The following is a 57,671-nucleotide window of genomic DNA, read 5'->3' as shown; positions in this document are numbered from 1 at the left end:
GCGACGTCGGCCACGAACAGCACGTCGCGGTGGACGGCGTCCTCCAGGGTCGGGGAGAACGCGTACAGCAGGCCCGTCAGGGCCGCGAGCAGCAGGAACGGCCCCACGAGGATGCCCGCGTAGAAGTGCAGGCGCAGCAGGACCGGGCGCAGGTAGTGCCAGAGGCCGCCGCGGCCGGGCGGCCCGGTAGGGCCGGGACCGTCCGGCAGTGCGTCCGGCGCCGCGCCGGGCGGCGGACTGGTCGTTTCCAGGGTCGACGAAGACATGTGTCACCAGGGCTTTCTGGGCAGCGCGAGGGTACGCGCGGTCGCCCGTGGGCTCACGGGCGGAACGCGCACGTCACGCACGGAAGGGGGAAGATGCCGTCAGGCCGTGGATCGGGGTCACGACGACGCGGGGTCGACACAACGCAGGGTCGACACAACGCAGGGATCACGACGCCGCCGGGTCACGACGACGCAGGATCAGGCGCCGAGACCATCCGGTGACGCCCCTGCCGGGACCACCGGGACGCGCCCGGCCCGCTCCGCGCGCGACCGCTCAGGCCACGGCCGGGACCGGCGGCGGCCCCCGCCGGGGATCGGCCGTCACGCGGGCGAGCGACGATGGCGTCACGTCGGGCCGCACGACGACGCCCCGGACCCGGAGCCTGGTCGCCACGAGCGGCCGGAACCGGCCCGCGAGCGCCGGGAGGATCGCGGCGCAGAGGCGGAGCGCCATCATCCCGGCGTGCTCGGCGAGCACGATGACCGCCGACGTCGCGACGGCGGCCAGGCCGTGGCCGGCGAGCAGCTGCGGCGACTCCCCGGTCAGGTGATGCCCGGGATCGCCGAGCATGGCCAGGACCGCCGGGATCGACGGCGGCATCCCGTGGGTCAGATCGGCGGAGGGCCCGTGTCCCAGCTGCTCGCATGCGGCGAGCAGCGCGAATCCGTGGTGCAGGAAGACCTGGACGGCCCCGAAGAAGAGCATCACGAGCCAGAGTCGTGCCCGGACCAGGCCGCAGATCCCCGCGAGGACCAGGGTCGGCGCCGCGCACAGCACGAGGCCCGGCACGCCGGGCAGCGTGCCCCCGCCGAGCAGGTGCGCGCCGGCGGCGAGCGCGAACGACACGGACGCGAGCAGGGCGGTGCGCGTCAGGTGCGCCGCCTGCAGCAGGTCCGTGGCCATGGAGGGCAATCTAGACCTCGCCACCGACATGGCACGGCAGGGTGTGTGATCCCGAAGCGATTAACGGCGGGCCCGGGGCTGGAGCCGGGCCCGGTCCGCCCGGGGTGCGGCGGACGGCGGCCGCTCAGAATCACCCCGACTTTCCTGGCGTCCGGCCGCGCCACGTGCTGCGATGAACTCCTGTCGATCGCACCACCCTGACCTGCGGCCCGGCCGTGCCGCGAACGCTCCGGACATCTGCTTGGCAGGCCAGGCGGAGCTACCCCAGCGTTTAACACCGACGATACATAAACGGCATGTAGTGGTATTTGTTGTCTGCAAGTCTCTAGGCGCACCCCCCACTAGATCTACGCGAGGAACGGGACTCCCGGCTCCTCCCGCCGCGCGCCGGTGTGCCGCGGCGACGTTCCGTCATGCACGTCCCGGCAACCACGCCGGATCTGCCTCATCCCCCAGACCGCACCATTCCGCGTTCAAGGAGTGTGCACCATGACTCACGGAACCACGACAGCCCCCCTCGCCCACGACGAGCTCGACCTCCGCCACGCCGATCCCGAGCGCTCGGTCCTCGCGGCGGCCCTGCGGCACGACTGGGTGCCGGCATCCCCCATGTCGATCACCGAGTACCTCGCGCAGGGCCGCCAGGCGCGCCTCGTCGGGGTGTTCCCCGGCCTGGGCAGCCGCGCCGCGTACCGCGACCTCGGCCGCTTCCTCCTCGACACCGGGATCGACGAGGTCACGAGCGTGTACCGGCAGGCCGCGCATGCCCTGAGCCCCGGCAAGCCGCCCGAGAGCGTCCTCGAGATGCCGGCGGGCTCCGGGCGCCTGGAACGGCAGGCACGGATCGGCGCGCAGGTCCTGACACACAGCCTGGCCTTCGAGGCGCACCTGCGGGCGACCGCCGAGCGCAGCGGAACGGCGCTGACGTTCCGGGCGTACACCGGCGAGAGCTTCGGGATCCTTGCCTCGGCGGTCGCGAGCGGCAGCATCTCGGTCGCCGCCGGGGTCCGGATCGCTCGCGCCTTCACGCCCCTGTCGCTGGTCGCGGCCGAAGGCCTGCGCGACGGCGAGCCGATCGCCCGCGAGCTGTCCGCCTACCTGCCCCGCCGGGCCGCCGGCAGGCCGCTGGTCCCCGAGCCCTTCCACGTGATCGGCGTCAGCGGGACGCCCGAGTCGCTCGCCGGGGCGCTGGAGGAGATCGGCCGCCACTTCGCCGTCGACGACGTCGAGATCCACAAGCGCTACTCCGCGACCCGCACGAACGTCTACGTGCGCGGCGCCGTCATGCCGGCGTTCGGCCGGCTGGCCGCCCGTCTGGACGGCATCCAGGTCGCCGAGCTCAAGGAGCCGACGACGTTCCTCGCCCACTCCCGGCGCCTGCGGGCGGTCCGTACCGGGCTGGAGCAGTTCATGGACCGCCAGGGCATCGAGGTGGGGGTTCCCCGCGTCCCGCTGATCGCGAACCACCGGCCCGCGGTGCTCACCACCGCGGCGGAGGTGCGCGAGGCCATCCTCGCCATGACCGACCAGGTCATGGACTCCCGGGCGACGTCGGAGATCCTGGACACCCTGCACGCCGACCTGGCCGTCGAGCTCGGCCCGGGCGGCCGGTCCGTCGAGCTGCTCCAGGACAACAACCTGCAGACCCCGGTGACCGCCTACACGGGCGCCGGTGCCGAGACGGCCCGGATCTTCCGGACGATCAACGGCGTCAGCGGACTCCGGCGCGAGCTCGAGCGGACCCGGCCCGCGGGAGAACATCTCGAACCGCGCCACCACGACATGCTGCGGGCGATCTTCCGTTCCTGCGCGGAGAGCTCCTTCACCGAGGACTACACCGTCCGCGCCCTGGGCAGGATCATCGTCCGCGAGATGCTCCGGCCGGAGCAGGACGGATCCCCCGCCTACTACCGCCTGCTGGAGGCCTTCCAGCACACCTGGGCGTACCGGAACCGCGTCGACGTCGGATCCGGCGAGCTCGTCCTGCGCGCCCGGCTGAGGAAACGACGCCCCGGCGAGCCCGGCGGGCCGAAGGGGACCTACGCCGAGCTCCGCACGCTCGACGCGCGGGGCGTACCGTCGAGCCGCCACGTCGAGGGCGTGCTGAGCGCCGAGACGACGGTGATCCGGTTCGACGGCCTGTCGCACGTCGACGACGGCACGATGCAGCGGCAGCTGGGTCACATGGTCGCCCGGCAGCCCCTGGCGCGCATGGTCCACGACCAGCTGGCGGAGCTGATCGCCGCGACGCCGTCCGGTCCCGGGGCGTCGCGGACGGGTTCGGCCGACAGGATCGCCTACCAGTACACGCTGTACCACCTGCTGCGCCTGCGCCGCCCGTCCGTCGTGGCGCAGCGCGACCGCTACCTGCGGGGCGACGACGCGCTCGGCTGGCTCACGGCGCTCGCGGTGTCGGGCGCCGCCGGGCCGGCCGACGTCGTCGTCGTCCACGATCTGGTGCTGCGCGGCAGCACCGACCGCGCGGCGCTCCGCGCCGCCGTCGACCGGCTCACCGCCACGATGCGCGATGCGGTGACCCCGGTGATCTCGCCCGACGGCGTACCGCTGTACTCGCGGCGGGACCTCGGTTTCGCGGTGCGGGCGATCGTGCTCGGCGGAGCCTTCGAGGGGCACCGGGACCGGTCGCATCTCGCGGGCGACACCTGGACCGTCCGGTTCGATCCCGCCGCCACCGGCCTCGGACGCGTCCCGCGCGACGGCGAGGGCGGGTTCTCCGTCACCCTGCGGTCCGATCTCGACGTGTCGGCCCGCGGCGTGAACCCCGCGCTCGACCACCTCGACGACCTCTCCGCCCTCGGCCTGACCACCGAGAAGAAGATGATCCTGCGGCACGCCCAGGGCCGGCGGATCCTGAGCACCACGATCAGCGGCTACATCAAGGCGGACGAGCGGGTCGTGGGTTTCGGGGCGGGTGGAAGCGAGTCCATGACGATGTTCCTGGTGCGGGACGGCAGCACGCGCGTCGTCGTGCGCAAGATCCTGAGCGAGGCCCTCGTCACCGCGGCCTGGCGCCCCGACGGCACCGGCGTCATGCTGCCGCCCTTCGCCAAGGCCCGGCAGCAGGCCGAGTACCTGCGGCACCTGCCGGAACCGGTGAAACCGTACTTCCCCGAGGTCTTCGACGTGCTCGAACACGAGCTGCCCGCGCCGCCCGGCGACGAGACCGGCCGGCCCCGTCAGGAGGTCATCTACGAGATGAGCTTCGTCGAGGGCGCCGAGGTCAGCCGGTACGTGGAGCGGTGGTCGCCGCCGCCGGCCGTCGTCGCGCGGATCTACGGGGCGATCTACGACGTGCTCGACCACCACGTCCACACCGTCAACCGCGTCCCGGTGCCGGCCGGGACGCTCGAGGAGTCCTACTTCCGCAAGATCGAGGACCGCCTGGAACTGTGCCGGCGCACGGCCCCGCACACGTTCGGGCCCGCGCTGCTCGACCCGGAGACGATCACGATCAACGGCAACACCTTCCGCAACGCCCTGGCCCTCGTGCGGTGGTTCCGCGACCACCCCGCGCATCACCAGGTGCTCGAACCCCGGTTCCACTCCCTGGTCATGGGCGACACCAACACCGAGAACGTCAAGATCAGCCGCACGCGGCCGCTCGTGGTGGCCCAGAAGCTGATCGAGCAGGGCGCCCCGCGCCGGGAGATCGACGCGGCCCTCGCCGCGATCACCGCCCGGACCCTCGGGATCAAGTTCCTGGACCCGCGGGCCATCGGCTTCCGGAGCACCGGGCGGGACACCGTGGACGACCCGATGTACGACAACAAGCCCTGGCACAACTCGATCGGCCATTACGACGAGATCCATTTCGAGCACTTCCAGCTCGACGTCCGGACCGGCGCGGGCCGCGCGCCGGAGGTCCGGATCGCGTTCGACGAGGGAAACCCGTTCCAGCGCGCCTACCGGGTGCGCGACGTCGTCGAGCACGGCGAGGAGGTGGATCCCGAGCACCCCCGCGGTATGGAGGACCACTTCGCCCGGGTCATGCGAGGCGCGGCCGGAACGCCGGACGGGACGTCCCCGGTGCCCGCCGAGGATCCCTACTGGCTGGTGCGGTTCGTCTTCATGATGGGCACGCACTTCACCGCCATGCCGCCCTTCCACTTCCAGGCGGAGCTCGACGGCACGATGGTCGACACGTACGACGTGCAGCGCCGGCCGGTCGCGATCTACTGCGAGGGCGTCAAGTGGCTGAACTGGGCCGCCGACCTCCTCGAAGGCCGGCGCACCTCGTTCCTGGGGGTCCCCGCGCCCAGGCTCTCCTGAGTCTCCCGGCCCGGCCCCGCCCGTCGCGCGGCGGCCACCGCGGCTCCGGACCCGATAGCCGATATCGGGTCCGGAGCCCTAAGGTTGCCTCGACGAGCCAGGCCGCGGACCGCAAGGGAGCGAGCATGCCGGACTCCGAGGAGACCACCAGGCGCTACATCAGGAACCTGATCGCGGACATGCTGGAGATCAACCCGGCGTGCCTCGCCGAGACGGACCTCCTCGCCGACCACGGCGCCGACTCGCTCGTGCTCGTCGAGATCGTCGGGGCCCTCGAGCGCACCCTCGGGATCACCGTCACACCGCACGACGTCGGCCGGATGGTCGACCTCCGCGGCGTGTACGCGGTGGTCGAGGCCGCCCGGCCGACGTCGTGAGCTTCCCCCCGGCCCGGAGCCGGGCCGGGGGCGCCGGACGAGGTCAGCGGGCGGCGAGACCGAACCGGAAGTTCTCGAAGAGTTCCGTCTCGCGGGCCTCCGAGCCCCGCATCCGGAGCGCGTAGCTCAGCAGGGCGTGCGGGATCATGTAGAGCCGCAGCCGTTCCTCCTCGCCGGCCTCCGAGATGTTGTCGATCACCCAGGCGATGGCCGACCTGCCGTCGTAGCGCTCACGAGGCTGGAAGATCAGATCGGGGCGGCCGATCTCGCCCAGGACGTTCAGGACGTAGCTCACCGGGAAGGCGTTGTTCGCGCGGTCGATGCCGTGGTCCAGGTCGCCGAGCGCGTCGGCCATGCGCTCCAGGGCGGCGGCGGGGATCAGGTGCATCCGGCCGGTCAGCATCGCGAGTTCCACGATGTACGGGTAGGCGATCCCGCTGGGGAAGAAGTTCGCCCCCGGATCGACGAGGTCCAGCACCGCGACGACCTCGTCCATGTACGAGTCCAGGTCCGGCAGCTCGTCCCCGAGGCGCCCGAGGTTGTGCAGCGCCGTCACGTAGTACTGGCTCATGTGGACCCGGTCCTCCCAGGGCACCGCGTCGAGCAGCGTCCGGGCCTCGGCCAGCCAGTCGACCGGCGTCCGCAGGTACTCGGCCCTGCCGCTCATCGCGATCGCGTTCAGCATGGTCAGCAGCGGGTACGCCTTCTTCCACTCGGTCGGGATCGCCTGCGGGAACGCGGGGAAGATGCCGATCTCGTCCGCCCGCGCCATGTACTCGAGCGTCTCGCGCATGTAGTCCCGGTCGCCGTCGAAGATGTACTCGTCGTACCCGAGCAGCGTGACGACGCTCAGGAACATCGAGCCGGCCCGGCCGCGGAAGTAGGGCGCCGGGATGTTCTCCAGGAGATCCAGGCCCTCGACGACGTGGTTGCGCTCCGGTGTCACCAGCCGCTCCCGCAGGCCGAGCTGCCCGATGGCGAGGAAGACGGTGGAGCTCGCGGACAGCCGCTCGTAGTCCCCGTGACGCCCGCGGTTCTCGTCGGCGATCCCGTCGGGCGCGATCTCGTCGAGCACCGCGAGGACCTCCGCGGGGAAGTCCAGGGTCCCGTCGACGAGCAGCGACCGGTCGACCCCGAGCTTGGCGAACGTGTCCATGACGAGGCTGCCCGCCATCGCCCGGAAGTAGGGGTTCGGCTCGGCCCGGGCGGCGTCGAGCAGCGGACCCACGGACCGCAGGATCTCGGCCTGGTTCACCGCGTGCGCCGGGTCGGCGACCAGCAGCGTGAACTCCGCCAGCTGCCGGCAGAAGTCCGCGTAGGGCTGAGCACCCCCGAGCTTCCCGGACAGCTGGTCGAACGTGGTGCGGACGTGTCCCGCGATCGCGGGGTCGAAGTCGATCACGTACTGGCCGAGCCCGATGCCACGGATCAGCCTGCTCCAGGGTGCGACGATCATGCGCGACTCGTTGGAGAGATCCTGCAGGCCGGACACCGGAAGGTCGTTCGAGGTTTCGATCACCGTGCGCTCCAAACGCTGAGACCTACGCCGCCCCCTGGACGCACCATCGCCCGACGTAAGACCAGACTAGGACACGTTCTACCTGCGCCGATGTAAATTCTGTGTCTCCGGGAGGTTCCTCGGGAGCGACCGGCGGAAGCCTGCCGCCCTCCCCGCGCGAGGACGCGTCCGGGAGAATACTTACCTATCTGTAAGCAAGTCGGATAAGCTGCCTCACGTCCATCGACCGAGGGAGTCGCAATGAAGCGCACCACCCGTCACCTGCCCGCGCGGGCCGCACTCGCGGCGCTCGGCGCGGCGGCCGTCACCGCGGTCACCGCCGCCACCACCGCCGTCGTCCCCGCCTCCGCTGTCCCGATCAGCGCCGACGTCTGGATCACGACGTCCGACGGCGGCAGCCGCCTGACCCACGCCGGCAGCGTGCCGTTCGACGCCGCGCCCGCCGCGATCGACATCGCGGTCGACGCCGGCACCACGCACCAGCGGTTCAGCGGCGCGGGCGCGTCGGTCACCGAGGCCTCGGCGTCGTTGATCAACGACCTGCCCGGCACCGCCCGTACCGCCCTGCTGCGCTCGCTGTTCTCGCGGGACGGCGACGGGATCGGGCTGAGCTACCTGCGTCAGCCGCTCGGGAGCAGCGACTTCAACTCCGGCGGCTTCTACACCTACGAGGACACGCGCGGCGCGTTCTCGATCGCGCGGGACGAGCAGGAGATCCTGCCGGTGCTGCGCGACGCGCGCGCCGTGAACTCAGGGCTCCGGTTCATGGGGTCGCCCTGGTCGCCGCCCGCCTGGATGAAGTCCGGCGGCTCGCTCAACGGCGGCAGCCTGCTGCCGGACCACTACGACGACTACGCCGCGTACCTGGTCAAGGCGATCCAGGCGTACGACGCCGCCGGGATCCACCTGGCCGATCTGACCGCGCAGAACGAGCCGCTGTTCGCCACGAGCTACCCGTCCACGAGCATGTCGGCCGCCCAGCAGGCCGAGTTCCTCCGCGAGCTCGACCGCCGGCTGACCGCGGCGGGGCTGGACACCCAGCTGTGGTCCTACGACCACAACTGGGACCGGCCGGACTACCCGCTGGAGGTGCTGGCCGCCACCCGCGACATCGCACGCGTGCAGGGCGCGGCGTTCCACTGCTACGGCGGCTCCCCCGAGTCCCAGGCGCAGCTCGTGGCCGCGGGCGAGCGGGTGTACTTCACCGAGTGCTCGGGCACCGACAGCACGGATCCCGCGACGACGTTCGGCGACACGCTCCTGTGGCACGCGGAGAACCTCGTGGTGCGGAACCTGCGCAACGGCGGCGAGACGGTGATCAACTGGAACCTCGCGCTCGACCAGAACGGCGGCCCGCACCAGGGCCACTGCGGGACGCGCTGCAACGGCGTCGTCGAGATCTCGGGCGGCACGGTGCGGCGCAACGCCGAGTTCTACACGCTGGGGCACCTGACCAAGTTCGCGGACCCGGGCGCCCGGCGGATCGGATCCACCGGCCAGGGCCCGGGCGGCGTGCAGAACGTCGTCCTGCAGAACCCGGACGGGACGCGGGTCGCGTACGTCGTGAACGCGACGTCCGCCCGGCAGACCGTCTCGGTCACGGACGAGGGCCGCTCGCTGCGGTACGCCCTGCCCGCGCGATCCGTGGCCACGTTCACCTGGGACCCGCAGGCCACGAACCCCGCGGACCCCGGCATCGACACCGGCGCCTGGTACCAGGTGCGGCCCGCCGCGAGCGGCAAGTGCCTCGACGCCGCCGACTGGGGCACCGCGGACGGCACCCGCCTCCAGCAGTGGACCTGCGGCGCCGCCACCCAGGCGAACCACCGCTGGCAGTTCCGCGCTACCGCCGACGGCCACTACCAGGTGGTCAACCAGCACGCCGGCAAGGTCTGGGACGTCGACGGCGGCCCGGGCACGACCGCCGACGGCGCCCGCATCCACCTGTGGACCTACGTGGGCGGCACCAACCAGCAGTGGCGCCCCGCCCGCTCCGGCGACGGCCACACGTTCACGGCCCGCCACAGCGGCAAGTGCCTGGCCCTGGGCGCGGCCACCACCGCCGACGGCACGGGCTTCACCCAGCAACCGTGCACGGGCGCCGCGACCCAGCGGTTCCGCCTCGCCAAGGTCTCCTGACCCCGCCCGGATCGCGTCGGCGATCCATCTGCCCGCTCCGCGGCCGGTGCTTCCTGGCAGGCAGAAGTCGCGGGGCAGGCAGTCATCGCGGATGAGCGCGCTCTCATCGGCGATAACTGCCTGCCCCGCATCGGTCAGGCGAGGGCGGGGCTCAGGTGGTGGGTGGCGAGCGCCCGGGTGGCCTGGCGGGCGCCGGCCCGGAGGGATTCCGGGGTGGTCGCGCCCGTGAGGTGGGCGGCCAGGAAGCCGGCGAAGAAGGCGTCGCCGGCGCCGTTGGTGTCGACGACGTCGGCCGGTTCGGCCGGGCATTCCGACCAGCCGTGGTTCGTGAGGGCGATCGCGCCCTTCGCGCCGAGGGTGCAGACCACCGTGGTGGCGCCTCGGTCCACGAGCGTGCGCATCAGGGACGCCCGTTCGTCCGGGCCGTCGACGCCGTCGTCGTTCAGGAAGATGTGGGAGCAGGCGTCGGCGAAGGGGCGGTGGAACGCGGCCTCGCCGTCGTAGTCGTGGAGGTCCGTCCAGAGGTCGGCGCCGCTCGCGCGGGCCGCCGGGATCAGGTCCAGGCCGCTCGGGCTGAGGTCGAGGACGATGTTCTCCGCGGCGGCCAGGCGGGCGGCCACCCGGGCGTCGTCCGGGCGGACCGGCTCGGACGGCGTCGCCAGATAAATGGAGACCCGCTCGCCGTCGTCGGTCATGAGGTTGAGGTGCTGCTCGCTCGGGCCAGGGGCCCGGTGCGCGAGGACCTCCAGCCTCTCGCTCGCGCGCGCGAGCGCGCCGAGCACGCGCTCGGCCTCGGCGTCGTCGCCGACGGCGGTCACGAGCGTGACGTCCAGGTCCAGGTCCGCGAGGTGAAGCGCCTTGCCGGCGCTCGTCCCGCCGACGGTGCGGACGGTATCGCGCGCGAAGACCGTCTGGGGCCGCGGCTCGGGCAGGGCGTCGAGGCGGACGAGCGTGTTCCAGGACGCGGGGCCGACGACGACGGTGCGGGGAGCGTTCATCCGCTCATCCTCACCGATCGGCCGGGTCCGGGCGCAACGCTTTTCCGGCCGCGGCCCCGCGCGATCAGGGCTCGAGCACGATCCTCAGCCGATGTCCCAGAGCTGGTTGTCCCCGAAGTGGCACTCGTAGACCTGCACGCGGGCGCCGTTGTCCTCGGACGCCGCCTCGACGTCCAGGCACAAGCCGGTGGCGACGCTGCGGAGGCTCCCGTCGCCCGGGGAGCTCCAGCGCTGGTTGGCCCCGCCGTGGCACTCGTGGATCGCCACCGGGACGCCGCTGCTGCCGCCGCTCGCATCGTCGAGGCACTTGGTGCCGCCCACGCGGAGCTCCCCGGTCGCGGTGATCGTCCACTGCTGCGCCACGCTGTCGTTGCAGTCGTAGATCTGGAGGGCGGCGCCGTCGGTGAACGCCGCGTTCGGGACGTCGAGGCACCGCTCGGACCCCGCACCCGCGATCGTGACGACCGCCGGCGGGGGCGGTGAGGGCGACGGTGCCGGGCTGGGCTTCGGTTTCGCCGGAGACCTCCCGTCGCCCTCCTTCTTCTTCGCGCCGGATTCCTGCACCGTGGCGGACGGCGACGGGCGCGCGTCCGCACGCGGAAAGCCGACGTCGTGCGTCAGCACCCACGCGGTCGTGACGACCGCGACGGCCGACAGGATCCCCGCGACGACCCACGTGAGCACCGTGGCGGCGCGGGGCCGGGCGGGCGGTCCGGCGTCGTACATCGTGGCGAACCTCCTTCGCGGCGGCCTGGCGGACGAGCCAGACCCTACCGCGGGTCACCGACATCCCCGGTGGTCCCGGCTGCCGCCGCTAAACGATTCGAGCGCTGGCTCGCCGCCCGCCGGCCGCCACAACCTTGCGGCACGTAGTCCGCTGCCCGCACGGGCAGCAACAGCTCGAGGAGGAGCACCCCATGACCGTACGTGCGCGAATGCGCAGTATCGTTCTCGTCGCCACGATGGCACTGGCCGCCCCGCTGGGCCTGGTCGCCGTCGTCGCGGCGGACACCGCTACCGCGCCCCCTGCGGCCGCTCACGGCAGTGTCACCAACCCCCCGACGCGTAACTACAGCTGCCTGGAGCGCTGGGGCGACGACCACCTGAACCCGAACATGGCGGACACGGACCCGATGTGCGCGGGCGCGTGGCAGCACGACCCCAACGCCATGTGGAACTGGAACGGCCTGTACCGCGAGAACGTCGGCGGCAACCACCAGGCGGCCGTGCCCAGCGGCACGCTGTGCTCCGGCGGCAAGACGTTCTCGCCGCGGTACGACTACCTCGACACCCCCGGCGGCTGGGTCGCCAAGGGCGTGCCGACCAACTTCACGCTGACGCTGACCGACGGCGCCAACCACGGCGCCGACTACCTGCGGATCTACGTGACCAAGCCGGGCTTCAACCCGTCGACGACGCGCCTGGGCTGGGAGCACCTCGACCTGGTCAAGGAGACCGGCCGCTACCCGGCGCAGTCGCCGTACGTGACCGACGTGAACCTCTCGGGCCGCAGCGGCCGGGCCGTGCTGTTCACGATCTGGCAGGCCAGCCACCTCGACCAGCCGTACTACCTGTGCTCGGACATCAACATCGGCGGCTCGGACTGGTACCCGAACTCCGGCAGCACGCCGTCGCCCGACCCGACCACGCCGTCGCCGGACCCGACCACGCCTTCGGCCAGCCCGAGCGTGTCGCCCACGTCGACGCCCAACACGTCGCCGAACCCGACGACCAAGTCCTGCACCGCCGCGATCACCGTCGTGAACTCCTGGAGCGGCGGCTACCAGGCCGACGTGAAGGTCACCGCGGGCAGCTCGGCGATCAGCGGCTGGGACGTCACCGTCAACGGCGCGACGATCAACCAGGCGTGGAACGCCTCGCTCTCCGGGGGGAACAAGCTCTCCGACGCCGGCTGGAACGGGAACCTCTCGTCCGGCGCCTCGACCACCGCGGGATTCATCGCCAGCGGCAGCGCCAGTGGCCTCAGCGCCACCTGCACCGCCTCCTGACGACACACATCCGGCGGTAGCGCCGGTGAGGTGACGTTCCAGGTACGCCACCCACCGGCATCTCGAAGACGCCGGGGCAGTGACCACTTCACGCGCGGTCACCGCCCCGGCGTTGAGCTGTGCCCGGGACCCGCTCGCCTCGCCCCCGCGATGGCGAGCGCTTTCCACTTAATGGCTTAAGTTGCTGGCGCTCCTCAACGATCCTCGCCCAGCCTGGCGTCGTCACCACGGCCGGCCAGCCGGCCGGCCGAGCTCGAGGAGGAGCCCATGACCGTACGTGCGCGCCTGCGCAGTCTTGTTCTCACCGCCGCCGTGGCGCTGGCAGCCCCGCTGGGGCTCGTCGCCGTCGTCGCCGCGGACACCGCCACCGCACCCCCCGCGGCGGCGCACGGCAGCGTCACCGACCCGCCCACCCGCAACTACGGCTGCTGGAACCGCTGGGGCGACGACTTCCAGAACCCCGCGATGGAACAACAGGACCCCATGTGCTGGCAGGCCTGGCAGCACGACACCACCGCCATGTGGAACTGGAACGGCCTGTACGAGGAGGGCCTCGCGGGCCAGTACGAGACCCTCGTCCCCAACGGGCAGGTCTGCTCGGCCGGTCAGACCGGCGACGGCCGGTACAACTCCCTGGACGTCCCCGGCGACTGGGTCGCCAAGGGCGTGCCGAACACCTTCACCATGACGCTGACCGACCAGGCCAGCCACGGCGCCGACTACCTGTGGATCTACGTCACCAGGGCCGGGTTCGACCCGACCACGCAGGCCGTGGGCTGGGACGACCTCGAGCTGCTGAAGAAGACCGCGCGGTACGCCCCGGCGTCGTCGTACAGCGCCGACATCTCCCTGCCCGGCCGCTCCGGCCGTGCGGTGCTGTTCACCCTGTGGAAGGCGTCGCACGCCGACCAGGTCTACTTCTTCTGCTCGGACATCAACATCGGCGGCGGGGACATCACGCCGTCCCCGGGCACGCCCAGGCCGTCGGCCACGCCGACGCCGTCCGCCACGCCCACGCCGAGCTCGCCGGGTACCCCGACCGCGTCGGCCACTCCGACGCCGTCGAACCCCGGCACCGGCTCCTGCGCCGCCGCGATCCGGGTGACCAACTCCTGGGGCGGCGGCTACCAGGGTGAGGTGGTCGTGACGGCGGGCAGCAGCGCGATCACGGGGTGGAAGGTCGTCGTCGGCGGCACGACGATCACCCAGTCCTGGAACTCGACGCTGTCGGGCACGAACACCCTGACCAACGCGGGCTGGAACGGCAGCCTGCCCGCGGGCGGCACCACGACGGCCGGCTTCGTGGCGAACGGGACCGCAACCGGCCTGAGCGCCACCTGCACCCCGGCCTGATGGCCCACGTCTCCGGGTGCGGTCGCGCACACCGCACCCGGAGACCGCGCGGAGGGCTGGGTGAGGGTGCGTCACACATCGACGTGACCAATCAGTGAGACCTATCTTGTCGATCGGTCGCGGCGGGGTTAGGCTCCCCGCATGCGCATGCTGCGAATGTGCCGCCGCTGTCGGTAGAGCGTCCACGCCACGTCTGACCTGTGTCGAGACCGTGTCCCACGGTCCACCGGTCGTGACGCCCGTGCGACGCTCCCGATCTTTCCCACCATCGACCCCAGGGACAACCGGCGGCGCGCGCACCCGCGCGACGTCGTCGGACACGGACCAGCCCAACCGCCGCACGACACGAAGGAAGAGACACCATGGCCCGCATCTATGACGACGCGACCAAGCTCATCGGCAACACCCCGCTGGTGAAGCTCAACTCCCTGGCCAAGGACCTGCCCGCCACGGTCCTCGCCAAGCTCGAGTTCTACAACCCGGCCAACTCGGTCAAGGACCGGATCGGCGTCTCCATCATCAACGCCGCCGAGGAGTCGGGTGAGCTGAAGGAGGGCGGCACGATCGTCGAGGGCACCTCGGGCAACACGGGCATCGCCCTGGCCTGGGTGGGCGCCTCGCGCGGCTACAAGGTCGTGCTGGCGATGCCGGAGACGATGTCCAAGGAGCGCCGCGCGCTGCTGCGGGCGTTCGGCGCGGAGCTCGTGCTGACGCCGGGCGCCGAGGGCATGAAGGGCGCCGTCGCGGCCGCCGAGAAGATCGCGCAGGAGCGCGAGGGCGCCGTGCTGGCCCGCCAGTTCGCCAACGAGGCCAACCCGAAGATCCACCGCGAGACCACGGCCGAGGAGATCTGGGCCGACACCGACGGCAACGTCGACATCGTGGTGGCGGGGATCGGCACGGGCGGCACGATCACGGGCGTCGGCCAGGTGCTCAAGGAGCGCAAGCCGGACATCCAGATCATCGCCGTGGAGCCCGAGGAGTCCGCGATCCTGAACGGCGGCCAGCCCGGCCCGCACAAGATCCAGGGCATCGGCGCGAACTTCGTGCCGGAGATCCTCGACCGCGAGGTGTACGACGAGGTCATCGACATCAACTTCGGCACCGCGATCGAGACGGCGAAGCGCTCGGCCGCCGAGGAGGGCCTGCTGGTGGGCTCGTCCTCCGGCGCGGCGTTCGCGGCCGCGCTCCAGGTGGCGGCGCGCGAGGAGAACGCGGGCAAGACGATCGTCGTCATCGCCCCGGACTTCGGCGAGCGCTACCTGTCCACCCCGCTGTTCGAGGGCCTGGTCGACTGATGGCACGGTCCTGGGCACCCTCCTTCTGGCGGCTCCTCGTGGAGGACGCCGAGACCGCGCGTGCCCAGGACCCGGCCGCGACCTCGCTCGGCGCGGTCGTGATGACGTACCCCGGTGTGCACGCCGTATGGCACTACCGGTTCGCCCACGCCATGTGGCAGCGGCCCGCGCTGCGGCTGCCGGCGCGGGTGCTGTCGCTGGTCTCGCGGATGCTGACCGGGGTGGAGATCCATCCGGCGGCCCGGATCGGCCGGCGGCTGTTCATCGACCACGGCATGGGCGTGGTGATCGGCGCGACGGCGGAGGTCGGCGACGACTGCCTGCTGTTTCACGGCGTGACCCTCGGCGGCCGCTCGATGAGCCCGGGCAAGCGCCACCCGACCCTCGGCGACCGCGTCCTGGTGGGCTCCGGCGCGAAGGTGCTGGGCCCCCTGTGGGTGGGCGACGACGCGAAGATCGGCGCCAACGCGGTGGTGACCCACGACGTCCCGAACGGGGCGGTGGCGGTGGGCGTCCCGGCACGGAACCGCATGCCGGCCACCGACCGCGGGACGGAACCCCTGCAGGACCCGTCCCAGCTGATCGAGTACGCCATCTGAGGACCGGCGGGTCGCGGCGGCCCGCGCCGCTCCCCGCCGGCCGGCCGTCAGGTGTGCGGCGACAGCGCCGGCTGCGGGGAGCCGTCCACCTCCGCCGTGATCCGGCGGCGCAGCGCGAGGGCGATGCCCGCGATCGACAGGCAGCCGAGCGTGACGAGGGCGATGAAGGCCACGGACAGGCCGCGGTCCAGCAGGAACCCGGCGGCCACCGGGGCCGCGATGGCCCCGACCTGGAAGGCGCCCGAGCTGATCGCGTTGTACCGGCCCCGGAGGTGATCCGGGGCCATGTCGTTGGTGAGGGCGGGCAGGGCGGTCTGCTGGAGGGTCTCGCCCAGGGCGAAGACGGCGTGGAAGAGCAGCACCGTCGCGGCCGCGGCCACGCCGCCCGGCATGAGGCCGGTCAGGCCCAGCAGCACCCAGGCCGCCGCCCACACGATCGCCATCAGGGCGAGGACGAAGGTGCGGCGCCGGCCCCGCGTGCGGTTCATGACCCAGAACTGCAGGGCGACGATGACCACCGTGTTGACGACGAACGCGAACCCGATGACCTGGGTCGAGACCCCGGCGACCCCGCGCGCGTAGGCCGGGAAGCCGCCCTCCATCTGGCCGTATCCCGCGAACGACGCGAGCAGCGTGAGGACCGTCAGCCAGAGCACCTCGGGGCGCCGCAGGATCGCCGGGTAGCTCTCGGTTCCGGGGCGGGTCGCGGCGGCGCCCGACGACGCCGGGCTCCCGCCCGCCGCGGGTGCCGTCTCCCCCTGGCCCGCGGCGGATCCGGCGGGCGAGGTCGCGGTGCCGCCCGCGGCGTCGTCGTCGGGCATCGTGCGGACCTCGCGGACCGCACGGCCGGACAGGCCGCGCAGCGGGCCGAACAGGACCACGGCCGGGATGACGAAGGACGCGGCGTTCACCAGGAAGGCGGCGACGAAGGTGACCGGCCGGTCGACGTCCATGGCGAGGCCGCCCACGACGCCGCCCACCCCGATGCCGAGGTTGAGGAGCGCGAAGTTGACGCCGAAGTAGCGCTGACGCAGGTCGCCGGTGACGATCGTGGCGACGAGGCTGTTGTTCGCGGGCCAGGAGACGCCCATGAAGACGCCCGCGAGCGCCAGGCCGAGCGCCGCCGTCCAGGGTTCGGTGGCGAAGGCGAGCACCGTGTAGCCGACGACGGCGCAGGCCAGCCCGCCGAGGATGACGACGCGCGCACCGAGGCGGTCGATGAGCGTTCCGGCCGGCGCCGTGACGGCGAGGCCGACGGCGGCGAGCACGCCCATCAGGGTCCCCGCGAGGTCGAGGGAGAACCCGCGGACCTCGTGCAGGTAGATGATGGTGAACGGCAGGGTGAGGCCGCGGCCGAAGAACTGCAGGACAACGGTCGACAGGAGCCAGCGGCCGCTCACGGGGAGCTCGCGCCAGAAGCCGAGGGCCCCGCTGGGTGGAGATGATGTCACCGGGCGATCCTGCCCCGGCCGGCGGCCGCGCGGCGAGCGGATATCGGACGCGGCGCGCGCCGCCTGGTGACCGGCCCGTCACGGGCAGCGCGGGACCGGGGCGCTCCACGTGGTGTTGGAGCGGTTGGCGACGTAGTAGTCGGTGACCCAGCGGCCGTCGCGCAGCTTGTTCCAGACGTTCGTGGTGCCGACGGTGCCGCCGGCCTTCTGGCAGATCACGTGGGCGAGCGCGCCGCGGCGCAGCTGGCTGCCCGTGACGGGGAAGGACGTGCCGGGGCCGGTGCGGGCGTTGAGCGTGTCGATCGTCACCTGTCCCGGGTAGAGGCAGCGCGGGATCGAGGAGGTGAAGGTCGTGTCCGACGGCGTCGAGACGTAGTAGTCGCTGACCCACGCCCCGCCTGCCAGCCGGTCCCAGACCTTGGTGGTGCCGACCTGCTGGCCGGTGGCCTGGCACAGCACCGAGAGGGTCGCTCCCGGCTCGTGGGTGCGGACGACCGGGTAGGAGGCGGCGGGCCCGCTGCGGGCGTTCAGGGGGCTGGTGCTCGTGACCCGGTAGGTGCGGGCGACGGTGGCCACGGGAGCCCGCAGGACGTCGGAGTCGATGTTGATGGTCACCCCTCCCCAGGTCTCGTCGTGGTCGCCGCGGTACTGCTTGGCGCGCTGGTAGGCGGACCAGTGCGAGTCGGGGGCGGTGGGCCAGCCCTGGAGCGAGGTCGAGCCGTCCCAGCGGGCCATCCAGACCGCGTCGGGACGGGCGTAGCTGGTCGAGTCGTAGGAGTTGGACAGGTCGCGCAGGCCGGAGTCCTGGTGGACGTAGACGCCCGCCAGGTATCCGTCGGCGTGCAGGGACTTGGTCCAGGCCGAGACGTAGCGGCGCACCGCCGTGCGGCACGTCGAGTTCTCGCGGTCGTAGTGCTCCACGTCCGCGTACAGGGCGCTGCCCGGCCGGACGCCGAGCGCCGCGGCGCGTGCGACGGCGTCGTCGGCGTCGCTGTTCCCGCGGGCCGCGGCGCTGGTGACGGTGTAGCGGTGCGGCTTGTCGCCGAACATGCAGAACGGCTGGTACCCGAAGTAGGTGGGCAGCAGCTTCCAGCCGGCGGCCGTGACGTCGTGGACCCAGTCCCTGGTGAGGTTCGGTTGCGCGCACGCGCGGTTGTTGCCGCCGAAGTAGATGTTGACGGCCCGGTACGGCGAGGTCCCGTTCCAGGCGTCGAGCGCGGCGCGGGAGGGGGCGGTGCAGGCGTCGAAGCCGAGGCGGTCCGCGCGTGTCACGGTCGACCCAGAGGGGTAGGCCACCGGGGTCTCGGGTTCGGCCGCCGCGGGCGGGGCGAGGCCCACGACCAGGAACGCCAGGACGCCGCCGATCGCGGCCAGACCTCGTGACTTCCAGCGCCTCATGGCGCACCTCCGGAGAACCGAACTACCCCCTCCTAGAGATCATCCGCCCGTGGCCACCGTCCGTCAACGCGTGATCGGATCCGCGGGGTGTCCGCGATCGTGGCTGGGTTCCGGCGTCCGGCCGGGTTCCGGCGTCCAGCCGGGCTCAGGTGCAGAGCCGGGCTCAGGTGCGGAGCGGGCCTCCAGCGCGGAGCCGGGTTCAGGCGCGTAGGTGGCGTTCCGCCAGCGCGGGCGGGGCCTTGGCCAGCCAGGCGTCCTCGAGGGCCTCGGCGAGGTTCTCGTCCGAGACGGCGTCGAGCTGGATCAGCACCCCGGGGAAGCCGTCGAAGTGCTGGATCGTGAAGAAGCCCGGGCGGGCCGCGGCGAGGATCGCCTCCTTGTCCTGCAGGTCGTCGGTGCCGACCGCGAGGATCGGGCCCGGCGGCACGGGGGCCTCGCCGAAGCGCCTGAGGTCCGCCTTGGTGAACGGGCGCTCCCAGGCGAACGCCTTGCCGGCCACGTACCAGGTGCGGTGGTGGAAGCGCGTGCCCTCGGACACCTCCGGCAGTTTCGCCACGAGGCGTTCGACGTCGTCGTAGGTCGCCATGCGCCGCAGCGTACGCGGGGAGTGTTGCCCTCGGCGGGGCACGTGGGGCGACGTCGTACCAAACCCAGCGGGGTAGGTGGGCGGACGTCCTGCCGAGCCCGGCGGGGCAGGTGGGCCGACGTCCTGCCGAGCCCGGCGGTAGGTGGACGGACGTCCTGCCGAGCCCGGCGGGCACCTGGGCCGACGTCGTACCGAGCCGGGCGGCGTCGTCGTCGTCCACGGTAAGGTGTCCGCAGTACCTGGGACGCGCAGTCGCAGAAACCTGCCCGCTCGACGACGAGGACTCCACCATGCGCATCGGCCTCCAGACCGGCTACTGGTCACGCAAGCCCCCGAAGGGGATCCAGCAGGCCATCGGGCTCGGGGACAAGCTCGGCCTCGACTCGATCTGGACCGCGGAGGCGTACGGCTCCGACGCGTTCACGCCACTGGCCTGGTGGGGCGCGCGCACCAGGAACGTGCGACTCGGGACGGGCATCGCCCAGATGGCGGCGCGGACGCCCGTGGCCACGGCGATGCACGCGATCACGCTGGACCATCTGTCGCGCGGACGGTTCGTGCTGGGGCTCGGCGCCTCCGGCCCGCAGGTCGTGGAGGGCTGGTACGGGCAGCCGTACCAGAAGCCGCTGGCCCGCACCCGCGAGTTCGTCGAGATCGTGCGCGAGGTGATCGCCCGCGAGCGCCCCGTGGCCTACGACGGCTCTTTCTACACCATCCCGCTGCCTGCCGACGCGACCGGCGCGACCGGGCTGGGCAAGGCGCTGAAGCCGACGGTCCACCCGTTCCGCCCGGAGATCCCGGTCGTGCTGGCGGCGCAGGGGCCGAAGAACATCGCGCTCGCGGCGGAGATCGCGGACGGCTGGATGGGGTCGTTCTACGCGCCGCGGCTGGACGGGGAGTTCCGCGAGCAGCTGGACGCCGGGTTCGCCGAGCGGCGCGAGGAACGTTCCCCGGCGAGCGGTTTCGAGGCGATCGCGACCGTCCCGGTGGTGGTCCGCGACGACATCGAGGCGTCCGCCGACCTGATCCGGCCCTATGTGGCGCTGTACGCGGGCGGGATGGGCGCCAAGGGCGCGAACTTCCACAAGCGGGCGCTGGACCGGATGGGGTACGAGTCCGCGATGGACGAGGTGCAGGAGCTGTACCTGGCGGGCCGCAAGGAGGACGCGGCCCGCGCGGTGCCGACGGAGCTGGTCGACGAGGTCGCGCTGATCGGCCCGGCCGCACGGATCCGGGAGCGCTTCGCCGCCTGGGAGGACACGCTGCTGACGACGATGCTGCTGCAGGGCGACCCGGCGTCGGTCCTGACGGTGCTGTCGATCGCCCAGGAGCACGCGGCCAAGGACGAGACAACGTCCCCGTCGGCCCGCCGCGCCGCTGGTGCCCGCGCGGCGGCGGGCCGGGCCTTGTCGAAGCTGGCGCCGTCGAAGATCCCGGGCGGCCGCTGACGGCCTGCGATACGGCGGGCCGTTGCCGGGCAGGGCCGGCGCGACGTCGAGCCGTCGGCCTTCTGCCGGGCACGGCCGGCCGACGCCGGGCTGTCGGCCCGATGCCGGGCAGGGCCGACGCGGTGTCGAGCAGGTCGGCGCGGCGCCGGGCAGGGTCGGCGCGACGTCGAGCCGTCGGCCCGATGCCGGGCAGGCGGCCCGATGCCGAGCGGTCGGCGTGACGCCGAGCCCCGTCGGCCCATTGCGGAGCATGGTCGGCGGACTATCAAGCGGTCGGCTCCTTGCCGAGCAAGGTCGGCGCGAAGTCGAGCCGTCGGCCCCTCGGGCGACCGACCGCAATGACATCCGGCCGACCGCACGACATGGGGCCGACCGCTTCTAGGGGGCTAGGGGGGTCGGCGGAGTACAGGGGCACAGGGCGCACGGGGCGCGCAGGGGGGTCAATGGTGGGATGGAGGTGTGGATAGTGGGCGGGGGTCGCGGTTGGGGGGTGTCAGGCTGGGTGGGTGACCAGCAGTGAGATCTTTCTTGCGCGTGAGGGCGACCGGGACCGGCTCCGGCGGTCCGCGGAGGCGGGCGAACTGGTGCGGGTGCGCCGCGGGGCGTACACCGGGCCGGCGAGCCTGCGCCCGCGGGACCTCCTTCTCCTGAGGATCCGGGCGCTGCACCGGCAGCTACGGGCCGAGCACGTGTTCTCCCACAAGTCCGCCGCGGCACTCCACGGCCTGCCGATGTGGACCCTGCCGGAGCGCGTCGACGTGATCCAGCAGTACCGTGCCGGAGGGAAATCGTCCGCCGACATCGCACGCCACCGGATCCCCCTCCCGTTCGACGACGTCGTCACGATCGCAGGCGTCCCGGTCACGAACCTCGCACGGACCGTGGTCGACTGCGCGCTCGCACTCCACCCTATGGAAGCCCTGGTCATCGCGGATGCCGCGGTCCGAGCGGGCCTCGACGTCGACGAGGCGGCAAAGCTCCTGGGTGTCAGACGCAACCGCCGCGGGACCGCAGCCGCCCGTCATGTCATCTCGAGCGCCGACGGCGGTGCGCAATCGGTGTGGGAGAGCCGGACCCGCTACATCCTGCTCCGCGCGGGCGTTCCGGACCTGGTCACGCAGATGCCGGTCCCGACAAGGCTCGGCACGTTCCACACCGACCTCGGTATCCCCGGCCTTCGCCTGGCCATCGAGTTCGACGGCAAGATCAAGTACCGCACCGGGGCCCTGGGTGCCGAGCACGACGGCGCGGACGAGTTGTTCCGCGAGAAGCGCCGCGGAGATGCGATCGCGGAGGTCGTGACGATGGTGCGGACCACTGCCGCAGACCAGCCCGCGGCCCTGGTCGACCGGGTCACGCGCCACCTGCCTCCGGAAATGCGCGCCTCCCTCAGGATCGACCGCCGCATGCCTCCACCCCTGTAGCGTGCATCCCGGTGAGGTACGCGGTCGGCCGGACGGCGGGCCAGGCCGGCCGGACGCCGGGCAGCGGGCCGACGGCGATCCAGGCCAGCTGGATGCCGAACGAAGGGCCGGATGGCAGGCCACTCGGCCAGATGCCAAGCGAACGACTGGATCGCAGGCCACTCGGCCAGATGTCGAACGGACGAGCCAGACGGCGGTCCAAGTCGGCCACATGTCGAACGGACGGCCCAGACGGCGGTCCGAGTCGGCCACATGTCGAGCGGACGGCCCAGACGGCGGTCCGAGTCGGCCGGAAGTCGAGCGGTCGGCCCCTCGGGCGGCCGACTGCAAGGACATCGGACCGACCGCACGGCAGGGAGCTGGCCGGGTCAAGTCGCGGCAGGGGGTGGGAACCAGATCGCGCTTTTCAGGTCGACCCGTCGGCCGTCCTTGGTCAGCGGGCAGCCTTCGGCGCGCAGGGCCTCAAGCGCTGCGGTCAGATGCCGGGCGGGCGGCGAGCCTGCCGCGTTGACCACGCGCCACCACGGCACCTCGAACGTGTCCTGAGCAGGGCCGATGACGACGGCGTCGTCGGGCACCAGATGCTTGTACCGGTCGCCGGACCCCGCCATCACGTTCCCGACCTGCCGCGGCCCGCCCCGCCCGAGTTCCTCGGCGACGATCTCCGCGATCAGCCCGTACGTCATAGCCCGCGCGACCGGAATCCGCCGCACGATCCCGAGCACGGCAGCGGCATACTCCTCGCCGGGCGTCACAGCCCCCACACCATCCGACACGTCAGCATCGTAGGCGCACCCGATTCCATGTCGAGCACCCGGCCGGCCACTGATCGCTCCCCCGGTGCCGACAAGTCGGCCGCACGTCGAGCAGTCGGCTCGACGTCAAGCAGTCGGCCCTGCATCAAGCAAGCGACTGGAGATCGAGCGGTCAGGCGCACGTCGAGCAGTCGGCTCGGTGTCAAGCAGTCGGCCCGTCGTCAAAGCACGCGGCTGGAGATCGAGCGGTCGGTTGGGTGTCGAATAGTCGGTCGGATGTCAATGGAATCGGTCCCCCGCGGGGCCGACTGCTCGACTTTCGACCGACCAGCGCGCGGATCGGGCCGAACTTCTCCCGGCAGGTGGCCATCTCCCGTCAGGTTTGGCAGGTGCCGCACCAGAAGAGGTTGCGGCCGGCCAAGGTCTTCAGGAGGACCGGGGTGGCGCAGGTGCGGCAAGGCAGGCCGTCGCGGTGGTAGACGTAGAAGGCCTGGTCAGAGGGGACGGCGCCGGGGGTGCCGTCGGTGTTCTGGCGGGTGCGGCGGCGGTCCTCGTTCGGTTCACCGGACCTGTGCCCGGACCGGTCCTCCGGGCGGGTGGTGACGATCGCGCCCGTGCGGGCGCCGTCGCGCATCAGGGTGACGAGGTCGTCCCAGATCGCACGGGCCGACGACGGCGGGACGTCGCGACCTGGCTTGAGCGGGTCCACGCCCGCACGGAAGAGGGCCTCGGCGCGATAGATGTTGCCGACTCCCGCGATCACGGCCTGGTCCATCAGGAGCTGGCCGATGGTCACGCGCGAACCGCCCACCTTGGTGACGAAGCGCGCGGCGTCGTGGCCCGGCTCGCCGTCGCGGATCGGGTCGGGACCGAGGCGGCCGGTGACGGCGTCCTTCTCGTCCGGGGTGATGACCTCGCAGGCTGCGGGCCCGGTCAGGTCGGCGACGGCATGCGCGCCGACCAGCCGCGCCCGCACCTGACCCCGCGGCGCGGGCGGTTCCGATTCCCGTCCCGCCGAAGGCACCCCGCCCGGGTCCAGGGCACTACCCGGCGCCGAAGCAGCTGCTTGCGCGAGACCGATCCGTTGCGCGGATACAGCTGCCCGCACGGGACCGACCACGTCCGCCGAAGTGGCTGCTTGCGCAGGCCCGGCGACGCGCGGCGAAGCGGCCCGCTCGGCCCCGGCCTCGCGTGTGGAAGCGCCTTCTCGCGCAGAGGTTTCCTTGCCGGTGGAGGGTGTCTCCTGTGCGGGGGCGGTGGGTCCGGCCGGGTCCGCGGCCGGGGCGAGGATCGACTCGCGTTCGCCGATGCGCTTGCGGGGGGCGCCGATCGCGTGGGCCACCTCGGCGGTGCCGTCGCCCGCGAAGGTCCACGCGCCGTAGAGGCCGAGGTGCGTGCGCAGCCAGAGCACGTCGTCGGATCCGGGTGAATCCGCAGGCCGAGGCGAGCCGGCGGAGCCGGACGCGCGGGAGGCCGGCGTGGGCGAGGCATCCCTACACGAGGCCCCCGTGCGCAAGGCCTCCGTACGCAAGGCCGAACCCCCCGCCGAGCCGGCGCCGTCGTCGGGCACGAAGGCGCAGAACAGCTGCTTGCCCCACGCCTCCACCTCGACCAGGCGCCGCCCCGTCAGGAGGGCGGCGCCGTCGGCGAACCTGCCCTGCGGGCTGGTGACCCGCAGGGGTTCGCCCTCGAAGAGGTCCCGGAGGGTACGGGCGAGACGGTGGACGGTGTGACCCTCGGGCAAGTCAGCGGGTCTTCTCGTACGCGGCGAGCTGGTCGATGCGCCGCTGGTGGCGCGCGTCGCCGCTGAACGGCTCGGCGACGAAGGCCTCGACGATCGCCGTCGCCTCCTCGGCCGAGTGCATCCGGCCGCCCACCGCGACCACGTTCGCGTTGTTGTGCTGGCGACCCAGCCTCGCGGTCTCCACCGACCACGCCAGGCAGGACCGCACGCCGTTGACCTTGTTCGCGGCGATCTGCTCGCCGTTCCCGGAACCGCCGATCACGATGCCGAGCGACCCCGGCTCCGCGACCACGGCCTCGCCCGCGGCCAGGCAGAAGGACGGGTAGTCGTCGGCGGGGTCGTACTCGTGGGCGCCGTGGTCGGTGACCTCGTGCCCCGCGTCGGTCAGGTGCGCCACCAGGTGGGCCTTCAGCTCGAAACCAGCGTGGTCTGCGGCGATGTGCAGGTGCATGGTCATATCTTCTCGCAACCGCGCCTCCGTTCTCGACCGCTTCCGCACGATGGACGACGCCGATCCGCGGCGCGACGTCGTTCGTCGTGCACGACGACGCCGCCTGCCGCGACATCGCTCGCCGAGCACGACGCCGCTCGCACGATCCGCCGTTCTCCGGCGACCGACGGCACCGCCGGGGACCACCGTCCCGCCCCGCGTCTGCCGACGGCCGAATCCAGCTCCGTCCCAGGATCCCGCGCGTAGGGTGGCCGCATGACGACCGAAGCCACCCCACTGAGGTCGGGTATCGACCTCGACGCCCTGGACCCCGGGGTCCGCCCGCAGGACGACCTGTTCCGCCATGTCAACGGCCGCTGGATCGACGCCCACGAGATCCCGGCGGACCGCGCGATGGACGGCGCGTTCCGCGCCCTGTTCGACCAGGCCGAGGAGCACGTCCGCGAGATCATCACGGACGCCCCGGCGGGTTCGCAGATCGGCGACCTGTACGCGAGCTTCATGGACACCGCGCACATCGAGGCGCTCGGCACCGAGCCGCTCGCACAGGACCTCGCCCTGATCCGCGACGCCGCGGACCACGCCGCCCTCACGCGCGCGCTCGGCGCGCTGCAGCGCACGGGCGGCGCGGGCGCCGTCGGCATGTGGGTGGACAACGACGCCAAGGACACCGAGCGCTACGTCGTCTACCTGACCCAGGCGGGCCTCGGCCTGCCGGACGAGTCGTACTACCGCGACGAGCAGCACGCCGAGGTATACGCCCGGTACACGCCGCACGTGGCCCGCATGCTCGGGTTCGCGGGCGTGCAGGAGGCCTGGGGTGTGACGGCCGACGACGCCGCCGCGCGCGTCGTGGCCCTCGAGGCCCGCCTCGCGGAGCACCACTGGGACGTGGTCAAGAAGCGCGACGCGACGCTCGTCTACAACCCAATGACGCTGGCGGAGCTCGTCGAGCGCGCCCCCGGCTTCGACTGGGCGGCCTGGGTGGACGCCCTCGGCGCGCCCGAGGGCTCGCTCGACCAGCTCGTGGTCCGCGAGACGGACTACGCCACGGGCTTCGCGGCCCTCTGGCCCGAGGTCCCGCTGCTGGACTGGCAGCTGTGGATGGCGTACCACCTGATCACCGCCCGCGCCCCGTACCTCACCGACGAGATCGTCGAGGCGAACTTCGACTTCTACGGCCGCACCCTCACCGGAGCCCAGGAGGTCCGCGAGCGCTGGAAGCGCGGCGTCGCGCTGGTGCAGGGCGCGCTCGGCGAGGTCGTGGGCCAGGAGTACGTCGCCCGGCACTTCCCGCCGGAGCACAAGGAGAAGATGGACCGGCTGGTCGGCGCTCTCGTGGCCGCCTACCGCGAGTCCATCGAGAACCTCGACTGGATGACGCCGGAGACCACGGCCAAGGCCCTGGTCAAGCTGGAGAAGTTCACGCCCAAGGTGGGCTACCCGGTGAAGTGGAAGGACTACTCGGGCCTGACGATCGACGCCGCGGACCTCCTGGGGAACGTGCGCCGCTCCAACGTCTTCGACCAGGACCGCGAGCTCGGCAAGATCGGCCGGCCCCTGGACCGCGACGAGTGGTTCATGACGCCGCAGACGGTCAACGCCTACTACAACCCGGGCATGAACGAGATCGTGTTCCCCGCCGCCATCCTGCAGCCGCCGTTCTTCGACCCGGCCGCCGACGACGCCGTGAACTTCGGCGGCATCGGCGCCGTCATCGGCCACGAGATCGGCCACGGCTTCGACGACCAGGGCTCCAAGTACGACGGCGACGGCAAGCTCGAGAACTGGTGGTCGGACGCGGACCGCGCCGAGTTCGAGAAGCGCACCGGCGCCCTGATCGCCCAGTACGACGTGTTCCGCCCGGCGCAGCTCGACGCCCCCGAGCACGCCGGGACGCACGTCAACGGCTCCCTGACGGTGGGCGAGAACATCGGCGACCTGGGCGGCCTGTCGATCGCGATCAAGGCGTACGCGATCGCGATCGGCAAGCCGATCGCCGAGGCCCCGGACGTCGACGGCCTGACGGCCCTCGAGCGGATCTTCCTCGGCTGGGCCCAGGTCTGGCAGTCCAAGGGCCGCGACGAGGAGGTGGAGCGGCGCCTGGTCGTCGACCCGCACTCCCCCAACGAGTTCCGCTGCAACGGCGTCGTCCGCAACCTCGACGAGTTCCACGAGACGTACGGCACGACGCCCGGCGACGCCCTGTACCTCCCGCCGGAGGAGCGCGTCAAGATCTGGTGACCGGCCCGCAACTCCCCCGCGGCGCCACCGGAGCGCGGCGCCGCGGGGTCCGGGCCCGGGTGATGCCGGGCCGGCGCCACCCGGCGGCCGGCATGACGCCGGCCGCCGGAACTACGTCAGCGACCGGCACCAGCACGCCGATCGGCGCTACGCCCGCGGCCGGCGTTCGCCCGTTCCGCGGGGGATCAGGCGAGTGGGCACCGTCTCGGTGCGGGGGGACGACGCCGCGGGGCCGGGCGTGACCACGAGGTCCGCCGCGCGGCGGCCCAGTTCCGCGGCGTCGTAGGCCACGACCGTCACGCCCAGGAGATCCGCCAGGGGAAAGTCGTCGAACCCGACCAGCGCGACGTCGTCGCCCCCGGGAACGGCGCGGAGCGCCCGGAGCGCACCCTCCGTGACACGGTTGTTCTCCGCCAGGATCGCCGTCGGCGGCTCCGGGGCCGTCAGCAGGTCCGTGACCAGGGCGCGGGCCGTCCCGGCGTCGTGCGCGCCCGGGCGCACCCACCGTTCCGCGCCCGGCGCACCGGCGTCGGACATCGCCCCGGCGAACGCCGCGCGACGCTCCCGGAACGTCCACACCTCCGGGTTGTCGCCCACGAACGCGATCCGCCGGTGGCCGTGCGCGGTCAGGTGACGCACCGCCGCGCGCACACCACCGGGGTTGTCGATCACCACGCTGTCCGCCGCCAGGCCCGCGGCCGGGCGATCCGCGAACACCAGCCGGGTGCCCGCCGCCAGCTCGCCGGCCAGATGGTCGTGGCCGGCCGGCGTCGGGGTGACCACGAGGCCGCGCACGCGGCGCTCGAGCAGTTCCTCGGTCAGCAGGCGCTCGCGGGCCGGGTCCTCCTCGCACGACGTCGTGATCAGGTGCAGCCCGTGCTCGCGGGCCACGCGCTCGATCCCGCCCGCCACCGCCGAGTAGAACGGGTTGGCGATGTCCCCCGAGATGAACCCCAGGAGCCGGGACGCCCCGCCGCGCGCCAGGTCCGCCGCCACGGCGTTGCGCCGGAACCCCAGGGCCGCGGCGGCCAGGCGCACCTTCTCCCGTGTGCCGTCCGCGACGTTCGGCTCGCCGTTCAGCACCCGGGAGGCGGTCTTCAGGCTCACGCCCGCACGCTCGGCCACCCCGGCGAGCGTCGGCCGGCCCGTCGCCCTCACGCCACCGCTCCGTTCACGACGCCGCCCCTTCCCGTGACACCACCCTGTCGGGGCGCCGCCTTCGCGGGAGCGTATCCACCCCCCGTCCGGTCATCTGGTGCGTTTCAACCTATCGTTGAATCCGACCCGCGACCGACCAAGGAACCCCTGATGCCGAAGATCCTGCGCAGGGTGGGGCCTCCCCTGCTCCTGCTCGCCCCGTCCCTGATCCTGCTGGGCGTGTTCGTGTACGGCCTGATCGCAGTGAACTTCCGGATGTCGTTCACCGACAACCACACCGCGGCCCAGGCCACCGGGCAGGAGCCCACGGCCGGCGTGGGCCTCGAGAACTACTTCGCCCTGCTGGGCAACGACGACTTCCGGCACTCCCTGCTCAACCTCCTGCTGTTCACCGTCGTGTTCCTGGCCGGCGCGATGACCCTCGGCTTCGTGTGGGCGTGGATCCTGGAGAAGCCGATCAAGGGCGAGGGGTTCTTCCGGTCGGTGTACCTGTTCCCCATGGCGGTCTCGTTCGTCGCCTCCGGCGTCGTGTGGCGCTGGCTGCTGAACTCCAACCAGGACGAGCAGGCCTCCGGCCTGAACCGGCTGTTCCAGCTCGTGGGCCTGGACTTCCTGCAGAACCCGTGGTGGAACGACGTCACGATCGGCATCCTGTCCATCGCGATCCCCGCGATCTGGCAGTTGTCGGGCTACGTCATGGCCCTGTTCCTGGCCGGGTTCCGCGGCATCCCCGACGAACTGCGCGAGGCCGCCCGCATGGACGGCGCCTCGGAGTGGAGGCTGTACCGCCACGTGCTGTTCCCGCAGCTGTCCCCGGTCGCGCTGTCGGCGCTGATCATCATCGGGCACATGAGCCTCAAGGCGTTCGACCTGATCATGTCGATCTCCAAGCCCGCGAACTACCAGACCAAGGTCCCCGCCGTCGACATGTTCGTGTTCAAGTCCAGCTTCGACTACGCGAACGCGGCCGCCGTCGGCGCCATCCTGCTGGTCATCGTCGCCGCCGTGATGATCCCGTACCTCGCCCACACGCACCGGGAGGGGAAGCGTTGACGACCACCGCCGCTCCCGCCGCCCCCGCACCGCCCGGATCCCCGGCCGCCCCCGCGCCGCCGTCCGCGCGCGCCGGCGACCGGTATTCCGCGGGCCGCACCGCGCGCTACGCCCTGCTGCTGTTCTTCGTGGTGCTCGTGCTGATCCCCGTGTACGTGCTGCTCGTGACGAGCTTCAAGGGACCGGGCGACGCCGCGCCCGCCCGCGCCTGGGCGCTCCCGGCACAGTGGACCGGCGCGAACTGGCAGACCGCCTGGACCACGCTGTGGCCCGCGATCCTGCGCTCGCTGGAGATGGTGGTCCCGTCCACGATCATCTCCGCGTTCCTCGGTTCGCTGAACGGGTTCGTGCTGGCCCGCTGGCAGTTCAAGGGCGCCGACGTCGTGTTCGCGCTCATCCTGTTCGGCATGTTCATCCCCTACCAGGCGGTGATGATCCCGCTGAACCAGCTGGTGCTGAACCTGGGCATCCCGAACGGCATCCCGAGCCTGATCCTGCTGCACGTGGTCTACGGGATCCCGATCACCACGCTGATCTTCCGGAACTACTACCGGACCGTGCCCCACGAACTCATCGAGGCCGCCCGCGTGGACGGCGCCGGCATGCTGCGGACGTACTGGTCCGTGCTGCTGCCGATCTCGGTCCCGAGCTTCGTGGTGGTCCTCATCTGGCAGTTCACGAACGGCTGGAACGACTTCCTGTTCGCGGTCTTCTTCTCCTCGAGCGCGAACGGCCCGGTGACCGTCGCGCTGAACAACCTGGCCAACGGCGCGCTGCTGCAGAACTACGGGGTGTCCATGGCCGGGGCGCTGCTGGCCTCCCTGCCCACCCTGGTCGTCTACGTCATCCTCGGCAAGTACTTCGTGGGCGGGCTGATGTCGGGGTCGGTCAAGGGCTGAGCCAAGCCCGGGACCGGCCGCCGTCGGCTGTCCGTTATGCTCCTGCGTGCACCACCCCACCAGCTGAAATGAGCGGGTGATTTCACACGCACTGCTGGAAGTCCGGGCTCCGGCACCTCATCCCGGACTTCCAACGATGAAGGGGATTTCGGACACGAAATGCACGTTAATCGGAAGTTGGCCGCGGTCGCGGCATCCGCTGCCGCGCTGAGCCTGGTGCTGAGCGCCTGCGCCGCGGGTTCCACCCCAGGCGACAAGCCGTCCCTGCGGACGCACGAGGACGTCACCGTCTACACGTGGTGGGCCTCGGGCGTGGAGAAGCAGGGCCTGGACAAGCTCGCCGAGGTGTTCGAGCAGCAGCACCCGGGCATCACGTTCGTCAACGACGGCGTCATGGGCGGCGGCGGTTCCAGCACGTCCAAGGAGTACCTGCAGACGCGGCTGGAGACCCAGGACCCGCCCGACACGTTCGCCGCCCACGCCGGCGCCGAGCTCGACGACTACATCGAGGGCGGGTTCATCCAGGACCTCACTCCGCTGTACAAGAAGCTCGGCCTGAAGGAGGTCTTTCCCAAGTCCCTGATGGACCAGCTGAAGACCCAGGACGGCAAGATCTACTCGGTGCCGTCCAACATCCACCGCGCGAACCTGCTGTGGGCCAACCCGGCGGTGCTCGAGAAGCACGGCCTCGACACGTCAGGACAGTACGAGGACCTCGACAGCTTCATCGCCGACCTGGAGACGCTCAAGCAGGCCGGGGTCGAGTACCCGCTGTCGGTGGCGAACGAGTGGCCGCAGGTGCACCTGCTGGAGACCGTCCTGCTGGGCGAGCTCGGCGCGGAGGCCTACGACGGCCTCTGGGACGGCACCACCGACTGGAACGGCCCGGAGGTCACCGCGGCGCTGGAGGACTACAAGCAGCTCCTGAGCTTCAGCAACCCGACCCGCAACGAGATGGAGTGGGACGCGGCCTCGACGATGGTCGTCGAGGGCAAATCCGCCTTCAACATCATGGGCGACTGGGCCCTGCCGGTCTACGCCGCCGAGGGCAGGCAGTACGGCAAGGACTACGTCGTCGTCCCCTCCCCCGGCACGAACGGCGTGTTCGACTTCCTCGCCGACTCGTTCACCATGTCCACGGGCATCCTCGACGAGGACGCCGCCAGGGCGTGGCTCGAGACGGTCAGCTCCAAGGAGGGCCAGCTCGAGTTCAACCGGATCAAGGGCTCGATCCCGGCCCGGACCGACGTCGACCCGGGACAGTTCAACGAGTACCAGAAGACGGCGTTCGAGTCGTTCAACAACGACCCCATCGTGTCGTCCGTCGCCCACGGCGCGGCCGTCCCGGTCTCGCAGCTCACGAAGATCACGGCGGCGGCGGTCGCCTTCGAGAAGGACGGCGACGTCGCGAAGCTACAGGCCGCCCTCGCCGCATCGGCGGGCTGACCGCGCTGCATCGGCGGGCTGACCGCGCTGCATCGGTGGGCTGACGCACCGCCTCGGCGGGCTGACGACGCAGCACCGGCAGGAAAACAGCGAGGCAGCATCCACGCGGGATGCTGCCTCGCTGTCGTCGCGGCTCAGGACCGGGTGATGCCCGCCCGGGCGACGGTGAAACCGGCGCCGGTCGCGTCGTGCTTGCACGACATGCCGGTCTCGCGGCTCACGCAGCTGAAGCCGTGGGCGCTCATGTCCTTGTCGTAGTCCAGGTAGGCCAGCCCGCTCGCCTGGACCGGCTTGTCCGCCGCGGCCACGCACGGGACCGAGACCTTCCCCGACTTGTCCACCCGCACGAGGTGCCCCTGCGAGCCCTTGCACTCGCCCGCCGCCGGCGGGTTGTTGAGCTGGACGATGCCGCAGGTCGCGGCGTCGGGTGTGACGGTGCACGTGATGTTGCCCGACGGCGCCGCGAAGATCTCGGCACCCGGCGCCCCGGTCTCGAGGCCCTTGGCGAACTCGGGCTCGGCGGGCTTGTCGTCCTCCCCGCCGCCCGAGCCGGCCCCTGCCGAGGTGGTCGCGTCCGGGTTGGTGCCGACCGGGTCGGCCGCCGGCGTGTCGCCGCCGGACATGAGGCTCACGGCGAACACGACGGCCGCGACCACGAGAACGACGTCGAGCGCGATGAACGCGATCCACCCCGGGCTCAGCCGGCGCCGTGCGGGCTGCTCCTGCTGGTACCCCTGCTGCGGGTAGCCCTGCTGGTACCCGGACTGCGGGGCGTAGCCCTGCTGCGGATAGCCGGGCTGCTGAGGGGCCTGCTGCGGGTAACCCGGCTGCTGCGGAGCCTGCTGCTGGTAACCCGGCTGCTGGTAACCCTGCGCCGGCGGGTACCCGGGCTGCGGGGCGTACCCCTGCTGCGGGTAGCCCTGGGCGTACCCGGGCTGTGACGGGACATATCCGGGCTGCACCGGCGGGGCCGGCGCGGGCGTCACCGCGTCCGTGAACTGTGACGTCGGCGAGATCGCGGGGGGCATCCGTGTGGCGGCCGAGACACGCTGCGGGCTTCCCTGCACCACCGGGTTGGCGGCGGTGGGGGTCTCCTCGGCCCCGCCGGTGCCCTCGTCGGGCCGCCCCTGCGGGGGCGGCGGAGGGGGCACGGTTGCGGACATGCGGCTCCTTCTCTCGGACACGGTCACCGGGACACGATCGACCTTGGATCATACGACCCAGCGAGGATATCGCCGTCCGGTGTCCACATATCGCCCGGTCCGCGCTCGTGGGCACGTTTCACGATTCCGCCACCGAACCGCAGCACCTCGCTCGCCGGATCCGGCCGGAACTCGTGCTCCTGGCTCGTCGTCGTACCGGCGGATCACGTCGCCCGGCGTCGTCGTACCCGGCGGCGCCGATCCCGCCCGGCGCCGTCGGGCCGGCGGATCTCACCCCGCCACGCGTCGTCGTGCCGGAGGATCTCCTCCCACCCCGCGTCGTCGTACCGGCGGATCTCACCCCGCCCGGCGCCGTCGTACCGGCATATTCAGGGTCCGTTCCCGGCGTGAGCAGTGGCATGATCGAACCGGCAACCGCTGAACCTGGCGCACGAGCGCCCCGACAAGACTGGAGGGCCCGTGCCCGGAGAGAACCTCACGCGAGCCGAGGCCGTCGAGCGCGCCGGAGTCGTGACCGTCGGCTCGTACGCGATCGACCTGGACCTGACCACCGGACCGACGACGTTCCGGTCGGCCACGACCGTGCGCTTCACCGCGAGCGAGGGGGCGAGCACGTTCATCGACCTGGTCGCGCCGTCGGTGCGCTCGGTGGTGCTGAACGGGCGCGAGCTGGACCCGTCGGCGGTGTTCGCCGACTCGCGCATCACGCTGGACGGCCTGGCGGCCGAGAACGAGCTGACCGTCGTCGCGGACTGCGCCTACACGAACACGGGCGAGGGCCTGCACCGGTTCGTCGACCCTGTCGACGGCGAGGTCTACCTCTACACCCAGTTCGAGGTGCCTGACTCCCGCCGCGTGTTCGCGGTCTTCGAGCAGCCGGACCTCAAGGCGACGTTCACCTTCTCCGTGACGGCTCCCGCCGCCTGGCAGGTCGTCTCCAACGAGCCGACGCCGTCGCCGGTGCCCGCGACCCACGCGACCGACGCCTCCGTCGAGACCGCGCGCTGGGACTTCCCGGCCACGCCGCGCATCTCCTCGTACATCACCGCGCTCGTCGCCGGCCCGTACACGGTGACGCGCAGCACGCTGACGTCGTCGGACGGCCGGGAGATCCCGCTCGGCGCGTTCTGCCGCGCGTCCCTCGCCGAGCACTTCGACGCCGACTACATCTTCGACACGACGCGCCGCGGCTTCGAGTTCTTCGAGAACCTCTTCGGGGTGCCGTACCCCTTCACGAAGTACGACCAGCTCTTCGTGCCCGAGTACAACATGGGCGCCATGGAGAACGCGGGCTGCGTCACCTTCACCGAGACGTACGTGTTCCGCTCCAAGGTGACCGACGCCGTGCGGGAGCGCCGCGTCGTGACGATCCTGCACGAGCTGGCGCACATGTGGTTCGGCGACCTGGTCACCATGAAGTGGTGGAACGACCTGTGGCTGAACGAGTCGTTCGCGGAGTACATCTCGACGCTGGCCACGGCCGAGGCGTCGGAGTGGACGGAGGCGTGGACGACGTTCGCCGCCATGGAGAAGGCGTGGGCGTACCGGCAGGACCAGCTGCCGTCCACGCACCCGATCGTCGCGGAGATCCGCGACCTGGAGGACGTGCAGGTCAACTTCGACGGCATCACGTACGCCAAGGGCGCCTCGGTGCTGAAGCAGCTCGTGGCGTGGGTGGGGCGTGACGCCTTCATCGCGGGCGTGTCGGCCTACTTCCGCAAGCACGCGTGGGGCAACACGGAGCTGCCGGACCTGCTGACGGAGCTGGAGGCCACCTCGGGCCGCGACCTGAAGGAGTGGTCCGCGAAGTGGCTGGAGACGGCGGGCGTGAACACGCTGCGGCCGTCGTTCGAGGTGGACGACCACGGGCGGTTCACGTCGTTCGTCGTCGAGCAGACGGCGCCGGAGGGCTGGCCGACGCTGCGGCCGCACCGCCTCGCGATCGGCCTGTACTCGATGGACGACGCCGGGAAGCTGACCCGCACCGACCGCGTCGAGGTGGACGTCGACGGCGCGCGCACGGACGTGGCCGACCTGATCGAGCTGGACCGCCCCGCGCTGGTGCTGCTGAACGACGACGACCTCGCCTACGCCAAGATCCGCCTGGACCCGCAGTCGCTGGCCGTGGCGGTGGAGAACCTCTCGCAGATCGGCGACCCGCTGGCACGCTCGCTCGTGTGGGGCTCGGTCTGGGACGCGGTGCGTGACGGCGAGACGCCGGCCCGGGCGTACGTGGACCTGGTGCTGAGCAACATCGCGGCGGAGACCGAGTCGACGACGGTCCGGACCACACTGAACCAGCTGGTGCTGGCGGTGCGGCAGTACGTGGCGCCGTCGGCTCGCGCCGAGACCCTGCAGCGGGTCGGTGACCGGCTGGCGGAGCTGGCGCGGGCCGCCGAGGCGGGCTCGGACCTGCAGTTCCAGCTGGTGAAGGTGTTCGCGCACCTGGCCTCGACGCCGGAGCACGTGGCGATCCTGCGGGGCCTGCTGGACGGGTCGAGCTCGCTGGACGGCCTGGAGATCGACACGGACCTGCGCTGGGAGCTGCTGGAGGGCCTGGTCCTGAACGGCGCGGCGGGCGAGGCGGAGATCGCCGCGACCCTCGCGGACGACGACACGGCCACGGGGCGGCAGTCCGCCGCGCGTGCGCGCGCCTCCGTCCCGACGGTGGAGGCGAAGCTCGCGGCGCTGGAGTCGGTGGTGTCCGACGACGACGCGCCGAACGCGATCATCCGGTACACGGGACTCGGGTTCCTGCACGTGAACGACGCCGCCGTGCTGGCTCCGGCGATGGGGCGGTACCTGGACGCCCTCCTGAAGGTGTGGGAGGACCGGAGCTACCACATCGCGGAGGAGATCATCGAGGGCTTCTACCCGGCGCCGCTGGCCTCGGCGGAGCTGCGGGACGCGGTGGAGGCGTGGCTGACGGCGAACGCCGACGCGGCGCCGGCACTGCGCCGGCTCGTGACGGAGGCGCTGGCGGGAACGACGCGGGCGCTGACGGCGCAGGTGGCGGACGGGGTCTGAACCCTGTAGTCGGTCCGGGCGGGCGACCAGCAGACGGCTGGTCGCCCGCCCGGCGCATCCGGAAGGTAGGCATGACAGGGACAGCCGGCGTCTTCCAGCTCGTCGACGACGTCCGGGACTCGTTGGCGGGCCGGGTAATCCTGCGTCCAGGAGTGACATCCGTCGCTCTGCTCGACGCGATGCGCCTCACGACGGAGTACGAGGTCCTCGAGGCACTGAACGATCAGTTCCGCTTCCCGGCCTACTTCGGCTGGAACTGGGACGCCGTCCACGACTGCCTCGGCGACCTCAGCTGGATTCCTGCCGACCGGTACGTCGTCGCGATCGAGAACAGCGGCCGGCTGGACCTGGCAGCGGGTCACCCGCACCGTCTCCTCATCCGCGCCCTGCGCCGAGCGGCCTGGGCCCTCTCACCAGACAACCCGGGCGGTCGACGTCCGCCGGCCGAGTTCGCCGTCCTGCTCCTGCGACGATCCGAGGACGCCCGGGGCCTGGTCTCGCGATTCCACGCGATCGGAGAGGTCCTCGATGACTTCATCCTGGCCGAGGACCTGGGGGGCATCGTCGCCCAGCACGATTCCGAGCTGACCGGAGACCTCCTGGCATGCCTGGACGACATCGGCACGAAACAGCTCCGGGTCACCTGTCCGAGTCCGGACTGGGGTGAGACACTCTCCGACATCTACGCGATCCGAGGGTCGCTGGGCGCAGTCGTCCACGGCGTCGAAGCAACGGTCGCTGCGATGAGCAGCCACGACGGTACCGTCGGCGTTGTATCTCTTGCCGTCGGGGATTCGCTGTTCCTGGTGGTGCTGGATGCTTCACTGACCAAGCTGATCGGTACGATCCGCAGCTCCATTTCCGGGGTCGATCCATGACCAAAATGACGGATGATCCGAATTGGCAACAATCTCGATCCGAGGCACTTGAGACCATTCGACGACAGTGTCGCAGCGAGTTGGAGGGTCGCGACGCCTACAACGAGCTAATATTCCTCGCAAATTATGAGGAAGATCTTGAGTGGCTGTCCAGGTTGCTTGTCGAAGTGGCCGACAACTGCCACGATCCACAACTGAGCGAGCTGGCGGTTACGTGTATCGGTCACAGCGCGCGAGTTTCCAGGGATGTGGAGGTTGACCGGGCGTACAAGATGTGGCTCGCGGCTGTGCGGCAGGCGGGCCACCTCACCCAGCAGGAGGTGGCCGCCCAGCTCGGGTCAGGTAGGGGCACCCGCGGCCATCGCCGGGCAGCGTGTGAAAATCTCCCTGGCCGCGGCCGCAGCCGACGAGTGATCACCCCCTCAGGAACGACCCCCGCCGCTGCGATTCAGCGGCCGAGCTCTTCAGCCTTCACAAGCGGCAGTCACCGTGCGTGCCGGAGCGGCTTCTTACGCTGCGCGAGGGCGACAGTGCCTACTACACACCGGATCACTATCGAACCTTCGTACATGTTGGTGAGTTCAATGGCTGACCACAGCATCAGGATCAACAATTTCGCCCCACCGTGGGTATATCTGATCGAGTCATCTAGCTGGAAGCTCAAGGAGGCTGTATCTGAGTTCAAAAAGCAAGGCGGGAGGGTTGTGGACTTTCAGGGTGTCGGATTTTCGAGTGAGCATGCGTTGTTTGAATCAATGGCAACTTCCTTGAGCTTCCCGGGGTATTTCGGAAAGAACTGGGATGCATTGGCCGACTGTCTTGGCGATCTCCATCCTCACGTGACCGGGAATTTTGGGATACTGCTGCGAGTCTCTGAGGCGCACGAAATGCTAAAAATAGGGCTTCTAGACCCTTTTATAGAGGTTGCCTGCCAGGCGGGTTGGAAGGCGAACCTGGCGCTGGACGCGGACGGAATTCCCACGGATCAGAGGCGGGTCTGCCAGCATGTGGTGCTGGAATTGTCTGAGTGCTACTGGTCGGATTTGACACGTTCGCTGGAAGCAAAAGACCTTGCAGTGTCAAAATCAGCGGATTGGATTGGCGTTCAACTTTCTCCGAACTATTGGTGATGGTCGTAGTTGACGGGTTCGCAGGCCGAGACGGTATGCCACTGGATCAGTATCGAAGGCAATGGGAGTACGGTGAACACCTCCGCTTCGACCCCAAGGAGTGATTGATGGATCTGAAGGAAGCATGCTTCCATCTGCGGCACCGCAGGGGCATGTATCTGCTTGATGATCGCTATGCCTCGGTCGTTGCCTTCGTGACCGGACTCGCATGCGCTGATGGTGGCCGGATACTCGATGGGTTCGACGATTGGGTCGCCGAGCGGGTCCTTGGACATCGGACCGCGCGGGGATGGTGGAGCGTGGTGCTTGAGTCGGTCTCGTCAGAGAGTCGGTCTCGAGATACTGAAGCGACGGCGATGCTGCTAGACCTACTCGAAGCGTTTGCGGAGGCCCGGGGACGTTGATTCGCTCGGTTGAATGGAGCGGATCAGCGACTTGAGGGGTTCGAGGATCTGTTTCGCATCCTTGCTCCCTCACCTCATGGCGAGCTCGGCAGCCGCATCATGCCCTCCTGGGCCATTGAGGCCACCAGCGTCCCGTCCTGCTTGTACACGCGCGCGTGTCCCAGCGCCCGTCCGCCCTGGGCCGAGGCCGCGCCCTGGACGTACAGGAGCCATTCGTCCGCGCGGACGTCGCGGTGCCACCACATGGCGTGGTCGAGGCTGGCCAGTGGCACCTGGCCGCCGCCCACCTCGGCCCATGACTTCCCGGCCGCCCGCAGCGCAGGTTCCAGCATCACCTGGTCGCACGCGAAGGCGAGCATCGCCCGGTGCAGCATCTGGTCGTCGCTTGCGATCTCCCGCCGCGCCCGCATCCACACCATCTGCGTGAGCGGCGCGTCGTCGTCGGACACCTTGCGAGGCAGATAGACCGAGCCACCCACATGCCGCAGCTCGAACGCGGAACGCTGCGCTCCGAACGCCCGCGCTGCCTCCCCGCCCGCGGCGGCGAGCTCCTCGAACGCCGAAGGCACCTCCTCCGGCGCCGGCACACCGTCCGGCATCGGCAGCTCCAGCTCGAACCCCGGCTGATCCTCCTGGAACGACGCGATCATCGACAGGATCGGCTTGCCGAACTGCATCGCGTGCGTCCGCCGCGCGCTGAACGACCGCCCGTCCCGCAGCCGCTCCACCGCGAACCCGATCGGCGCCTCCAGCGACCCCTCCCGCAGGAAGTACCCGTGCAGGGAGTGGATCATCCGCCCCTCGGGCACGGTTCGCGCCGCCGACACGATCGCCTGCGCCAGCACCTGCCCGCCGTACGCCCGCTGCGCCGGCCCGGCGACGCTGTCGCCCTCGAACACGTCGTCCTCGCCTCGCGGCCCCGGACCGTCCACCGTCCGCAGGTCCAGCACCTCCAGCAGGTGCGTCAGCGGGTCGGGGGTGGTGTCCGACGGCGTGTCGTCGGCGGGCTCGGTCACCGGATCAGCGGTTCGGTCCACGGGTGGTGCTCCTCGTATCTGTACGACGACGCCGGGTCGCCGCGTCGTCGGCTTCAGTCCTCGAACGTGTTCACGAGGACTTCCTCGGGCTTCGCTCCGGGCGGGAACCTCGTTCCTCGGTCCCACCCTGCGCGGCGCCCGTCGTCAGTCCTCGAAGGTGTTGATCAGGGAGTGGGCCGCCCGCTCCAGGTAGTCCCACAGCTCGGCCTCGTGGACCGGGGCGAGGTCCAGGGCGTCGACCGCCGTGCGCATGTGCTTCAGCCAGCGGTCCCGGGCGTCCGGGTTGACCTTGAACGGCATGTGCCGCATCCGTAGCCGGGGGTGTCCCCGCTGCTCGGAGTACGTCTTGGGGCCCTCCCAGTACTGCTCCAGGAACATGGTGAGGCGTTCCCGGGCGGGGCCCAGGTCCTCTTCCGGGTACATCGGCCGCAGCACCTCGTCGGTGGCGACGCCCTCGTAGAAGGTGTCGACCAGCTTCACGAAGGTCTCGTGGCCGCCGACCTGCTCGTAGAACGTTGTCACCCGGACATCTTCCCACTGATGCGTGAACCTGAGAGCACTCTCAACCCAGCACCGTTTCCCGTACCGAGAGCCGTCCGGGGCAGCTAGGGTGGGCCCTAGGTCCGGCAACGACGCACGGGGAGTAGTGGTACATGTCAAAGGCCAACGACATCCTGGCAGCACTCGGCGGCAACGCGAACGTCGTCGAGCTGGAGCCGTGCATCACGCGGTTGCGCGTCGAGGTGAGTGATCCGTCCCTCGTCGACGAGCCGGGGCTGAAGTCCTCGGGTGCGTTCGGCGTGGTCCGGTCGGGGCGGGTGGTCCAGGTGATCGTCGGCCCGGAGGCGGACGAGCTGGCGGCGGAACTGGACGGGCTGCGCGCGTCCTGAACGTGGCGTGATGCACGCCTCGGGCGGCCTTCCGCGCCACCCGGGGCAACCAGTGGGTGACCCGTTCGCGTGAGGCCTGTGAAGGTCGCGTTGCAGTGCCGCAACCCGTGACGGACCACATGGATCTCACATGGTCAAAGCCGTTACGGTGCTGCCCTGTGACACCCCAACAGCTCGCCGCGGCTTTCTTCGACGGCGCCGAGGACTTCTGGGCCTGGTTCGGTGAACGCGGCCTGCCCGCCCTCATCGCCCTCGCCGTCGGCTTCGTGGCGCTCGCCGTCGTCCGGCGCGTCATCGCCCACCTCTCCGAGCGGATCGCGCACGGCGTGACCCGCGACCAGAACCGCGCGGCGCAGGCCGCCGCGGAGACCGCGGCCGCCACGGCCGCGGCCGAGGTCGGGCAGGCGCACAAGAAGCGCCGGCGCCGCAAAGGCATCACGCCCTTGGCGCTCACGGAGGTGCTCACGACCGGCCCGGGTCAGGCCGACCGTGCCGCCCAGCGCGCCCGCACCGTCGGCTCGGTGCTGGGCTCCACCGCCAACATCGTGATCGGCACCATCACGATCCTGTGGGCGCTCAGCGCGCTCGGGGTGAACGTGACCGGCCTGCTGGCGGGTGCGGGCGTCGTCGGCGTCGCCATCGGTTTCGGCGCGCAGAGCCTCGTCAAGGACTTCCTCAGCGGGATCTTCCTGATGATCGAGGACCAGTTCGGTGTCGGCGACCACGTCGACCTCGGCGGCGGCGTCACCGGCACGGTCGAGGCCATGGGCCTGCGCCTGACCCAGGTGCGCAACTTCGACGGCACGCTCTGGTACGTCCGCAACGGCGAGATCCTACGCGCCGGTAACGCGACGCAGCAGTGGAGCCGCGCGGTGGCGCCGGTCCTGGTGCCGGTCGGCAGCGACGTCGACACGGTGCGCAGCGCGCTCGGGCGTGCGGTCACCCGGGTCCAGGAGGACCCGGAGACGGCGTCGTCCCTGCTGGAGGCGCCGTCGGTGCGCGGTGTCGACAACGTCGACTCCCTGTCGCTCACGTTCACCCTGCACGCGCAGGTGCGGCCCGGCGACCAGTGGGTCATCGCCCGCGCGCTGCGCGTCGCCGCGCAGCTGGAGCTGCTGCGCGAGGGGATCATGGTGCAGGCCGCGGGCAGCAGCGAGTCCTCCGGCGTCGAGGCGACGTCGTCGTCCGAAGAGGTCTGATACTGCACGTTCCGTGACCACACGCTTCCGCTTACCCGGCAGTGTCGGTCACTGATGGCAAGATCAGGCCTGTGAGGCACGAGGAGACGACACGCGCCGCGTCCGGTGAGCACGGCGCCACGGAGCGACACGGCAGCTCGGCGCTGCCCTCGCTGCCCGAGGATCTCGCCGAGCTCGCGGCCCTGTGCGGCGTGCAGACGGTGTTCACCGACGCCGCCGGGACCGAGCGGCGCGTGAGCCCCTCCACCCTGGTGTCCGTGCTGGGGGCGCTCGGCGTGCCCGCCGCGACGCCGTCGGACATCACCGCGAGCATCCTGCGGATGCGCGACGACGCCTGGCGGGACATGCTGCCGCCGGCCGTCGTCGTCCGGCAGGGCGCCGAGGCGCACGTCCCCGTGCACGTGAACGACGGCGCGAGCGTCTCGTGCTGGGTCGAGCTCGAACCGGCCGAACCCGTGCTCCCGCACAACGCGACGCCGTGGCGGGTCGGGCCTGCGCCCGCGGTCACGCCGCGGCGCGCGGCGGCAGCGCCGGTCCCGCGGGGTACCGCGGACGACGACGCCCCGGCGCCGCGGCACCTGCGGCAGGCCGACGTCGTCGTGGAACCGCAGGTGGTGGACGGGCGGAAGATCGGGCGGGCGACGTTCGTCGTGCCGGACGACCTGCCGCTCGGCTGGCACACGCTGCACGCCGAGTCGCAGGGGACGACGGCGACGGGCGTGCTGGTAGTGACGCCGGAACGACTGGACGCGCCGGCCGTCATCGCGGAGCGGCAGACGTGGGGTTTCCTGACCCAGCTCTACGCGGTGCGCTCGCGTGACTCCTGGGGCTTCGGGGACCTGGCCGATCTCGCGGACCTGGCCTGGCTGACCGCGAACAACGCGCGCGCGGACTTCGTCGCGCCCGGGCCGCTGCACGCGACCGAGCCGACGGCGCCGATCACAGCCAGCCCGTACCTGCCCACGTCGCGGCGGTTCCTGTCGCCGCTGTACATCCGGATCGAGGACATCCGCGAGACGGCGTACCTGTCGGCGGCCGACCGGTCGCTGGTCGAATGGGCGGGTGAGCCCGTGCGGGACATGTCGGCCGACTCGGCGCCGATCGACCGCGAGGCCGTGTGGGACGCGAAGAAGTCGGCGCTGGAGGTGGTGTTCACCTTCCGGCGCTCGGCGGCCCGGCAGACGGCGTTCGACGAGTTCGTGCTGGAACAGGGGCGCGGGCTCGTGGACTTCGCGACCTGGTGCGCCATCGCGGAGCATCTCGGGGGTCAGGAGTGGCCGCCGGACCTGATGGACCTGGGCTCCCCGGCGGTGTCGATGCTGCGCGGGTCGCTGCAGGATCGGGTCGAGTTCTACTGCTGGCTGCAGTGGGTGGCCGACGAGCAGCTGCGGCGCGCGCACCGGGTGGGGCTTGAGGCCGGGATGCGGGTCGGGATCGTGAAGGAGCTGGCGTCCGGGGTGCATCCGGAGGGTGCGGACGTCTGGGCTCAGCCCGGGCTGCTGGCGCGTGGGGTGTCGGTGGGTGTGCCGCCGTCGTCGGCGATCGGGGCCGAGGGGCGCAACCGCGGGCTGCCGCCGTGGCATCCGCGGGAGCTGGCCCGGGCGGGGTACGCGCCGTTCCGGGACCTGCTGCGCACCGCGCTGCGGCACTGCGGCGCGCTGCGGGTGGGGCATGCCGAGGATCTGTTCCGGTCCTGGTGGATCCCGGGCGGCACGAAGGCGACCGCCGGGGCGTACGTGACGTACGACCACGAGGCGCTGGTCGGGATCCTGTGCCTGGAGGCGCACCGGGCCGGTGTGCCGCTGATCGCCGACGACGGGCTGGCTTCCCCTGACGAGCGGGAGTACCTCGCGTCGCGGGGTGTGCTGGGCGCGACGGTACTGTTCGCGGACCACGGCGGGGACGGCGTGCTGCCGACGCCTTCTGAACTGCCTCCGCGTGGGCTGGTGACGCCCACGCCGCCGGATCTGCCGCCGACGGCGAGCTGCCTCGCGGGCGAGCACATCGACCTGGCCGAGCGGCTGGGGATCCTGGGTGAGGACGCGCAGGTGCAGCGCTCGCGTGCGCGAGCGCGCAAGGAGGGCGTGATGACGTCGTTGTCGCGCATGGGGATGACGACGTTCGACCCGTCGGAGCGGGAACTCGTGGAGGGGCTGTACCGGTACCTGCGCGACACGCCCGCGGCGATGGTGGGGGTGAGCCTCGCGGACGCGGTGGGCGAGCGGCGAACTCAGGCCCAACTCGGGGCGCCCGTGGACGCCTACCCGAGCTGGCGGGTGCCGCTGGCGGACGGGTCGGGGGCGCTCGTGATGCTGGAGGATCTGTTCACGAGCGCCCGGCTGCGGTCGCTGGTGGCGGTCCTCAACGAGGAAGGCTGACCGTCCTCAAGGGACTGCGGAGGGCGAGCTTTGTCTGCTCATCCAATCCTGTTCGCTCCAAGCGATCACTGGAGCGCTCGACGATCAACATGGCACGCTGACGACAACGGCTGTGACGCAACTTGTCCGCACAATCACGTCCGCGATTCACCGCAACCAGCGAGCGAACGCAGCGGCGGATCGCGGGCAACTTAATCGCACCTTCATAATGACGCCACTCCTGATTCCGATGATCCCGACCAGTTCGAGAACCATCCCCGAGACATCTCCGGTGATCTACAGCACTTGACCGTTACGGTGGCCCTAGTCACGAAATTCAGGAACGAGCCAGAGATCAGATACTGCGCCATCGGCAAGCCCAATGCAGACACCGTCCGCAATCGTGACTACATCGCGTGTTGCGACTCCCGACGCAATCCAAACGACACCAGCAGTTGGATCGTACTTCACCCTCGCAAGGTCAGGAACGAGACGGATTGACACACCCGGTACAAGTTCACCAATGAGTGATTTATCAAGAACAGCACCCGCTTGTGCTTGAGGAAGGCGTACGGTCGATGTCTCCCATGAAACCTGCGGGCAATATCCCCATGGGTAGAGAATCCTGCCATCACCGACTGAAACCTCTATCTGAATGGCAGAGCCCGCGAGGCTCGTGGTTCCCTCCTGAGATCCGAGGACTCCTTGATCAAAATCACCATCCGGAAAGAAGTCAAAACCTCGATCTCTTCGGGAATAGACCAACTGACCCTTAAGACATTTGAACTGCCGTGAGACTTCGAACATCATCAACTCCCGCCGACAAAGTTGAAGTGCATAATCTGGTTGGCCTCCGTATCAACGACAAGTTCCCACATGCCATCGCTGCCACGGAACCTCCCTGGTGTATCCCACCGCAAGGCCCCGGCAGCACCCTGCGGATCTGGCTTCGGACTACTCCCCGCCATGATCTCCTTAACAACCAGTCGTGACTTCATGAATGGGCGCACCGGATCACCCTTGTGCACACCCTTCTTGATTATATCGCCGAAATGGTTGGAGACGGTCTTGGTCATCGTCATCTCGTCGACATCGACCCGAGCAGCCATCGCCGCCAGATCGTCCGCTGCTCCGGCTGCGGTATTTGTGGCTCCTCTTGCGGATCCAGCCTTTCCTCCCGTGGTTGATTTCGCTGGACCGCCCCTCACGCCGAAGAAGCTAAAAACAATCAGGGCGGTGTTTGCGACATTTACCGCCGTTGACGACTCACCACATTCCCATGGTTCGCCGTGGTAGTAGCAGTAGAAGGCGGCAACGTCTTCGGACCACTGGAGTTCTTCGGTGGTCTCCATGAAGCCGTAAGGAAGGGGGCGCTCGAAGAAGGGGCGGAGCCAGTCTCTGGCGGCTCGTGGGCCAGCCTCGTCGTAGATGTTTTGGTAGGTCTCAGCCATCGCTCCTGCGGGGAGTTCCGGGGGCGCGGGGGTGACGTTGACAACGACCGATTCGACTTCGAGGCCGCCCCCATTTCCGCCATCGACATGAACCTCGGTAACTTTACGTTCCCCCGCGTACATGTAGTCACAATCGGCCAGGCACATTTCGAGGCCGGTGGGGTCGGAGTGTGTAACAGGGCTGTTGTTGGAGTAGGTGTACCCGTTCCATGCCTGCGGGTTCGTCAGGTTGAGGATGGGGTCGACGGACAGGAATCTTCCGAGGTCTTCGTCGTACCAGCGGGCGCCGACCAGGGTGTAGCCGGTGGTGGCGTCGCGGGTCTTGCCCAGGAAACGGTGGTCGCCCGGGAGCCCACCGATAGTGCGGCCAGCACCGAAGGGATAGGTGCGGTGCCGGATGACGCTCCTGGAGGCCCAGTCCGTGTTCGGGATCGACAGCAGCGGGGTGCCGTGATGGTCCGCGACCATGGAGTGCACGTTCTTCATGCCCTTGCCGGTGCGGATCGCGACGTTCTGTCCGGCGAACGTGTAGTAACGGGTCGTGGTGACCTCACCGGCCGCGTCCTGGCGGAGTTCCTGACCGCCGCCGATGTAGGCGGTCACACCGGTGACCGTGCCTCCGGCCCGGTTGATCCGCAGCAGGCGTTCCCCGTCTGCGGAGTAGATGTTCGCCGTGGAGGTCGAGTCGTTCTCGATCTGGGTGCCGGACGACGATTCCGCCGCCTGCTCCAGGCACCAGGTGTCCTCGTTCTCGCCGACGGGCACCTTGCACTGAGCATTTGCCGGGTATTCGGTGACGGTGGTCTCGGTGGTGATCTTGGCGAGCTCGGATTCCGGGTCGAACTCGAACTGCTGGTCGTCCACCGCGGACAGGGTCGCGCCCGAGGACGTGGACGAGCTCTTCAGCGTCTTGGTCTTACGCGCCTTGGTGTTGCCGGCCTCGTCGTAGGTGATCGTGTCGGTGACGGTCCTGGTGGGCGCGTTCGTGGAAACACCGGTCAGTCGGTGCGGCCGGTACTCGTTCCCATACGTGTACGTCGTGATCGTCTCGTCAGCGGACGGGGTCTGGTGCGTCCACTTCGTACGATTCCCGCTTCCGTCGAACTCCCACGAGTCCCAGTACTTCGCCGGCCCCTCGAGCAGGGCGACTTGGCGCTGGTTGGTGGTGCAATTCGCCGTGCCGGCTTTACCGGCCGTTCCGGTCGTCCGGATCACCGCGGGCGTCCATGCCTCGGTCATCCGCCCCAGGGCGTCGTACTCGAAGCACTGCCCGTCTGCACTGACCCCATAGTCGTTCACCGACGGCATGTCGGTCTGGGACAGTACGTTCCCCGCCTTGTCATACGTGTAGGAGACGGCAAGGTCCGTCCCGGAGATCCGCTCCCGGTCGACGCTGATGTTCGACAGGCGCCGCGTGAACTCGTCGTACTCGTACGAGACGACGGCCGCGTACGTGTTCCCCAGGTCCATCCACGACTGTTCCCCGTAGACGGTCCGCTCGGACGCCGCAACATAGGTACCCCAGCCGAATCCGCCACCCATCCACTCCGGCATGGACGCCGAGTCGTAGTAGGTGGTCACCGTCTCCTTGCCGAGGCTCCCCGCAGCCGGCAAGGTCACCGCCTCGACCTGTCCGTCAGCCATGTACGAGTACTTCGTCTCATACGTGCCGGACACACCCGCGTGCAGATCCCGAGCCGGAATATGTACCCGCGAACCCGTCGGCCGACCCATCGCGTCAACCCCGGATACGGACGTCACATAGTCGTACCCGTCCAGATGCCGGATCGTTGCCGTGGCCTGACCTTTCACCACGGTTTCACCCGGCACGCCGGTCGCGCTGGTGATCCGGTCGAAGACCCACTCCGCACGCGGCAAACCATCATCCGTGACGACCCCGTTCTCCAGGTTCGCGTCGTACATCGCGGTCTTCCGGCCGAGCTTGTCGTACCTGTAGGAGACCATGTCACCTGTGGCATCCGTGACGGCTCGGATCTGTCCCGCCAGGTCGTAGATGGTCGTCGTCACCCCGCGCGCCGGGTCCTCGGACCACACCTCACGCCCCAGCAAGTCATACCGGTACTGCCAGATCGCCTTGGCCGTGGTCTTCTCCACGACCTTGGCCAGACGGCCCTCGGGGTCGTACCCGTAGGTCGTGGCCTGGAACGCGGAGTCGCTCGTGTACTGCCGCAATTCGACCGTGCGTCCGCGCGCGTCGGTCACCGTCGTTGTCCGTGTACCGCCCTGCGGAGGAGTCACGCGGGTGAACTTCCCGTCGTACACCGTCGTCGTCCGCGACAGCTCGTAATCCGAGTTGTTGATGTTCCCCGAGTGCAGGATCTCGACGGTGACACGTCCTGTGCCGTCGTACTCGAAGATCTTCTTCACCGGAGAGACCTCATCCGAAACCGCCAGCTTCAGGAACTTGTCCGATGCGTCTCCCTTGAGATACCACTCCCCGGCGGTCAGATGGACTCGGCCCATCTCGTCGTAGACCGTGCTCGTCACCACCCGGCCCGGCGCCTTCGTGCTGGCGCTTTCCCGCTGCGTCTGGATCTGGCGCAGCAGGCCGTCGTAGATCACCGACGACTCGTGCCTGGTCGTGCCGTCCGCGCCGAGCTTCGACGTCCGCACCGCGTTGATACCGCCCGGGCGGATCGTGTAGGTATACGACATCGACGACGACTGCGTCGCCCGGTCACGGTCCGGCATCCACACCTTCAGCAGCCGGCCGCCGATGTCGTACTGCGCCTCGGTAACCCGTCCGTTAGGGTCGGTCACCTTGACCGGCAGCGCACGCAGCGGGTCCAGCACGGTCGTGGTCGTGTGCGGGGTCAGCGACCCCGCACCGTCCGGATCCGGCGACGTCGTCGTCGTCCCGATCAGGACGCCTGCTGCGCTGTCCGCGTACGCGGTCTCCGACATCCGCCCGAGCGCGTCGGAGACCTGAAGCGGTCGCGCCCGACCCTCCGACTCGCTCTCGTAGGTGACCGACTGCGCCGTCACCCACGCCGTCAGCGGCGTACCCGCGCCCACGGGGTCACCCGGCGGGTTCTCCGGGTCAGGCATCAGCGACTTGGTGGGCAGGCCCCGCGTCGGCGCGTCTCCCACCTGCCCGCCGTCGTACGCGAACTGCTGCGCAGAGACCAGACTGCCCGAACTCTCGCACGCCGCTGCGATCGTGCGCGTGTGCTGCACTGCCGCCAGGAGATGCTTGGCGCCGTTCTCCACGTACGACGTCGTCGTGCACAGCTCGTCGCCGGTCACGGACACACCACCGACGTCGCTTACCTGCGTGGTGCGCCCGTACTGGTCGAAACTCGATGTGGTCCTTGCGATCGACGACGTGGCACCGTCGGCACGGAACAGTTTCGTCCACGACGTCGAGGACGTGATCCGCCACGCGTAGGTGTCATCCGCATCATGACTATCCGTGTCGTTCCAGCCCTTGTTCGTCGCGGAGGGAACCGGAACCTGTTCTTCAGAACCGGCGACGTCAGCCATCGGCACGGTGTGCTCCGCGATCGTCTCGCTCACCGGAGTCGCACTCGCGGCGTTCTGGTAGACCGTGGTCCGGAAAGGCATGCCCGCGAACCGCTCATGGTCCAACGCCTTGACACCGCCGTCGATGTCGGATTCCAGGTTGCCACCCGTACCACGGAAGTACTCGGTCACCGACTTCCCGCGGGGGCTACGGTCGAGGTTCAAGCCCGCCTGTCCGGTATACGTCTTCACCGACTGGAAGCCGCGGAACTCCGCATAGTTGATGTCCTTCAGCGGGCTCAGCGCGCTCGGGGTTCGAGCCCAGTGGGCGCCGCCCAGGTACTCGTAACTGGTCTCCACGGCCGGCTGCGTCGAGGCGGCACCCGGGTTCTGCACGATCGACTCGACGAGGTGCTTGTGGAACCACTCGGTCACCTCGTCATCGTGCCCGGCGGGTGTCCACGTCACCGGCAGGCACGCCGCGTTGTTCGCCTTCTGCTCGGCGAGCGTCGGATCGGCCGGGAGAGCCGCGCACTCCGTACCCACGGGACGGTAGTTCACCGAGATCGTGGCACCCGCAGGGGTGTGCACCGCCTGCATCGCCAGCCTGTACATCCGCGGCCAGCCGTCGTGCACCGTATCCTCTGCGCGGCCGGGCAACTGCTCGGCGGTCGGCGTGAACCAGGTCTTCTGCCCGCCGAAGTTGTCCGTGTCGTCCGCAGGCGTGTTGTCGATCGCGTTGTGCGTGACCGACTGCAGCCACAGGACACGGTTCGTCCCGTCCCCCGGGTCCTTCCACCGATGAGTCAGGTTGTACTGGTCCACCGGCTGGTACGCCCCGGCATCACGAACCTTGGTGGTGACCTGGGTCAGACGCTTGCGCGTGAAGAACGCCGGCGACATGACCTGCTTGCACGACGTCGAGGACGTGCAGCTCAGATCGGTCGGGGTGTCGTGCCACCGCCATGCCGTGCCCTTGGCCAGGTCGCCGGACCCGCAGCCTGAAGTCAGCAGGCAGCGTTCCGCGTACGTGAACTCCACCCGGTACGGGGCGACGTCGTCGGCCTCCCTACCCGCGAGGGTGCCGTAGCTGATCTGTTCCAGATACCCACCGCGGTCGTACTCCTGCGCGCCGTCCCGATCCAGGTCCGCGCCGTAGCGGTTCTGCTCGCGCGTGTACAGGTACGTCATCGACCGGCCCGCCGGGTCCACCACGTAGTCCAGGTTCCATCGCCACGCCTGCCGCGTATCGGAGTTCTTGAACGCGGTGTCGTACCCCGGCTCGCCCGGGTGGTTGGCGTAGACCGGCACCGTCCAGGTGGAGTCCTGCACAAGCGTGTCGCCCTCGAACCGGCGGTCCCTGCCGAAGTAGTAGCGCACGCCGTCGGTCGTGGTGACCTCCCAGTACTCACCATCGGCAGCCTGCTCGCCGGCCGTTACGCCGACGACGCCCTTGTCCCGGTTGTCGCCGCCGGTCAGGAGGCGGACACGGGTTCCGTCGTCGTTCCTCGGGCGCCACACCGCGCCTTCACGGATCAGTTCCCCGCTGTGCCCGTTGAACACCAGCGAGACCGCGTCGGCCGGGCCCCAGCACAGGTCACCGGTCTTGCGGTCACTGTTGTTCGGCTCAGCGGTCCTACCCGGGTATGCCTCTCTGTCCTGCGAGCACGGCACGAACCTGCGCTCGATGAAGCCCGAGGTCATGTCCCAGCCCAGACCGACAGCGGAGGACTGCGTGTTCGAGTCAGTCACCATGCCGTCCAGCGACCCCGTGGAGTAGCCGAGAGAGAGGTCCGGCGACGGGCCTCCCATCGGCTTCGGCACACCGATCGGGTACGACCAGGAGAACGAGCCGGTGTTCCCGGACACACTCCACGAACTCGACGCGGACAGCGGGGTCGCGCCCCAGTTCCCGGTCTTGGACTGGGTCCCGGACACGATCGCGTACCGGTCCTGCGCGGTCGGCGGCGCGGGGGTGTCGGACGATGTCGCCAGGCTGGTGGCCGCGACCGACTCCGTGTTCCGGTAGGACGCAGGCTTGACGCCGGCGTTCGCGGTGCTGGTGCTCGTGCTCGCGGAACCCGAAGGTGAAGGGCTCGGTTCCGTCATGGACGCCACCTCAGGAGACGGTGAACCACCTCCGGACGACGACGCGTTGTCCGACGGCGAATCGGCGGGCTCAGCAACATCTGCGGACGTTTGCGGGCTCGGTACCGAAGACGCCGTGGGCGACACGCTCGGGCTGGGGACAGAGCTCGGTTCGTCGATGGCAGCCGCCTCCGACTCGGCCGCGGCGAGGGCCTGCACGCCGGCCTGGGTGGGCAGTTCGACGGTCGCGGTGACCGTGGAGGTCACCGGGTCGTTACTGGTGGGGATCTGTTCGGGCTGACACTCGGGCGCGTCGGGAGTGATCTCCGCGCAGGCAGGGATCCGCAGCAGGCCGAGACGGTCTGCCCAGCCGGCTCCGGCGACGTCGGCGAAGTCGGTGTAGTCGAACGCGACGTCGACCGCGTGGGCCGGTTCACCGGCGGCCGGGGTCGTGGCCGACGCGTCGTCGAGCGCGAGGACGACGCCCGTGACGCCTTCGGCATCGGCGACCGTCTGGTCGTGCACCGTCACCTCGACACTGCTCGGGGCAGCGGAGCCATCCGCGGGCGCCTGCACGGTGACGTTCATGCCGCCCACGTCCTGCGTGGTCGCGGTCGTGCCGACCGGGATCGTCGCTGAGGCCGCCACGGGCAGGTCGTCCGAGGGAACCAGATCCGGGTCCACGGAGGGCTCCGCAACCGGTGTCCCTGTAGCCTCTGCCGACGGCGCCGCGGACGGTGTGGGGAGGTCGCTGGTCGCCGTTTCCTCGTGGACCTTGCGCGCCTCGAGCGAGTCTGGATCTGTCGTCAACGACGCTTCCGACGCCGCCAGGGTCTCCGCCGACGGTGTGAACTCCACCGTCAGCGTGGCCTCATCCGCCGCGAAGGTGGTCATCGACGGATCGGCGACGACGGCCTCTTCCAGCGTCTTCGCACCGGAGCGCATCGCACCCTTGGCGAGTGCGCCGTCCTCAGGGGCGACGTCGGCTTCGACGACACCTACTGTCTCACCGGTTTCAGGGACGGCCAGCCCCAGCGTGGTGCTGGTGGTATCGGTCTCGGCGACCTCGACCAGCGCCTCCGTCACGTCGAAGCTGACGTGTCCGGACGTTCCCTCACCGTCATCGGAACAGGTACCGGTCACCGCGCCTGCGGCGACCTTCTTCCAGGCTCCGGCCTGCTCGACCAACGTCAGATCCGGATCGATGGCACCCGCCGACGAGATCTCCGCCGTGGCACCGCAACCGGCCGTCGCAGGGACAGTGAAACGCGCTCCCCGCACCTGGCCCGGGTCTGACAGGCCGATCTCGCCCAGCCCGGCGAGCGTCCACGCGATCCGCCGGTCCACGTCGGACCGTCCGCCCGCGGGCAATTCCGGCCCGGCCAGGAACCCGGCGCCCGGCGCGGCGTTGCGGTCATCGGACAGGCTGGACCAGCCCGCCTGCGTGCCCGCCACCGTGCCCAGGCCGAGCCGCATCGGCCATTCGGACGCGCCGTCAGCCGCACGCCGTACCGCCGCGAACCCGGCAGCGGCATCGACTCGCACGCCGACGGTCTGCGCCTTCGACAACGCGTCGGCCCGCACTGCCTCTGCGATCCGGTTGGCATTGGGGTCCGACCCCAGGCCGTTGGCACCATCGCCGGACGTGTCGACAGCTTCGCCCAGCAGACCCGACACCGAGCCGTTCGACCCCTCCACGCCTGTCCGGCCGGACTGAGCCGCGCTGATAGCACTGCCCATGGCCGCATCACTGACCGACCTGCCGGCAGCAAAGGCATCGACAGCGAGATCCGCCAGCGCGTCACGGCCGTTGGCCGCCGACCGGGCACCCGCCTCGACGAGATCCGTCTCCAGAGCCTGCGCCCCAGCTCCCGCGCCAGGATCGGACGCGACCGCGACCTGCCCTGTCCACGACAATGCCGCGACTCCGGCCAGGTCGGAGACGGACAGGCCGTCACCCGCCTGCGCCAGGCTCAGGCCCTCGGTCGTGGTGACCGCCAGCTCCAGTCCACCGATCTGGTCGCGTGCCTCGCGCCACGCATCGGGCGAGTCCACGCTCAGGGACGGGACCAGGCCCGTACCGTCGGGCGTGACGGTGACAACAAGGTTCACACCATCGGTGACGACATCGTCGTACGTCACGGTGTCCTCCGCGACCCGCGGGGCGGGAAGCCTGAACGGGACATCGACGACGACGACGCCCTGTTCCGTGGTGAAGATGGCCAGCGGCTGATCCTTGCCGCCGTCGGAGACGCTCATACCGAAGACCGGCGCAGTCACGTCGATGCGACCGTCGCCCGGGTCGAGGTCGGTGAACCGGGTGTCGATCCCCGCCCAATCGCCGGGCGCATGCGGGCTCAGGCGGGTGCGCTTCGCCGCGGGCGTGACCGTCAGGCGAACGGTGCCCTCAGGCGTCGCCACGGCGGTCGACCAGGGGGTCGACTCGCTCGTGATCGCAACCGGGGCGTCGCACGCGTCGGCCATCTCCAGCGCGGGCCCGCGGTCCGCCTGCTGCGCCAGGCACTCCTCGCCCATGGCGGGCGCGGCGGTCAACACCGGCGCGACGCCCACCGACACCACGGAGAGGACCGCGACGGCTCCCCGAACGAACCGGACCTTGCCCGTCATCGCTGCTGCTCCCCTACCTCGTCTGCGCGGCATCGCCGGCAGCCCGTTCGTGCCGGCCACTTCACTCACCACTGATTCCGGCGCGTCGCGCCCCGGCCCGCTCACTCGTCGATGTCGATCTGCTCGGTCGGGTCCAGACCGACGTCGCCGGCGAAGTCGTCGCCGCCCGCGCCCTGACACAGCCGCCGGATCTTCGACGACGCCACGACCGCACCATCCCAGACCCGGACGTTGTCGACGCGTCCGTGCCAGTGGCCCCACTTGTTGGCGGTGGTCCCGGCGCGCCCCACGGTGAAGCGGCCCAGGTACCCCCACGTGGACGTGAACGTCACCGGGCTCGTCGCGACCGGTTCACCGTCGAGCCGGTGCGACGGCGTGCCCACCGGGCACACCCAGAGCTGAAGGTGGTTCCTGGCGGCATCGTGCTCGGCAAGGACGTGAGTCCACTCGTTCGCGAGGACCTGCTTTTCCGACGTCACCCAGGTCGGGTCACCGCCGTCGGCGTCGTACATCCCGAAGGACCAGCAAGACTCCGTGGCCGAGTCGGAGTCCTGCTGACACTCGCGCGTGCCGACCACGAATCCCGAGCCCACCTCGCCCTCCTGCGCCAGCGCGGCCTCCGTACCCGTCATCTCCGCCGCCGACTCCGGCATCAGATGTGCGGACACCACGAACGAGTCCTTCAGCCGGACCACCGCCCCGTCCGTGACCGCCGCACCTGCGCCGTCGAACCGCAGGGCGTTGTCGCCGTCACCGGAGTCGAACAGTTCGTGCGGCCCGTCGGCCCAGAACGCCCCCGAGCCCGACAAGGTCAGCGGCTGTGGTGTCGTCGTGAGCGCCGAGTCGTATGCCGTCGTCCCCGAACCCTCGTCCAGCTTCCACAACCCGGTCGCCAGCGGATACGCAACGTCGATCTTGTACGTGGCCCGCTCCGAGACGTTCCCCGCGTGGTCCACCGAATGCGCGTACAACGTCATCGGGCCAGGAGCCTGCGGTGTCAGCCCGATGATGTGCGTCCCGGACGGCCACCACGGCGCCACATCCTGCCGATAGGACTCCGAGCCCCACGAGTACTCGAACCTGGCCACGTCCTGCGACCCGTTCACGCCCAGGCGCCACTTACCCGTCTTGCCTACACCACCTGTCTCCAGACAACCTGACACGCCAGGCGAGCAGTCCGGGTACACCGCCTCGTACCAGACGGAGCCGTCGTCGACCGGCGTGATCGTCGGAGAGTTCGGCCGCGACACGTCCGGCGTGAAGTAGCACCAGCCGGAGAACGGACTCGTGTTACCCGTGGAGTCCTGCGTCCTGGCATGCCACCTGTACTTGACGCCGCTCAGCAGTGCATCCTCGTCCCCGGGGCGCACCGAGTGCACCTGGCCGGTGGTCTGCATCGACGACCACGCCGACCACACCGTCGACCCGGTGGATACACGCTGCACCTGGAAGTGCACCTTCACCGACTGACCGTCCGGATCCGACGCCTTGGCCTTGAACCGCGGCTTGTTCGCCGGCACCCACGGCGCGAACGACTCCGTCTCGCAGCCCCAGTTCTTGGCCGGATCGATCGACCACGTCTCACGCCCCACCGGAGGTTTCGGCGTGCGGTTGTACCAGACGGACAGCTTCGGCGCGTACTCCGTCCAGGTGTCCCCGTACCCCACCTGACGGCCGGCATACCGCTTCCAGTACGCCATCGAGGTCTCGTCGACCTTCAGACCGAACGTCATCGTCGACCAGTTGTTCGCCGCGAGATCCTTCATCGCCTGCGTCACGTCGAACTCGACCCACTTACGGCCACCGCACTCGTCGAACTTGTGCGCGATATCGACGCCGTCAAGCCGGTTCTCCGACAGCCAAGACGGCATGTTGTCCCAGTTGGTGGCCGAACTGATCGCACCCAGCCGATAGGCGGCCACCGTATGCGCCGTGCAGTTGTACGAGTGCGTTCCGTACACCTGGAGGGTCGCGGAATTCACCTCCATCGCGTCCACGTCACGGATCTGCGACAGGCCGTCGAACTCGTACATCACCCGGTGCTTCGACGTCGCACCCGCGCACTCCCAGCCGTACGGGTCCGACGCGTCGCACAGGCCGGTGCCGTGCGTGCCGTCCACGGTGTCGTTGAACCCGTAGCCCGAGGTCGAGGTCGGCCAGAACGACTTGACGGCCGTGAACTCGTTCAGCGTGCCCGAGACGCTCGGGTCCAGCGCGACGGGGAATTCCGTGTCAGGGTCCGTCAGGATCTCCTGGTCCGGGCGCACCCGCACCGTCGCCGAACGGCCGGCGTCGTTCTCGTCGAGCTGGACGCGGGTGTCCATCTCGAAGATCGCGTCGTAGCGACCCGGACCGTCCACGACGTCCGGCGTCCGCGGTTCCGGCTCCCGCGGCGCCGTCGTCGCCTCCGCTGCCCGGGCGCCCGTGGCGTCCTCCTCCGCCGCGGTCAGCGACGACGACGTCGGCTCCATCGCCTCGCCGCCGGAAACCTGCGCCCCCTGGGCCGGCTCGTGCCCCTCGGCCGTCCAGCCCGTGGGCTGCGGGGCGCGGAACACCTCCGTGCCCGCCTCGTCCTCGGCGACGAACCCGCCGGCCTCGGCCTCCAGGCGCAGGCCACCCGAGACCTCGACCCGGAAGTCCAGTTCCGCCAGGCCCGGGTTCGACGCGGACTCGGCGTCGTCGACCGTGATCACCTCGCGGATGCCGGTGCCGTCCCCGTCCGGCGTCACCGTCAAGGAGATGCCCTCGTCGCCCAGGATTCCCGGGTACGTCACCCGGTCCGCCTCGACCACCGGGTCCGTCAGTTCGAAGGGGACGTCGAACACCAGCTCGTGCCCGTCGCGGCGCAGGATCGCCAGCGGGGCGTCCGGATCCGCGCCGGCCGCCGACGGGTCGGCGAACGAGATCGCCTGCAGACCCGGCGCCGCGACCTCAAGGCGGCCGTCGTCGCCCGGGACGATCGACGTGTCGATGTCCGTCCAGGTGCCGTCAAGGGTCCGGGAGCGCACCGCCGCCGTCGACGTCTCCTGACGCACCATTCCCTCGGGGGTCCCGAAGTACGTGCGGTACTCGGTGCGGTCCGCCAGCGACTCGACCTCGTGACCGCAGGCCTTCGCACGTACCCAGGCCTCAGGCAGGTCCGCTGCGGGTTCGTCGCAGTCCGCAGGGGCCGCGGTGGGGTCGGTGGCGGGATCCGTCTCGGCGTCGGCGGCCAGCACCTCGCCCAGGGACCGGCCCGTGACCGGCTCCACCGCGGCGGCGGCGCCGGCACCGAGCACCAGGACCAGCAGCCCGGCGATCATCGCACCGGACCGCGAACGCAGCGCGGTCCTCACGCGGGCACCGGCGGCACGCACGCGCCCGACGACGCCGTCCGACGACGAACCAGCGTTTCCTGGCGCAACGGGACCCACTTGCATGACACGGCCTCCGGACCGAGAGCGACAACGATGCACCGACCTGCGGGCAGCACTCGATCAAGGCAGCGCCGCGCATCAGCGGACCGGATCCTGCCATGCGCAGAAATACCTCAGGTGTCCGGCAAAGACGCCACAGCCACCAAATGCCTCTATGAGAGGATGAATATTTTCAATCGCCCTGTGCCGCAAAAAGGCGTGGTGGCGCGAAATCGCTCTCACGCCGCCACGCCGGGGCACGGTGACCCAGTTCACAAAAATTGCTCTCGGCTACCGGTCCGGAACCTGAGAAGCCCTCGGGCCGCTGCGCTCTCGGGTCCCTCAGCGCCTGCGGAACTTCGGGGGTTCCTCCACGTACGGTTCCCACGCCGCGCGCTCGTCCTCGGTCAGCCGGCGCGGAGCGCCCGTCGCGGCGTCGACGAGCACGAGCGTCGTCGTCGCGCGGGCGTACGGGGCGCCGCCCAGCGCGGTGCCCGCCGCGACCGGCACGCCCGGGGCGCCGTCGTGCACCTCGTAGCAGACCTGGATGGCGGCGCCGCCCACCCTGCCGAGCCACATCTCGACCAGCACCGGCCGCCGCGTGTACGGCAGCGGGCGCAGGTACTCGATCTCCTGGTGCGCGACGAACGTGTGCGTCTTCGCCGACGGCCCGGAGTCGACCACGGCCGTCGGCAGCGGGTCGACGACGTCGTCGCGCCGCCAGAACGCCTC

The 57,671-nt window shown here is 70.4% G+C and carries 39 protein-coding genes (2 of these 39 only partly in view); 19 read left to right on the top strand and 20 right to left on the bottom strand.

The genetic code is table 11. The features are described 5' to 3' along the window. Both ABD208_RS04570 and ABD208_RS04565 read right to left on the bottom strand, forming a co-directional pair. Positions 1-266, bottom strand: partial view of a PepSY-associated TM helix domain-containing protein gene (locus tag ABD208_RS04570; protein ID WP_344099929.1) — the 5' portion only. Its footprint begins 1,288 nt before the window's first position; the window shows 266 of its 1,554 coding nt (coding positions 1-266); it begins with the start codon at positions 264-266; the stop codon falls past the left edge of the window. 274 nt (positions 267-540) lie between these two features. Next, positions 541-1,170 carry a hypothetical protein gene (locus ABD208_RS04565; RefSeq protein WP_344099927.1) on the bottom strand — a complete coding sequence of 210 codons (630 nt, stop codon included), beginning with the start codon at positions 1,168-1,170 and terminating at the stop codon, positions 541-543. Between the two features lie 489 nt (positions 1,171-1,659). Between ABD208_RS04565 and ABD208_RS04560 the strand changes: the two genes are divergently transcribed. Both ABD208_RS04560 and ABD208_RS04555 read left to right on the top strand, forming a co-directional pair. Beyond that, positions 1,660-5,460 carry a hypothetical protein gene (locus ABD208_RS04560; RefSeq protein WP_344099925.1) on the top strand — a complete coding sequence of 1,267 codons (3,801 nt, stop codon included), beginning with the start codon at positions 1,660-1,662 and terminating at the stop codon, positions 5,458-5,460. Between the two features lie 125 nt (positions 5,461-5,585). Next, positions 5,586-5,837, top strand: coding sequence for an acyl carrier protein (locus ABD208_RS04555; protein ID WP_344099923.1), 252 nt, complete (start codon positions 5,586-5,588; stop codon positions 5,835-5,837). Positions 5,838-5,880: 43 nt separating this feature from the next. On the opposite strand, the gene ABD208_RS04550 is transcribed toward ABD208_RS04555, so the two are convergent. Continuing rightward, positions 5,881-7,356 (bottom strand): hypothetical protein, encoded by a 1,476-nt coding sequence (locus ABD208_RS04550; RefSeq protein ID WP_344099921.1) that lies wholly within the window; start codon positions 7,354-7,356, stop codon positions 5,881-5,883. 240 nt (positions 7,357-7,596) lie between these two features. Between ABD208_RS04550 and ABD208_RS04545 the strand changes: the two genes are divergently transcribed. Next, entirely contained in the window at positions 7,597-9,495 is a 1,899-nt protein-coding gene (locus ABD208_RS04545; protein WP_344099919.1) for an RICIN domain-containing protein, read from the top strand. 134 nt (positions 9,496-9,629) lie between these two features. On the opposite strand, the gene ABD208_RS04540 is transcribed toward ABD208_RS04545, so the two are convergent. Further along, the gene (locus ABD208_RS04540) at positions 9,630-10,493 is read right to left on the bottom strand and encodes a carbohydrate kinase family protein (protein WP_344099917.1); all 864 of its coding nucleotides are present in this window, start codon (positions 10,491-10,493) and stop codon (positions 9,630-9,632) included. Between the two features lie 84 nt (positions 10,494-10,577). Next, entirely contained in the window at positions 10,578-11,219 is a 642-nt protein-coding gene (locus tag ABD208_RS04535; RefSeq protein ID WP_344099915.1) for an RICIN domain-containing protein, read from the bottom strand. Between the two features lie 209 nt (positions 11,220-11,428). Here ABD208_RS04535 and ABD208_RS04530 point away from each other — a divergent pair, with 209 nt between their 5' ends. The 4 genes from ABD208_RS04530 to cysE all read left to right on the top strand — a co-directional run bounded on the left by ABD208_RS04530 (position 11,429) and on the right by cysE (position 15,752). Continuing rightward, positions 11,429-12,502, top strand: coding sequence for a lytic polysaccharide monooxygenase (locus ABD208_RS04530; protein WP_344099913.1), 1,074 nt, complete (start codon positions 11,429-11,431; stop codon positions 12,500-12,502). Between the two features lie 267 nt (positions 12,503-12,769). After that, complete coding sequence (locus ABD208_RS04525; RefSeq protein WP_344099911.1) at positions 12,770-13,855, top strand: lytic polysaccharide monooxygenase; 1,086 nt, start codon at positions 12,770-12,772, stop codon at positions 13,853-13,855. A gap of 362 nt (positions 13,856-14,217) precedes the next feature. After that, positions 14,218-15,153 carry a cysteine synthase A gene (cysK, locus tag ABD208_RS04520; protein ID WP_344099909.1) on the top strand — a complete coding sequence of 312 codons (936 nt, stop codon included), beginning with the start codon at positions 14,218-14,220 and terminating at the stop codon, positions 15,151-15,153. Next, positions 15,153-15,752 carry a serine O-acetyltransferase gene (gene cysE, locus ABD208_RS04515; protein WP_344099907.1) on the top strand — a complete coding sequence of 200 codons (600 nt, stop codon included), beginning with the start codon at positions 15,153-15,155 and terminating at the stop codon, positions 15,750-15,752. The genes cysK and cysE overlap by 1 nt, the downstream gene beginning before the upstream one ends. A gap of 47 nt (positions 15,753-15,799) precedes the next feature. On the opposite strand, the gene ABD208_RS04510 is transcribed toward cysE, so the two are convergent. From ABD208_RS04510 to ABD208_RS04500, 3 genes are all read right to left on the bottom strand, one after another. Further along, entirely contained in the window at positions 15,800-17,203 is a 1,404-nt protein-coding gene (locus tag ABD208_RS04510) for an MFS transporter (protein ID WP_344099905.1), read from the bottom strand. Between the two features lie 78 nt (positions 17,204-17,281). Next, positions 17,282-18,601: a glycoside hydrolase domain-containing protein gene (locus ABD208_RS04505; protein ID WP_344099903.1), complete on the bottom strand. Its 1,320-nt coding sequence runs from the start codon at positions 18,599-18,601 to the stop codon at positions 17,282-17,284. Between the two features lie 199 nt (positions 18,602-18,800). Next, the gene (locus ABD208_RS04500; RefSeq protein ID WP_344099901.1) at positions 18,801-19,187 is read right to left on the bottom strand and encodes an MmcQ/YjbR family DNA-binding protein; all 387 of its coding nucleotides are present in this window, start codon (positions 19,185-19,187) and stop codon (positions 18,801-18,803) included. A gap of 290 nt (positions 19,188-19,477) precedes the next feature. Here ABD208_RS04500 and ABD208_RS04495 point away from each other — a divergent pair, with 290 nt between their 5' ends. After that, the gene (locus tag ABD208_RS04495; RefSeq protein WP_344100037.1) at positions 19,478-20,635 is read left to right on the top strand and encodes an LLM class F420-dependent oxidoreductase; all 1,158 of its coding nucleotides are present in this window, start codon (positions 19,478-19,480) and stop codon (positions 20,633-20,635) included. A 506-nt stretch (positions 20,636-21,141) separates the two neighbouring features. Beyond that, entirely contained in the window at positions 21,142-22,059 is a 918-nt protein-coding gene (locus ABD208_RS04490) for a type IV toxin-antitoxin system AbiEi family antitoxin domain-containing protein (protein ID WP_344099899.1), read from the top strand. Positions 22,060-22,427: 368 nt separating this feature from the next. On the opposite strand, the gene ABD208_RS04485 is transcribed toward ABD208_RS04490, so the two are convergent. The 3 genes from ABD208_RS04485 to ABD208_RS04475 all read right to left on the bottom strand — a co-directional run bounded on the left by ABD208_RS04485 (position 22,428) and on the right by ABD208_RS04475 (position 25,009). Beyond that, a complete protein-coding gene (locus ABD208_RS04485; RefSeq protein ID WP_344099897.1) occupies positions 22,428-22,835 on the bottom strand; it encodes an MGMT family protein in 408 nt (135 codons plus the stop codon). 355 nt (positions 22,836-23,190) lie between these two features. Next, a complete protein-coding gene (locus ABD208_RS04480; RefSeq protein ID WP_344099895.1) occupies positions 23,191-24,558 on the bottom strand; it encodes an Fpg/Nei family DNA glycosylase in 1,368 nt (455 codons plus the stop codon). 1 nt (position 24,559) lies between these two features. After that, the gene (locus ABD208_RS04475) at positions 24,560-25,009 is read right to left on the bottom strand and encodes a ribose-5-phosphate isomerase (protein ID WP_344099893.1); all 450 of its coding nucleotides are present in this window, start codon (positions 25,007-25,009) and stop codon (positions 24,560-24,562) included. A 255-nt stretch (positions 25,010-25,264) separates the two neighbouring features. On the opposite strand from ABD208_RS04475, the gene ABD208_RS04470 reads away from it, so the two are divergent. Next, positions 25,265-27,253 carry a M13 family metallopeptidase gene (locus ABD208_RS04470; RefSeq protein ID WP_344099892.1) on the top strand — a complete coding sequence of 663 codons (1,989 nt, stop codon included), beginning with the start codon at positions 25,265-25,267 and terminating at the stop codon, positions 27,251-27,253. A gap of 147 nt (positions 27,254-27,400) precedes the next feature. Here ABD208_RS04470 and ABD208_RS04465 read toward each other — a convergent pair whose 3' ends face one another. Next, positions 27,401-28,411, bottom strand: a complete 1,011-nt coding sequence (locus tag ABD208_RS04465; RefSeq protein ID WP_344099890.1) for a LacI family DNA-binding transcriptional regulator — start codon at positions 28,409-28,411, stop codon at positions 27,401-27,403. Between the two features lie 150 nt (positions 28,412-28,561). On the opposite strand from ABD208_RS04465, the gene ABD208_RS04460 reads away from it, so the two are divergent. The 3 genes from ABD208_RS04460 to ABD208_RS04450 all read left to right on the top strand — a co-directional run bounded on the left by ABD208_RS04460 (position 28,562) and on the right by ABD208_RS04450 (position 31,809). Next, entirely contained in the window at positions 28,562-29,464 is a 903-nt protein-coding gene (locus ABD208_RS04460) for a carbohydrate ABC transporter permease (protein WP_344099888.1), read from the top strand. Further along, positions 29,461-30,363: a carbohydrate ABC transporter permease gene (locus ABD208_RS04455; RefSeq protein WP_344099886.1), complete on the top strand. Its 903-nt coding sequence runs from the start codon at positions 29,461-29,463 to the stop codon at positions 30,361-30,363. Before ABD208_RS04460 ends, ABD208_RS04455 begins: the two co-directional genes overlap by 4 nt. A gap of 177 nt (positions 30,364-30,540) precedes the next feature. Next, entirely contained in the window at positions 30,541-31,809 is a 1,269-nt protein-coding gene (locus tag ABD208_RS04450) for an ABC transporter substrate-binding protein (protein WP_344099884.1), read from the top strand. Positions 31,810-31,943: 134 nt separating this feature from the next. On the opposite strand, the gene ABD208_RS04445 is transcribed toward ABD208_RS04450, so the two are convergent. Further along, entirely contained in the window at positions 31,944-32,972 is a 1,029-nt protein-coding gene (locus ABD208_RS04445; protein WP_344099882.1) for a hypothetical protein, read from the bottom strand. Positions 32,973-33,431: 459 nt separating this feature from the next. On the opposite strand from ABD208_RS04445, the gene pepN reads away from it, so the two are divergent. The 3 genes from pepN to ABD208_RS04430 all read left to right on the top strand — a co-directional run bounded on the left by pepN (position 33,432) and on the right by ABD208_RS04430 (position 38,007). Beyond that, positions 33,432-35,999, top strand: coding sequence for an aminopeptidase N (gene pepN / locus ABD208_RS04440; protein WP_344099880.1), 2,568 nt, complete (start codon positions 33,432-33,434; stop codon positions 35,997-35,999). A gap of 71 nt (positions 36,000-36,070) precedes the next feature. After that, the gene (locus ABD208_RS04435) at positions 36,071-36,877 is read left to right on the top strand and encodes a barstar family protein (RefSeq protein WP_425561062.1); all 807 of its coding nucleotides are present in this window, start codon (positions 36,071-36,073) and stop codon (positions 36,875-36,877) included. 584 nt (positions 36,878-37,461) lie between these two features. After that, a complete protein-coding gene (locus ABD208_RS04430; protein WP_344099876.1) occupies positions 37,462-38,007 on the top strand; it encodes a barstar family protein in 546 nt (181 codons plus the stop codon). Here ABD208_RS04430 and ABD208_RS04425 read toward each other — a convergent pair. From ABD208_RS04425 to ABD208_RS04415, 3 genes are all read right to left on the bottom strand, one after another. Then, positions 37,998-38,282 carry a hypothetical protein gene (locus ABD208_RS04425; RefSeq protein WP_344099874.1) on the bottom strand — a complete coding sequence of 95 codons (285 nt, stop codon included), beginning with the start codon at positions 38,280-38,282 and terminating at the stop codon, positions 37,998-38,000. The two genes, ABD208_RS04430 and ABD208_RS04425, sit on opposite strands and share 10 nt — an antisense overlap. Before the next feature lie 203 nt (positions 38,283-38,485). Beyond that, entirely contained in the window at positions 38,486-39,448 is a 963-nt protein-coding gene (locus ABD208_RS04420) for an acyl-CoA thioesterase (protein ID WP_344099872.1), read from the bottom strand. A 144-nt stretch (positions 39,449-39,592) separates the two neighbouring features. Further along, on the bottom strand, positions 39,593-39,970 hold the full coding sequence (locus ABD208_RS04415) for a globin (RefSeq protein ID WP_344099870.1): 378 nt from the start codon (positions 39,968-39,970) through the stop codon (positions 39,593-39,595). Positions 39,971-40,101: 131 nt separating this feature from the next. Between ABD208_RS04415 and ABD208_RS04410 the strand changes: the two genes are divergently transcribed. The 3 genes from ABD208_RS04410 (at position 40,102) to malQ (ending at position 43,915) form a co-directional block, all read left to right on the top strand. Then, on the top strand, positions 40,102-40,338 hold the full coding sequence (locus ABD208_RS04410; protein ID WP_344099868.1) for a PTS sugar transporter subunit IIB: 237 nt from the start codon (positions 40,102-40,104) through the stop codon (positions 40,336-40,338). A gap of 158 nt (positions 40,339-40,496) precedes the next feature. After that, positions 40,497-41,537 (top strand): mechanosensitive ion channel family protein, encoded by a 1,041-nt coding sequence (locus ABD208_RS04405; protein WP_344099866.1) that lies wholly within the window; start codon positions 40,497-40,499, stop codon positions 41,535-41,537. Between the two features lie 71 nt (positions 41,538-41,608). After that, positions 41,609-43,915, top strand: coding sequence for a 4-alpha-glucanotransferase (malQ, locus tag ABD208_RS04400; protein ID WP_344099864.1), 2,307 nt, complete (start codon positions 41,609-41,611; stop codon positions 43,913-43,915). 303 nt (positions 43,916-44,218) lie between these two features. Here malQ and ABD208_RS04395 read toward each other — a convergent pair whose 3' ends face one another. From ABD208_RS04395 to ABD208_RS04380, 4 genes are all read right to left on the bottom strand, one after another. Further along, on the bottom strand, positions 44,219-44,701 hold the full coding sequence (locus ABD208_RS04395) for a hypothetical protein (RefSeq protein ID WP_344099862.1): 483 nt from the start codon (positions 44,699-44,701) through the stop codon (positions 44,219-44,221). Positions 44,702-44,703: 2 nt separating this feature from the next. Beyond that, positions 44,704-53,544 carry an RHS repeat-associated core domain-containing protein gene (locus tag ABD208_RS04390; protein WP_344099860.1) on the bottom strand — a complete coding sequence of 2,947 codons (8,841 nt, stop codon included), beginning with the start codon at positions 53,542-53,544 and terminating at the stop codon, positions 44,704-44,706. 101 nt (positions 53,545-53,645) lie between these two features. Then, positions 53,646-56,963, bottom strand: coding sequence for a DNRLRE domain-containing protein (locus ABD208_RS04385; protein WP_344099858.1), 3,318 nt, complete (start codon positions 56,961-56,963; stop codon positions 53,646-53,648). A 318-nt stretch (positions 56,964-57,281) separates the two neighbouring features. Beyond that, positions 57,282-57,671, bottom strand: the 3' portion of a protein-coding gene (locus ABD208_RS04380) for an acyl-CoA thioesterase (protein WP_344099856.1). 102 nt of this gene lie beyond the right edge of the window; 390 of the gene's 492 nt are visible here — the last part of the coding sequence; the start codon falls outside the window, past its right edge — the gene reads right to left on this strand; its stop codon occupies positions 57,282-57,284.

Source organism: Myceligenerans crystallogenes (assembly GCF_039529775.1).
GTDB lineage: Bacteria > Actinomycetota > Actinomycetes > Actinomycetales > Cellulomonadaceae > Myceligenerans > Myceligenerans crystallogenes.
The sequence above is the reverse complement of the archived record's forward strand: the minus strand, read 5'-3'. Positions and strand labels throughout refer to the sequence as shown.

Coding starts and splice junctions, on each gene's coding strand:
- ABD208_RS04425 (WP_344099874.1), bottom strand. CDS start 38,282: ATGTCCAAGGACCCGCTCGGCGACCCAATCGTCGAACCCATCGAGTAT.
- ABD208_RS04500 (WP_344099901.1), bottom strand. CDS start 19,187: ATGGCGACCTACGACGACGTCGAACGCCTCGTGGCGAAACTGCCGGAG.
- ABD208_RS04565 (WP_344099927.1), bottom strand. CDS start 1,170: ATGGCCACGGACCTGCTGCAGGCGGCGCACCTGACGCGCACCGCCCTG.
- ABD208_RS04560 (WP_344099925.1), top strand. CDS start 1,660: ATGACTCACGGAACCACGACAGCCCCCCTCGCCCACGACGAGCTCGAC.
- ABD208_RS04525 (WP_344099911.1), top strand. CDS start 12,770: ATGACCGTACGTGCGCGCCTGCGCAGTCTTGTTCTCACCGCCGCCGTG.
- ABD208_RS04540 (WP_344099917.1), bottom strand. CDS start 10,493: ATGAACGCTCCCCGCACCGTCGTCGTCGGCCCCGCGTCCTGGAACACG.
- ABD208_RS04445 (WP_344099882.1), bottom strand. CDS start 32,972: ATGTCCGCAACCGTGCCCCCTCCGCCGCCCCCGCAGGGGCGGCCCGAC.
- ABD208_RS04435 (WP_425561062.1), top strand. CDS start 36,071: ATGACAGGGACAGCCGGCGTCTTCCAGCTCGTCGACGACGTCCGGGAC.
- ABD208_RS04385 (WP_344099858.1), bottom strand. CDS start 56,963: ATGCAAGTGGGTCCCGTTGCGCCAGGAAACGCTGGTTCGTCGTCGGAC.
- ABD208_RS04555 (WP_344099923.1), top strand. CDS start 5,586: ATGCCGGACTCCGAGGAGACCACCAGGCGCTACATCAGGAACCTGATC.
- cysK (WP_344099909.1), top strand. CDS start 14,218: ATGGCCCGCATCTATGACGACGCGACCAAGCTCATCGGCAACACCCCG.
- ABD208_RS04535 (WP_344099915.1), bottom strand. CDS start 11,219: ATGTACGACGCCGGACCGCCCGCCCGGCCCCGCGCCGCCACGGTGCTC.
- ABD208_RS04390 (WP_344099860.1), bottom strand. CDS start 53,544: ATGACGGGCAAGGTCCGGTTCGTTCGGGGAGCCGTCGCGGTCCTCTCC.
- cysE (WP_344099907.1), top strand. CDS start 15,153: ATGGCACGGTCCTGGGCACCCTCCTTCTGGCGGCTCCTCGTGGAGGAC.
- ABD208_RS04460 (WP_344099888.1), top strand. CDS start 28,562: ATGCCGAAGATCCTGCGCAGGGTGGGGCCTCCCCTGCTCCTGCTCGCC.
- ABD208_RS04545 (WP_344099919.1), top strand. CDS start 7,597: ATGAAGCGCACCACCCGTCACCTGCCCGCGCGGGCCGCACTCGCGGCG.
- ABD208_RS04430 (WP_344099876.1), top strand. CDS start 37,462: ATGGCTGACCACAGCATCAGGATCAACAATTTCGCCCCACCGTGGGTA.
- ABD208_RS04470 (WP_344099892.1), top strand. CDS start 25,265: ATGACGACCGAAGCCACCCCACTGAGGTCGGGTATCGACCTCGACGCC.
- ABD208_RS04410 (WP_344099868.1), top strand. CDS start 40,102: ATGTCAAAGGCCAACGACATCCTGGCAGCACTCGGCGGCAACGCGAAC.
- ABD208_RS04475 (WP_344099893.1), bottom strand. CDS start 25,009: ATGCACCTGCACATCGCCGCAGACCACGCTGGTTTCGAGCTGAAGGCC.
- ABD208_RS04495 (WP_344100037.1), top strand. CDS start 19,478: ATGCGCATCGGCCTCCAGACCGGCTACTGGTCACGCAAGCCCCCGAAG.
- ABD208_RS04395 (WP_344099862.1), bottom strand. CDS start 44,701: ATGTTCGAAGTCTCACGGCAGTTCAAATGTCTTAAGGGTCAGTTGGTC.
- ABD208_RS04505 (WP_344099903.1), bottom strand. CDS start 18,601: ATGAGGCGCTGGAAGTCACGAGGTCTGGCCGCGATCGGCGGCGTCCTG.
- ABD208_RS04530 (WP_344099913.1), top strand. CDS start 11,429: ATGCGCAGTATCGTTCTCGTCGCCACGATGGCACTGGCCGCCCCGCTG.